The organism is Streptomyces sp. NBC_00286 (assembly GCF_036173125.1).
Lineage (GTDB): Bacteria > Actinomycetota > Actinomycetes > Streptomycetales > Streptomycetaceae > Streptomyces.
In genome coordinates this window covers 5,365,262-5,422,932 of sequence record NZ_CP108054.1, presented here as the reverse complement: position 1 = coordinate 5,422,932, position 57,671 = coordinate 5,365,262, and the positions used below count along the sequence as shown (strand labels likewise).

Annotated in this window: 50 protein-coding genes, 2 tRNA genes and 2 pseudogenes (2 of these 54 running past the window's edge); 24 read left to right on the top strand and 30 right to left on the bottom strand. The window is 70.3% G+C overall.

Features of this window, described 5'->3' with window-relative positions:
- From OHT21_RS24915 to OHT21_RS24885, 7 genes are all read right to left on the bottom strand, one after another.
- Positions 1-709, bottom strand: the 5' portion of a protein-coding gene (locus tag OHT21_RS24915; protein WP_328770552.1) for an ABC transporter ATP-binding protein. It extends 242 nt beyond the left edge of the window; the window shows 709 of its 951 coding nt (coding positions 1-709); the start codon lies at positions 707-709; its stop codon lies beyond the left edge, outside the window.
- On the bottom strand, positions 706-1,341 hold the full coding sequence (locus OHT21_RS24910; RefSeq protein ID WP_328770551.1) for an ABC transporter ATP-binding protein: 636 nt from the start codon (positions 1,339-1,341) through the stop codon (positions 706-708). The genes OHT21_RS24915 and OHT21_RS24910 overlap by 4 nt, the downstream gene beginning before the upstream one ends.
- Entirely contained in the window at positions 1,338-2,960 is a 1,623-nt protein-coding gene (locus tag OHT21_RS24905; protein WP_328770550.1) for a hypothetical protein, read from the bottom strand. Before OHT21_RS24905 ends, OHT21_RS24910 begins: the two co-directional genes overlap by 4 nt.
- A gap of 8 nt (positions 2,961-2,968) precedes the next feature.
- Positions 2,969-3,472, bottom strand: coding sequence for a hypothetical protein (locus tag OHT21_RS24900; RefSeq protein WP_328770549.1), 504 nt, complete (start codon positions 3,470-3,472; stop codon positions 2,969-2,971).
- A gap of 35 nt (positions 3,473-3,507) precedes the next feature.
- Positions 3,508-4,059 carry a hypothetical protein gene (locus tag OHT21_RS24895; RefSeq protein ID WP_328770548.1) on the bottom strand — a complete coding sequence of 184 codons (552 nt, stop codon included), beginning with the start codon at positions 4,057-4,059 and terminating at the stop codon, positions 3,508-3,510.
- Positions 4,041-4,601 (bottom strand): stage II sporulation protein M, encoded by a 561-nt coding sequence (locus OHT21_RS24890; RefSeq protein WP_328770547.1) that lies wholly within the window; start codon positions 4,599-4,601, stop codon positions 4,041-4,043. Before OHT21_RS24890 ends, OHT21_RS24895 begins: the two co-directional genes overlap by 19 nt.
- 106 nt (positions 4,602-4,707) lie before the next feature.
- Complete coding sequence (locus OHT21_RS24885) at positions 4,708-4,986, bottom strand: hypothetical protein (protein WP_328770546.1); 279 nt, start codon at positions 4,984-4,986, stop codon at positions 4,708-4,710.
- A 345-nt stretch (positions 4,987-5,331) separates the two neighbouring features.
- Here OHT21_RS24885 and OHT21_RS24880 point away from each other — a divergent pair, with 345 nt between their 5' ends.
- Positions 5,332-5,946 (top strand): response regulator transcription factor, encoded by a 615-nt coding sequence (locus OHT21_RS24880; RefSeq protein WP_328770545.1) that lies wholly within the window; start codon positions 5,332-5,334, stop codon positions 5,944-5,946.
- A 68-nt stretch (positions 5,947-6,014) separates the two neighbouring features.
- Here OHT21_RS24880 and OHT21_RS24875 read toward each other — a convergent pair.
- The 5 genes and pseudogenes from OHT21_RS24875 to OHT21_RS24855 all read right to left on the bottom strand — a co-directional run bounded on the left by OHT21_RS24875 (position 6,015) and on the right by OHT21_RS24855 (position 10,734).
- A tRNA-Lys gene (locus OHT21_RS24875) sits at positions 6,015-6,087 on the bottom strand.
- A gap of 89 nt (positions 6,088-6,176) precedes the next feature.
- Positions 6,177-6,991, bottom strand: a pseudogene (locus OHT21_RS24870) (amino acid permease); the annotation flags it as partial.
- 152 nt (positions 6,992-7,143) lie between these two features.
- The gene (locus tag OHT21_RS24865) at positions 7,144-9,378 is read right to left on the bottom strand and encodes a DEAD/DEAH box helicase (protein WP_328770544.1); all 2,235 of its coding nucleotides are present in this window, start codon (positions 9,376-9,378) and stop codon (positions 7,144-7,146) included.
- 252 nt (positions 9,379-9,630) lie between these two features.
- On the bottom strand, positions 9,631-10,185 hold the full coding sequence (locus OHT21_RS24860; protein ID WP_328770543.1) for a hypothetical protein: 555 nt from the start codon (positions 10,183-10,185) through the stop codon (positions 9,631-9,633).
- Between the two features lie 198 nt (positions 10,186-10,383).
- Positions 10,384-10,734 (bottom strand): metallopeptidase family protein, encoded by a 351-nt coding sequence (locus tag OHT21_RS24855; protein ID WP_328770542.1) that lies wholly within the window; start codon positions 10,732-10,734, stop codon positions 10,384-10,386.
- Positions 10,735-10,828: 94 nt separating this feature from the next.
- Here OHT21_RS24855 and OHT21_RS24850 point away from each other — a divergent pair, with 94 nt between their 5' ends.
- The 3 genes from OHT21_RS24850 (at position 10,829) to OHT21_RS24840 (ending at position 14,599) form a co-directional block, all read left to right on the top strand.
- Positions 10,829-12,544 carry a metallophosphoesterase family protein gene (locus OHT21_RS24850; RefSeq protein WP_328770541.1) on the top strand — a complete coding sequence of 572 codons (1,716 nt, stop codon included), beginning with the start codon at positions 10,829-10,831 and terminating at the stop codon, positions 12,542-12,544.
- Positions 12,545-12,622: 78 nt separating this feature from the next.
- Positions 12,623-12,695 (top strand) — tRNA-Glu (locus OHT21_RS24845).
- Between the two features lie 338 nt (positions 12,696-13,033).
- The gene (locus tag OHT21_RS24840) at positions 13,034-14,599 is read left to right on the top strand and encodes a glycosyl hydrolase (RefSeq protein WP_328770540.1); all 1,566 of its coding nucleotides are present in this window, start codon (positions 13,034-13,036) and stop codon (positions 14,597-14,599) included.
- Positions 14,600-14,872: 273 nt separating this feature from the next.
- Here OHT21_RS24840 and OHT21_RS24835 read toward each other — a convergent pair whose 3' ends face one another.
- Positions 14,873-16,258 (bottom strand): hypothetical protein, encoded by a 1,386-nt coding sequence (locus OHT21_RS24835; protein WP_328770539.1) that lies wholly within the window; start codon positions 16,256-16,258, stop codon positions 14,873-14,875.
- Positions 16,259-16,662: 404 nt separating this feature from the next.
- On the opposite strand from OHT21_RS24835, the gene OHT21_RS24830 reads away from it, so the two are divergent.
- Positions 16,663-16,869, top strand: a complete 207-nt coding sequence (locus OHT21_RS24830) for a hypothetical protein (protein ID WP_328770538.1) — start codon at positions 16,663-16,665, stop codon at positions 16,867-16,869.
- A 416-nt stretch (positions 16,870-17,285) separates the two neighbouring features.
- On the opposite strand, the gene OHT21_RS24825 is transcribed toward OHT21_RS24830, so the two are convergent.
- Positions 17,286-20,252 (bottom strand): AfsR/SARP family transcriptional regulator, encoded by a 2,967-nt coding sequence (locus OHT21_RS24825; RefSeq protein WP_328770537.1) that lies wholly within the window; start codon positions 20,250-20,252, stop codon positions 17,286-17,288.
- 176 nt (positions 20,253-20,428) lie between these two features.
- The gene (locus OHT21_RS24820) at positions 20,429-21,502 is read right to left on the bottom strand and encodes a serine hydrolase domain-containing protein (protein WP_328770536.1); all 1,074 of its coding nucleotides are present in this window, start codon (positions 21,500-21,502) and stop codon (positions 20,429-20,431) included.
- On the opposite strand from OHT21_RS24820, the gene OHT21_RS24815 reads away from it, so the two are divergent.
- From OHT21_RS24815 to OHT21_RS24800, 4 genes and pseudogenes are all read left to right on the top strand, one after another.
- On the top strand, positions 21,501-21,665 hold the full coding sequence (locus OHT21_RS24815) for a hypothetical protein (RefSeq protein ID WP_328770535.1): 165 nt from the start codon (positions 21,501-21,503) through the stop codon (positions 21,663-21,665). The genes OHT21_RS24820 and OHT21_RS24815 overlap by 2 nt on opposite strands.
- A 362-nt stretch (positions 21,666-22,027) precedes the next feature.
- Positions 22,028-23,680 carry an RICIN domain-containing protein gene (locus OHT21_RS24810; RefSeq protein ID WP_328770534.1) on the top strand — a complete coding sequence of 551 codons (1,653 nt, stop codon included), beginning with the start codon at positions 22,028-22,030 and terminating at the stop codon, positions 23,678-23,680.
- A gap of 583 nt (positions 23,681-24,263) precedes the next feature.
- Positions 24,264-25,595: an RICIN domain-containing protein gene (locus tag OHT21_RS24805; RefSeq protein ID WP_328770533.1), complete on the top strand. Its 1,332-nt coding sequence runs from the start codon at positions 24,264-24,266 to the stop codon at positions 25,593-25,595.
- 304 nt (positions 25,596-25,899) lie between these two features.
- A pseudogene (locus tag OHT21_RS24800) lies at positions 25,900-26,790 on the top strand (IS5 family transposase); the annotation flags it as partial.
- A gap of 575 nt (positions 26,791-27,365) precedes the next feature.
- On the opposite strand, the gene OHT21_RS24790 reads toward OHT21_RS24800, so the two are convergent.
- Entirely contained in the window at positions 27,366-27,749 is a 384-nt protein-coding gene (locus tag OHT21_RS24790) for a DUF4913 domain-containing protein (RefSeq protein ID WP_328774211.1), read from the bottom strand.
- A gap of 1,748 nt (positions 27,750-29,497) precedes the next feature.
- Between OHT21_RS24790 and OHT21_RS24785 the strand changes: the two genes are divergently transcribed.
- Both OHT21_RS24785 and OHT21_RS24780 read left to right on the top strand, forming a co-directional pair.
- The gene (locus tag OHT21_RS24785; protein WP_328770531.1) at positions 29,498-29,650 is read left to right on the top strand and encodes a hypothetical protein; all 153 of its coding nucleotides are present in this window, start codon (positions 29,498-29,500) and stop codon (positions 29,648-29,650) included.
- A 412-nt stretch (positions 29,651-30,062) separates the two neighbouring features.
- The gene (locus OHT21_RS24780) at positions 30,063-30,953 is read left to right on the top strand and encodes a cysteine/serine endopeptidase inhibitor (RefSeq protein ID WP_328770530.1); all 891 of its coding nucleotides are present in this window, start codon (positions 30,063-30,065) and stop codon (positions 30,951-30,953) included.
- Positions 30,954-31,136: 183 nt separating this feature from the next.
- Here OHT21_RS24780 and OHT21_RS24775 read toward each other — a convergent pair whose 3' ends face one another.
- The 7 genes from OHT21_RS24775 to OHT21_RS24745 all read right to left on the bottom strand — a co-directional run bounded on the left by OHT21_RS24775 (position 31,137) and on the right by OHT21_RS24745 (position 37,728).
- Complete coding sequence (locus tag OHT21_RS24775; RefSeq protein WP_328770529.1) at positions 31,137-31,559, bottom strand: hypothetical protein; 423 nt, start codon at positions 31,557-31,559, stop codon at positions 31,137-31,139.
- A gap of 143 nt (positions 31,560-31,702) precedes the next feature.
- Positions 31,703-33,163 (bottom strand): ATP/GTP-binding protein, encoded by a 1,461-nt coding sequence (locus OHT21_RS24770; protein WP_328770528.1) that lies wholly within the window; start codon positions 33,161-33,163, stop codon positions 31,703-31,705.
- 55 nt (positions 33,164-33,218) lie between these two features.
- On the bottom strand, positions 33,219-34,718 hold the full coding sequence (locus OHT21_RS24765) for an SCO6880 family protein (RefSeq protein ID WP_328770527.1): 1,500 nt from the start codon (positions 34,716-34,718) through the stop codon (positions 33,219-33,221).
- Positions 34,705-35,997, bottom strand: a complete 1,293-nt coding sequence (locus OHT21_RS24760; protein ID WP_328770526.1) for a hypothetical protein — start codon at positions 35,995-35,997, stop codon at positions 34,705-34,707. Before OHT21_RS24760 ends, OHT21_RS24765 begins: the two co-directional genes overlap by 14 nt.
- Positions 35,997-36,773 (bottom strand): hypothetical protein, encoded by a 777-nt coding sequence (locus OHT21_RS24755; protein ID WP_328770525.1) that lies wholly within the window; start codon positions 36,771-36,773, stop codon positions 35,997-35,999. Before OHT21_RS24755 ends, OHT21_RS24760 begins: the two co-directional genes overlap by 1 nt.
- A gap of 140 nt (positions 36,774-36,913) precedes the next feature.
- Entirely contained in the window at positions 36,914-37,243 is a 330-nt protein-coding gene (locus tag OHT21_RS24750; RefSeq protein ID WP_328770524.1) for a hypothetical protein, read from the bottom strand.
- A gap of 11 nt (positions 37,244-37,254) precedes the next feature.
- Positions 37,255-37,728: a DUF6668 family protein gene (locus OHT21_RS24745; protein ID WP_328770523.1), complete on the bottom strand. Its 474-nt coding sequence runs from the start codon at positions 37,726-37,728 to the stop codon at positions 37,255-37,257.
- A gap of 308 nt (positions 37,729-38,036) precedes the next feature.
- On the opposite strand from OHT21_RS24745, the gene OHT21_RS24740 reads away from it, so the two are divergent.
- The 3 genes from OHT21_RS24740 to OHT21_RS24730 are packed head-to-tail and all read left to right on the top strand — an operon-like array spanning position 38,037 to position 41,040.
- Positions 38,037-39,104, top strand: coding sequence for an NlpC/P60 family protein (locus OHT21_RS24740; RefSeq protein ID WP_328770522.1), 1,068 nt, complete (start codon positions 38,037-38,039; stop codon positions 39,102-39,104).
- Positions 39,101-39,775: a hypothetical protein gene (locus OHT21_RS24735; RefSeq protein WP_328770521.1), complete on the top strand. Its 675-nt coding sequence runs from the start codon at positions 39,101-39,103 to the stop codon at positions 39,773-39,775. Before OHT21_RS24740 ends, OHT21_RS24735 begins: the two co-directional genes overlap by 4 nt.
- A gap of 14 nt (positions 39,776-39,789) precedes the next feature.
- A complete protein-coding gene (locus OHT21_RS24730) occupies positions 39,790-41,040 on the top strand; it encodes a hypothetical protein (protein ID WP_328770520.1) in 1,251 nt (416 codons plus the stop codon).
- Positions 41,041-41,288: 248 nt separating this feature from the next.
- Here the strand turns inward: OHT21_RS24730 and OHT21_RS24725 are convergent, their stop codons facing one another.
- From OHT21_RS24725 to OHT21_RS24715, 3 genes are all read right to left on the bottom strand, one after another.
- Positions 41,289-41,876 carry a sigma-70 family RNA polymerase sigma factor gene (locus tag OHT21_RS24725; protein ID WP_328770519.1) on the bottom strand — a complete coding sequence of 196 codons (588 nt, stop codon included), beginning with the start codon at positions 41,874-41,876 and terminating at the stop codon, positions 41,289-41,291.
- Positions 41,877-42,109: 233 nt separating this feature from the next.
- Positions 42,110-43,411 (bottom strand): hypothetical protein, encoded by a 1,302-nt coding sequence (locus tag OHT21_RS24720; RefSeq protein WP_328770518.1) that lies wholly within the window; start codon positions 43,409-43,411, stop codon positions 42,110-42,112.
- 24 nt (positions 43,412-43,435) lie between these two features.
- A complete protein-coding gene (locus OHT21_RS24715; protein WP_328770517.1) occupies positions 43,436-44,245 on the bottom strand; it encodes a transglycosylase SLT domain-containing protein in 810 nt (269 codons plus the stop codon).
- Between the two features lie 455 nt (positions 44,246-44,700).
- Between OHT21_RS24715 and OHT21_RS24710 the strand changes: the two genes are divergently transcribed.
- From OHT21_RS24710 to OHT21_RS24675, 8 genes are all read left to right on the top strand, one after another.
- Positions 44,701-45,117, top strand: a complete 417-nt coding sequence (locus OHT21_RS24710) for a DUF6668 family protein (protein ID WP_328770516.1) — start codon at positions 44,701-44,703, stop codon at positions 45,115-45,117.
- The gene (locus OHT21_RS24705) at positions 45,114-45,401 is read left to right on the top strand and encodes a hypothetical protein (RefSeq protein ID WP_328770515.1); all 288 of its coding nucleotides are present in this window, start codon (positions 45,114-45,116) and stop codon (positions 45,399-45,401) included. The genes OHT21_RS24710 and OHT21_RS24705 overlap by 4 nt, the downstream gene beginning before the upstream one ends.
- A gap of 41 nt (positions 45,402-45,442) precedes the next feature.
- The gene (locus OHT21_RS24700) at positions 45,443-45,739 is read left to right on the top strand and encodes a hypothetical protein (protein WP_165343857.1); all 297 of its coding nucleotides are present in this window, start codon (positions 45,443-45,445) and stop codon (positions 45,737-45,739) included.
- A gap of 60 nt (positions 45,740-45,799) precedes the next feature.
- A complete protein-coding gene (locus OHT21_RS24695) occupies positions 45,800-46,558 on the top strand; it encodes a hypothetical protein (protein ID WP_328770514.1) in 759 nt (252 codons plus the stop codon).
- A 1-nt stretch (position 46,559) separates the two neighbouring features.
- Positions 46,560-47,711, top strand: coding sequence for a hypothetical protein (locus tag OHT21_RS24690; protein WP_328770513.1), 1,152 nt, complete (start codon positions 46,560-46,562; stop codon positions 47,709-47,711).
- Between the two features lie 173 nt (positions 47,712-47,884).
- Complete coding sequence (locus OHT21_RS24685; RefSeq protein ID WP_328770512.1) at positions 47,885-49,381, top strand: SCO6880 family protein; 1,497 nt, start codon at positions 47,885-47,887, stop codon at positions 49,379-49,381.
- A 152-nt stretch (positions 49,382-49,533) separates the two neighbouring features.
- Complete coding sequence (locus tag OHT21_RS24680; protein WP_328774210.1) at positions 49,534-51,033, top strand: ATP/GTP-binding protein; 1,500 nt, start codon at positions 49,534-49,536, stop codon at positions 51,031-51,033.
- Between the two features lie 23 nt (positions 51,034-51,056).
- Positions 51,057-52,862: a type IV secretory system conjugative DNA transfer family protein gene (locus OHT21_RS24675; protein WP_328774209.1), complete on the top strand. Its 1,806-nt coding sequence runs from the start codon at positions 51,057-51,059 to the stop codon at positions 52,860-52,862.
- Positions 52,863-52,928: 66 nt separating this feature from the next.
- Here OHT21_RS24675 and OHT21_RS24670 read toward each other — a convergent pair whose 3' ends face one another.
- Both OHT21_RS24670 and OHT21_RS24665 read right to left on the bottom strand, forming a co-directional pair.
- Positions 52,929-54,140: a DUF418 domain-containing protein gene (locus OHT21_RS24670; protein WP_328770511.1), complete on the bottom strand. Its 1,212-nt coding sequence runs from the start codon at positions 54,138-54,140 to the stop codon at positions 52,929-52,931.
- A 193-nt stretch (positions 54,141-54,333) separates the two neighbouring features.
- The gene (locus OHT21_RS24665) at positions 54,334-55,143 is read right to left on the bottom strand and encodes an N-acetylmuramoyl-L-alanine amidase (protein ID WP_328770510.1); all 810 of its coding nucleotides are present in this window, start codon (positions 55,141-55,143) and stop codon (positions 54,334-54,336) included.
- 306 nt (positions 55,144-55,449) lie between these two features.
- Between OHT21_RS24665 and OHT21_RS24660 the strand changes: the two genes are divergently transcribed.
- Positions 55,450-56,421 carry a hypothetical protein gene (locus OHT21_RS24660; protein ID WP_328770509.1) on the top strand — a complete coding sequence of 324 codons (972 nt, stop codon included), beginning with the start codon at positions 55,450-55,452 and terminating at the stop codon, positions 56,419-56,421.
- Here the strand turns inward: OHT21_RS24660 and OHT21_RS24655 are convergent.
- Positions 56,312-56,653: an IclR family transcriptional regulator domain-containing protein gene (locus OHT21_RS24655; RefSeq protein ID WP_328774208.1), complete on the bottom strand. Its 342-nt coding sequence runs from the start codon at positions 56,651-56,653 to the stop codon at positions 56,312-56,314. The genes OHT21_RS24660 and OHT21_RS24655 overlap by 110 nt on opposite strands.
- A gap of 233 nt (positions 56,654-56,886) precedes the next feature.
- On the opposite strand from OHT21_RS24655, the gene OHT21_RS24650 reads away from it, so the two are divergent.
- Positions 56,887-57,177 (top strand): hypothetical protein, encoded by a 291-nt coding sequence (locus tag OHT21_RS24650; RefSeq protein WP_328770508.1) that lies wholly within the window; start codon positions 56,887-56,889, stop codon positions 57,175-57,177.
- 223 nt (positions 57,178-57,400) lie between these two features.
- Here OHT21_RS24650 and OHT21_RS24645 read toward each other — a convergent pair whose 3' ends face one another.
- Positions 57,401-57,671, bottom strand: the end of a protein-coding gene (locus tag OHT21_RS24645; protein ID WP_328770507.1) for a glycoside hydrolase family 19 protein. 917 nt of this gene lie beyond the right edge of the window; only the last 271 of its 1,188 coding nucleotides appear in the window; its start codon lies beyond the right edge, outside the window; its stop codon occupies positions 57,401-57,403.

Below are 57,671 nucleotides of genomic sequence, written 5' to 3'. Positions count from 1 at the left end.
GAAGCGGCTCCAGGTCCGCCGGGCGCGGCGTCGCGACACGCACCGCCTGCCGCGAGTGCCGTTCCACGAACGCGGCCATCGGCATGTCGGCGAGCAGCCGCCCTTTGCCTATGACGACCAAGTGGTCGGCGGACAGGGCCATTTCGCTCATCAGGTGGCTGGAAACCAGGACCGTACGCCCTTCGCCCGCCAAGCCCCGCAACAGGTGCCGGATCCAGTGGATGCCCTCCGGGTCGAGCCCGTTGACCGGCTCGTCGAGGATCAGCACGGGTGGGTCGCCCAGCAGCGCGGCGGCGATGCCCAGGCGCTGCCGCATGCCCAGCGAGAAACCCTTGACGCGGTGGTTCGCGGCGGCGGCGAGGCCGACGAGACCCAGGACCTCGTCGACCCGGGCGGCGGGGATGCGGTTGCTCTGCGCGAGTTGGAGCAGGTGATTGCGGGCGGTACGGCCGCCGTGGATCGCGCCGGCGTCGAGGAGCGCGCCCACCTCGCGCAGCGGGTCGGCGAAGTCGGCGCAGCGCCGGCCCGCCACGGTGGCGGTGCCGCGGTTCGGGCGGTCCAGGCCCAGGATCATGCGCATGGTGGTGGACTTGCCGGCGCCGTTGGGTCCCAGGAAGCCGGTCACCCGGCCCGGCCGCACCGCGAAGGTGAGATCGGAGACCGCGGTACGGCTTCCGTAGTGCTTGGTGAGGCCTGCGATCTCGATCATGCGTGCCCCCGGCGGTCCAGAGAGATACGGCGGTCCAGAGTGATATGGCGGTCCACCAACTGCTCGACATGCTGCGGCTCATGGGCGGTCAGCAGGACGGTGCGCCCCTCGTCGCGGGCTTCCTTCAGCAGGAGCGCGAGTTCGTCGCAGGAGCCGGCGTCCAGGCCGTTGAACGGCTCGTCCAGGAGCAGCAGTCGGGGACGGTGGGTGAGCGCCGCCGCAAGGCCGACCTTCTTGCGGGTGCCCAGGGAGAGGTCCCGGATGAGTGTGCCCGCCCAGTCCCCGGCGCCGAAGCGGGCCAGCAGCGCGAGGCCGTCCTCGACGGGTACGTCCCACAGCCGTGCGGCGAACGCCAGGTGTTCATGGGAGGTCAGGTACTCGTACAGCGGCGGATCGTCCTGGACGAAACCGCGCAGCGCCCGCACGGCGGCGGCATCCGGCGCCTGTCCGGCGATCTCCACGCTCCCGGAGGACGGTTCCAGGAGCCCGGCGAGGACTCGCAGAAGGGTGGACTTGCCGGAGCCGTTGGGCCCGGACAGCAGAGCGAACTCGCCCTCGCCGATGTGCAGGCCGACCCGGTCGACGGCGACCTTCTCCCCGAACCGTACGGTCAGGTCTTTCGTACGTATCACGCGTGCTTCCTCCATGACTTCCGCGGCAGCCGGTCCTGACCTGCCAGCCACCGGACGGCGGCGACGAGGACGACGAACGTGACGGCGAGCGGGACAGCGGCGGCGAGCGAAGACTTCCCGAGCAGGGATGAGGACTTCCCGATCAGGGAGGTGGTGAGCAGCGCGGGTGCCATCAGCGCCGCGGTCAGCAGCGGCTGGAGCAGATCCGCCGTCCCCGACCTGGTGATCCGGGTCTGCGCGGCGCTCTCGGGGGCCGGCACGGCGAGCGCTGTCGCCACCGCGGCGACGCCGCTCGCGACGCACGCGGCGAGCCATCCGGCGGTCAGCGGCAGCAGGGGGTCCCGGAACAGCAGCAGCCATCCGGCGACGGCCGGGGCGGTCAGCACGGCCACCACCCCGGCGAACGCGACGATCTTCCCCGCGAGCAGCGCCCCGTACGGCAGCGGGGACTGCCGCAGCAGATCGGCGCAGCCCCGCTCCGCCTCCAGGCCCGATGTCTGGACCGCCTCGTCCGAGGCCAGCGCCGCCATGCCGACCACCACGCCCACCGCGCCGGTGAACGGCAGCCCCGGCAAGCCGCCTCCGCCCAGCAGCAGATGCCCCACCCCGACGCCCAGCAGCAGGACCGCCCCGAACGCGATCCGGCGAAGCCCGCCGGTGAGCGTGTGCGCGCCCCGCAGGATGCTCCGGAGCTCCTTGGCGGCGATCAGTGCGGCGGGCGAGCGGCCCGCGCGGAAGCTCTCGGGGCGCCCACGCACCCGCATCCCCTGCGGGTCCGCCTCACGCAGCACCCGCCCGCGCCCGGCCCGTACGAACCCGAAGGCGGCGAGCGCGCCGAGGGCGGCGGCGGGCAGCCACATCGCCGCGAGGACCGCGACGGCACCGCCCTCGAGCAGGGCGTTCCACCAGGCGGGGCGCAGCCCGGTGAGGGCGTCCACGCCGAGCCGGGAGAGTGCGGTCGCCGTGTCCTCCTTGCCGCCCGCGGGCAGCAGCCGGGCGAGCGGAACGGTGGCCGCCCCGAGCACGACCCCCGCGACCCCGACGAGTACGAACGTACGGAGCTGCGCCGCCCGCACCGGGATCAGCAGATACCCGGCGGCGACGGCCAGTTGCGCCGCTCCGCCCAGGGCTACGGTGCCCCACACCAGGGCGACCGCGAGTTCCGCTGGCGGCCCCTCCAGCCAGCACGTCAGGAACACGGTCCCGGCCACGCCCACGCCGGCCAGGGACAGCAGGGCGGGCCCGACGAGCCGTACGAACAGCAACTGCCCGGCGCTCACCGGCACAGTGCGCAGCACATGGAAGTCGCTCGGGAACATCACCTGCCGGACCTGACCGAGCCGCACCGACGCCGCCAGCGCCAGGAGGGCGGCGGTCACGGGCACCCATCCGTACGCCGTGACGCGCTCGACGTCCACCTCGCGCGCGGGCTGGAAGTGCCCGGCCAGAGCGCCGGCTCCGGCGGCCGCCGCCAGGCCGACCAGCGCGCCGAGGGCATAACAGCAGGCGACCGCCACGAGCGCCCAGCGAGGCGTGGGCCGCCCCTGCAGCAGGTTCAGGGAACGCCGCCGGTCGGTCAGAGCCAAGTGGAACGATCCCCGCAGAAAGGGCGCTGCCATCTGGGAGTTCAGGTCCTTCCGGGCAGCAACGCGGCGCAGACGGTCGCGATGATCCCGACGAGGAACGCTCCGGCGAGGGCGATCAGGATCCCCGTGGACGGGAACAGCAGTCCGGCCATGGCGAGGAACGAACCGACGCAGCCGCTGATCGCGATCAGCAGAGCCTGTCCCGTCTTGAGAACGGCGGCGATGAACGCGAGCAGGACCAGTACGAGCGGGAAGCCGATCCACGCGTACTGCAGGGCGTCCTGGATCTGTACGACGGTCGCCCGCGCGGACTCGGTCACCTGCGACGACGTGTGGACGGCGGCGACGACGTCGTCACGGCTGGACGCGTAGACGGCTGCCCGCGTCCACCCGACGAGGGTCGTGAACGCGGCGGCGGCCGGCAGCACGCGCCGACTCCACACCAGGGTGCCTCCCTGCTTTCCTGGCTGCTTCCCCGGCCGCTGCCCGTCCGGCTTCTCTGCCTGTGTCTCGTCTTGTTCGGTCATGGGCTCTTGTTCGGTCATGGGCACAGGTCTCCTCAAGGACGCCTGGAGCTCGCCTAGAGCACGATCTGGGCCAGCGCCAGCAGCAGCGGAGGCGCGACCGCACACCCCGCGACCCGCAGTACGCCGAATTCGGGAGCCACCTTGCGCAGCGCCCATCCGGTGGCAAGAGCGAGGAGCAGCAGGCCCGGATCGGGGCGGGTCAACCAGTCCATCAGGCTCGCACTCGGTACCTCAGTGAAGGTCAGGGCGACCAACACGACGGTACGCACCAGCAGATACAGCGCGAACACTCCGCCGACGAGATGCCGCAGCCGCCGGAACTCCACCTCGCATCCCAGCCACCGGCACAGCCCTGCCGTGGCTGCCGCGATGAGCAGGACCCCGGCTGTGTACACGAGAACGTTGAGTACAGACCCCACGGCGACCGCGGCCCACGTACCCAGGCTGACTTCCTGCTCGCTCGCGTCCGGCAGCGTCGCGGCGACCTCGTCGCGGAACACGTCGCGCAGCCGGAACATCAGCAGCGCCAGCACCGGTGCGACGGCCAGCAGCGACAGCACCTGCATCCGGCGGGGTGCGGTGGCGTTCACAGGGTGCTCACCCACGTTTCTATGGTTGCGGCTACGAGAAGCAGGGCCAGACAGATGCACAGCAGCCCGGTGGAGTCGGTCAGCACGTCCCGGACGTGGGGACGTTGCACCCGGTCTCCGGTGAGGTGCCGGATCAGCGCCGGCAGCGGGGCGATGCCCGCGCCCACCGCGACGGCGATGGCGGGGAGTTCGACGACGGCGTGCGGCAGTACGTGCGCGGCCATCACGGACGGACCGGCCACGGCGTACGCCTTGCCGAGTCCCAGCCCGGTCAGGGTGCCGGAGACCAGGGTGAACAGCAGGGTGAAGATGCCCAGCGTGAGCACGCCGCCGAACGCGAGAAGCGCCACGGAGGCGTTGGCGCTGAAGATGTGCCACCAGGTGGCCAGGCCGGGCTGAGCCGGGTTCGTCTCCACTCCGGAGCCCTCACCGACGCCGATCGCCGCACCGGCGGCCATGGCGCCGAACCACAGGAGCGCGCCGGACAGCAGCGCGAGGCGCTGTCTGCGTACGAGGCCGACCGTCCAGCCGACCGCTCCGCTGCTGAAGGCAGGCATTCCCGTTCCGCTTCCTGTCGTTGTCGCCGTCGGTTGGTGTGCGGTCGCGCCGGGATCGGCCGGGTGCCGGGCAACGTAGGCCCGGCACCCGGCCGATCCCGAGGTGTTACCTGACGACTGCCTTCTTGCCTGCGGTGGCGATGGCCTGACGCAGCAGGAACAGGGCCCAGCCGCCGGCCGCGGTGACGCCACCGAAGACGGACAGCGCGGCGGCGATGCTCATGCCGGCCATGATCGCGGTGTAGGCAGCGGCGGCGTTGGCGGCGTTGAAGCCGAAGTAGCCGACCAGAACCGCGGGCGCCACGACGCCCAGCATCAGCAGCGCGCTGCCGGCGACGGCGACGCCGACACCGGCGACGGCGGCACGGCCGTAGGACTTCTTCATGACGTTCCTCCATAAGACGTAAGCTCGGCGTCCCCATACCGCCATGGGGCAGTCCCCGCCCCGATTCCCGCGGGGCGGGGGCATGACTGGCGGAATCTCGTCCGAGCCGTGTGCCACCGTGCCAGGGGCCAAGGCCCCTGCGTACCCCGCTCTTCGGCCCCCTCCGGTTGACCCGCCGAACGAAGCGGAAGACAACTCGAGCCCCAGGAGAAACAGCGGTTGACATCCCAGATGGCCGAATGAAGACTTGCAAAGCGCCTCGGAGCACCGCTCACCCCTGCGCCTGACCAGCGCGCATGACGGTGCTACTCACTCGCCGGGGGCGGTCTTTGGGGGGGGAAAGACGTGAACGACGTCATTGGCGTTGTGATCATCGATGACGACGAGCGGGCGCGCGCCGAGCTGGAGTCACTGCTCACGAACGCGGCGGAGACGGAAGTTCGCGCCGTCCTGGGCAGCGCGGACGCACCCGCGGTGATCGCCGAAGCCGAAGCGGACCTCGTGCTGATCGGCCGGATCGGCTTGGCCTCGGGACTCGAGGCGATTTCCACCGCGGCTCTCGGCCGCCCCAAGCCCTTGGCGCTCGCGGCTTACGGCGGGTTCGACACCGAGCGGTCCCGTGCCACATACCTGAACGGCGTCCTGCCGCCTTCACTGGCAGACCGGGACTTCGTGCACGCGGTGCGGCTGCTGGCAGGCGGGTTGCGGGTGTGGGCGACGCGATCGAGCCAGGTGACGCGGCTCGCCCAGCTCACCCCGCGCGAACAGGACGTGCTGACACTGCTGAGCGACGGGCTGAGCAACGACCAGATAGCGCGCCGGCTGGCCCTGCACGTGGGCACGGTGAAGGACCACATCCGGGCGGTCTACGCGAAGTGCGAGGTGACCAACCGGGTCGAGGCGGCACTCTTCGCACACGGCATCGACACCGCCACCCAGCGCCCCGCAAGAGCCGGCTGACGATCACGGGACCGGCCCGAACGCACTAGCCCCCAGCTCGAAGTGCCACTGAGCTGGGGGCGATTCCGTAGGCCCTGTGGGACTCGAACCCACAACCAATGGATTAAAAGTCCACTGCTCTGCCAATTGAGCTAAGGGCCCTGGCGATGTTGCTCCCCCGAGCATAGCCGGACGTGGCCGGGTCTCCGATCGGGTATCGGGGTCTCGGCCACGGTGGGTGGGTGGAAGCGTCAGGGATCTACCGGTTCCGGGGCGTTCGCGCGGGCCGCTTCTCGGGCGCGGGTGCGTTCGTGGTCGGGGTTGAGGAACCAGTGGCGGGCCGGGGCGTACCACCAGGCGGCGGCGAAGCCGAGGACTACGAGGACGGCGATGGGGGCGTAGTTGAAGGTTTCCCAGGTGACCGGGGAGACCTGGGGCAGCATGAACAGGATCGTGATGAAGATGACCCAGGACACCGCGATTACGCCGATCGGGCCCGACCAACGGCCCAGGTGCCACGGTCCGCGTTCGAAGCCGTCGCCCTTGCGGAGCCGGAGCAGGGTCGGGATGACGTACGCGATGTAGAGGCCGATCACGGCGATCGAGGTCACCGCCGCGTACGCGGTCACGTTGATCAGGTACGGCAGTCCGAGCAGCAGCGCTCCCCCGCCGCCAGCCACACGGCCGCGACAGGCGTACGGGTGCGCGGGCTGACCGTGTGCCAGATGTGTGAGTAGGGCAACGCCCCGTCGCGCGAAAAGGCGTAGATCATGCGGGAGTTGGCGGTCACGGACGCCATGCCGCAGAACAGCTGGGCCCCGATGATCACCAGCAGGAGCAGCTTGCCCGCGGTCGCGCCGAGCGCGTCGAGGAGGATCTGCGCGGGCGGCACACCCGTGGCGGACCCGAGGGCACCGTCGTACGACTGGATGGCGAAGGTGAAGCCCAGCAGGAGTACGAAGCCCGCTATCCACGAGGTCCAGATCGACTGCACGATGCCCTTGGGGCCCGCCGTGGAGGCGTCGTGCGTCTCCTCCGTCACGTGCGCGGAGGCGTCGTACCCGGTCTGAGCGGGGGGACCCCCGTCGCGGCGGAGCCGCAAGTGTCACAGCCCCGCGCCCCTTGAGGGCCTGCGGCCCCCTCGGGCGCGATACCGCGCCGCGAACGCCGCGGGGCCCCGACGACCGAAGTCGTCGGGGCCCCGCGGGCTAGCGTGTGTCAGCCGTTGCGCTTCCAGCGCGGCTTGTCGTCGCGGCGGCCGAACGATGAACCAGTACCGGAGCCGGAGCCCGCGCCACGGTGGTCGTCACGACGGCCGTACGGGCGGTCGTGGCCGCCGGAGCGGAAGCCGCCCGAGGGACGGTCGCCCTGACGGTCGCGGTTGAACGGGCGGTCGCTGCCCCGGTGCCCGGAGGGACGGTCGTCCCGGCGGAAACCACCGGTGGGACGGTCGCCGTCACGCCGGTCGTCGCGGCGGAAACCACCGGAGCCACCCGACGGACGGTCGTCCCGACGGAAACCACCACGGTCGCCATCACGACGCTCATCACGGCGGAACCCACCACGGTCACCGTCACGCCGGTCGTCACGGCGGTCATCGCGACGGAACCCGCCACGCTCACCGTCACGACGGTCGAAGGAACGGCCACCCCGGTCACCGTCACGCCGGTCATCACGACGGAAGCCACCGGAGCCACCCGACGGACGGTCGTCCCGACGGAAACCACCACGGTCGCCATCACGACGCTCGTCCCGACGGAACCCACCACGGTCACCATCACGCCGGTCGTCACGACGGTCGTCCCGGCGGAAGCCACCGGACGGACGGTCGTCACGACGATCCCGGCGCTCGTAGCTGCCCCGCTCATCCCGACGCTGCCGCGGCTGCTCGTACGCCGGCGCGGGCGCCTGCTCCGGCACCGAGGCGGCGGCAAGCGCGGCCTCGGCCGCGGCAGCCTCCACGACGGCGGCGGCCTCGGCGAGCGCGGCCTCCGGGTCGTCGCCCCGCTCGCGCGCGGCACGGGCGAGCAGCCGGTCGGCCTCCTCGCGCAACTCGGTGGCACGACGCTGTGCGCGCTCCAGCTGCTTGGTGAGCTGGGCGACCTCACGCTCGGCCTGCTGCGCGGCGTTGCCCGCCGACTCGGCCTGCACCTCGGTCATCGACCGGGCACCGGTGATCTCCGCGACCTCCGGGTCGAAGGCGGCACCGCCCTGGATGATGTGGCGCGAGGCGTCGACGCCCGCGTCCTCCATCTGACGGAAGATCTGCCGCCGCTGGTGCGGCAGGGACAGCGATACGACCGTGCCGGAGCGGCCCGCGCGGGCCGTACGGCCGGAACGGTGCAGGTAGTCCTTGTGGTCACCGGCCGGGTCGACGTTCAGGACCAGGTCGATGCCGTCGACGTGGATGCCACGGGCGGCGACGTCGGTGGCGACGAGCGCGTTGACGTAACCGTCCTTGAAGTCGGCCAGCGTCCGCGTCCGCGCGCCCTGCGTCATACCGCCGTGCAGCGCGTCGGCCTTCACGCCCGCGTCACGAAGCTGCTCGGCGATACGGTCGGCGCCCAGCTGCGTACGTACGAAGATGATCGTGCGGCCCTTGCGGGAGGCGATCGCGGCGGTGACCGGCGCCTTGTCCTTGGGCTTCACGATGAGGATGTGGTGCGACATGGTCGTCACCGCGCCCTGGGCGGCGTCGACCTCGTGCGTGACCGGGTTGCTCAGGTAGCGCTTGACCAGCGTGGAGATCTCGTTCTCCATCGTGGCCGAGAACAGCATGCGCTGACCGCCGGGCGGAACCTGGTCGAGAAGTTCGGTGACCTCGGGCAGGAAGCCCAGGTCGGACATCTGGTCGGCCTCGTCGATCACGGCGACCTGGACGTTCTCCAGGGAGCAGGCGCCGCGGTTGATGATGTCGCGCAGCCGGCCGGGGGTGGCGACGAGGATGTCGACGCCGCGCTCGAGGGCGTAGATCTGGTTGCCCATCGACGTACCGCCGCAGACGACCTTCATCTTCAGGCCGAGCACGTCGCCGTACGGCTGGAGGGCATCCGCGACCTGCATCGCGAGCTCACGGGTCGGGGTGAGGATGACGCCGCGGGGCTTCTTCTTGTCGGTGTGACCGCCGGACAGCTGCGCCAGCAGCGGCAGACCGAAGGAGAGGGTCTTGCCGGAGCCGGTGCGACCGCGGCCGAGGATGTCCTTGCCGGCCAGGGCGTCCGGGATGGTCGCGGCCTGGATCGGGAAGGGGTTGGTCACGCCGTTCTGCGCGAGCTTGCGCACGATGCCCTCGGGCAGCCCCAGGGTGCCGAAGGTGACCTCGGGGGTCGTGGGAGCCTCGGCCTCGACGGCCTGAGCCTCAGCGGCCTGGGCCTCGACGGCCTCGGCAGACTCGGGCACTTCGACGGCCTCGTTCTCGGGCACGACGACGTGATCAGTACTGGAAATGGACATGCGAATGCGAAACCTTCCGGAGTCTCGTCGGCACGCGCCCGTCAACTCCGTGTTCGCAATTCGACCGCCTCAATGCGATCCAGCCACGGCAAGGGAGAGTACGCGCCACACGGCGCGCTCTGTATTGGCGCCGGGCAAATGGGATCAAACGATCTACCAAGATACGCACCCTCCGACCCTCAAGGCAAATCGGCCCGTCAGCCCCGGCCCGACCCTGGTCGCGTAGCCCAGGTCGGCCGCTGTCGGCCCTGGTCAGCCGCTTACGCCCGCTTGCGGCGCCGGCTCCCGCTGCGCGAGCTGCGTCGTGGGTTCCGGGTGGGCCGACGAGGACGGCTCCGCGGTGGTCGGGGTGGGCGACGGCGTGGGCGACTGCTCCGGCGGCGTGGGCGGCTTCGGCCGGGGAGTCGTACGGGGCGGGGCCGTATGCGTCTCGGTCGGCCCGGGGACCTGCGGTTTCGGCTTCCCCTTCCCCGGCTCGGACGGCGACGAGGGGTCGCTGCCGGCGTCCCGCGACGGCGCTGCCGACCCGTCCGCGTCCCCCCTTTCGCCCCGGTCTCCCGAGGCCGACGCACCGGGCTCCGCCGAGCCGTGTTCTTCGTCACCCGCCCCGCCGAGCCCGGAGCCACCGCCGCCGCCCGTCACCGCCGAACCGCCGTCGGGCGCCGCACCACCCCGCTGCCCCGCGGAGTGCGAGGGCCGGGCACTGCTCGCATCGTCGTCGTCATCGCTGACGTTCATACAGCCGGCGGTCGCCGTGACGGCCAGGGCCACGGCGGCCAGACGGACGGGTACGTTCAGGGCGCGCACGGGCAGCCACCTCCGGGGCGGGGACGAGCAGTCCCCCTGCCCAACTCCCGCCGCCCGCAAGAGGACACGCCGCCGCAAGAACAGGTTTCAACAGTCGTACGGTACGGATCTCATCCCTATCCGCGTCCCTACGCGAAGCCGCACGTACGAGCCTCGTACAGGCAGGCCTCGTACAGACAGACCTCGTACGTACGGGCCTCACCCGTACCCGAGGGCATGCAGCCGCGCATCGTCGATCCCGAAGTGGTGGGCGATCTCGTGAACCACCGTCACTTCCGTTTCCGCGACGACGTCCTCGCGCGACTCGCACATCCGCAGCGTCGGCCCCCGGTAGATCGTGATCCGGTCCGGCAGCACGCCCGCGTACCACTCGCCGCGGTCCGTCAGCGGAGTCCCCTCGTACAGCCCGAGCAGCTCGGGATCGTCGCTCGGCGGTTCGTCTTCGACGAACACCGCCACGTTGTCCATCAGCCGTGTCAGCTCCGGCGGGATCCGGTCCAGGGCCTCGGAGACCAGTTCCTCGAACTCCTCGCGCGTCATCTCCAGCACAGAGCCATTGTCGGGTACGGACGTCACCCGCGAGAGCCGTACGAGGCCCCGATCGTGCGGCATATCCGGCCCCGGACTTGGGCATACGGGACCAATGGCCCGCGTCCCCGCCGCCGCTCTGCACCACGTACGCAAGGCAACAGCCGCCCTGGTACGCCACTATCGCGCTCGCCGCGCGCACCCGGTCATCGAACTCGTCCACCAACCGCACCCGTACGCCCGCCCGTCGCCCACCACCGCCCTACTCGATGGCGCTCCGCGCCAGCCCTTTAAATCTGCCCTCGGCCTGATCATGGTCGCGCTGGTCGGGGCCTGGCTGGGCCTGCTGATCGTGGGGAACGTACGCGCCCCGGTCGGCCCCATGGACACCACCATGACCCTGCGCCCCTCCTTCACCGGCGGCACGAAGATCAACGTCTCGCCGCTCGGAGCCCTCGAACTGCGCAGCCATGTCGCGCCGATCCGCCTCGACGTCGACGTGGACCAGCTCGACCCCGTCCGCTCCCAGGCCCTCGTCGACCACCCCGAACGGCTCTCCGGCCTCCAGGACGAGGTCACCAGCGACGTCGGCGACGGCACCCTCGACCTGGCCGTACGTTCCGGAGTCGCCGTCGTCTCCGGCGCCACCGCACTCGGCCTCGCCGTCTACCGCCGCCCACGCCGCGCCCTCGCGGCCGGCGGCCTGGCCCTCGCCCTGCTGACGGCCTCCGGGGCGACGGCCTTCGCGACCTGGAACCCCAAGTCGGTCCTGGAGCCGAAGTTCTCCGGACTGCTGAGCAGTGCCCCCTCAGTGGTTGGCAACGCCCGCAGCATCGTCAGCGAATTCGACGTCTACCAGAAGGAGTTGGCGCGCCTGGTGACGAACGTGACGAAGCTGTACGACGCCACGTCCACCCTTCCCGCGTACGCCCCCGACCCCTCCACCATCCGCGTCCTGCACGTCTCCGACATCCATCTCAACCCGGCGAGCTGGAAGATCATCGCCTCGCTGGTGAAGCAGTACAAGATCAATGTGATCGTCGACTCCGGCGACACCATGGACCACGGCTCCACGGCGGAGAACGGCTTCCTGGACCCGGCGGCCGACCTGGGCGCCCCGTACGTATGGGTGCGCGGCAATCACGATTCGCGGGAGACGCAGGCGTATCTGGAGCGCATGAAGAACGTGCACGTGCTGGACGACGGGCGGGCCGTGTCCGTCGCGGGTCTGCGGTTCGCGGGCATGGGCGACCCGCAGTTCACCCCCGACCGCTCCAAGGAGGTGACCGCCTCGGAGGAGCTGGCGGGCGCCCGTCTGGCCTCCGCGATCCGCGACCAGGAGACGGCGGGCACGCCCGTGGACATCGCCCTCGCGCACAACCCGGACGCCGCGCGCGAGGTGGACGGCACGGTGCCGCTCGTACTGGCGGGCCATCTCCACCATCCGGAGATGGAGGTCATGAAGTACGGCACGCGCCTGCGCATCGAGGGCTCGACGGGCGGAAGCGGGCTGCGCGCGCTGCAGAACAAGTACCCCGACCCGATCGAGACCTCGGTCCTCTACCTGGACCGCGAGACCCGCCGCCTCCAGGCCTGGGACGAGATCAAGCTGGGCGGCCTGGGCCTGACCACGGCGGAGGTCAGCCGCCACCTACCGGAGGAGAACCGACCGGGCGCGTCCCCGACGCCATCGCCGTCTCCGGGTTCCCCATCGGCTGGCTCCCCATCCCCTGGTTCCCCGTCTCCTGGTTCCCCGTCTCCTGGCACCGCATCGCCGTCTCCCGGCTCCCCCTCGCCTCCCCTTGCTCCCTCCCCCTCCCCCTCCCCCTAACCCGTTTTGCCGATCCCCCCCGACTCCCATATGCTGCTGACGTCCCCGACGCGCCGTGAGGCGCCCAGGCAGGCCCCAGCCCTCATCGTCTAGCGGCCTAGGACGCCGCCCTTTCAAGGCGGTAGCACGGGTTCGAATCCCGTTGGGGGCACATACAGCCACGGCACGTTCAGCCGCCCTGTGGGCAAGATTGACAGCGAATCGCAAGGAATCGTCGACGGCTGCGATCACTTCTTGGACAATAACCAACAGATCGCTTCGGCACCGCCGGTCTCACGGAAGGTGCCTTCAGGCCGTTAATCGCTGCCTCGTCGACCCAAGCCGGTCCCAGTGAACCGTCTGCCGCGCGCACACGTCGTGCGCACGCAGGCGATGCCTGATCGACGATCCGACACACGCTCTGATCGTCGATCCGACACGAGCCCGACTTGAGAGGCATGTATGCGCAGACGACCACTTCTCCTAGTTCTCTTACTGGTCATCGTCGGTGTGGCAGCCACAATCCCGGCGATCCAGTCCGCTTCCCGTGGCTCCGGCGAGAGCATCGCCGAGGCGCCGGCCGCTGCCGCCGGCGATGCCGAGCACACCGTCACTCTGCAGAACAAGACGGACGAGCGTATCTGGGTCGGCAGCTCGGCCAGCGCCGACGGCTCGGCCCCGCTCACCGGGCTGCCGACGCTTGACCCGGGCCAGTCCGCCAAGATCACCATCCCCGAGAACTCGGGCGCCGGGCACTGGCGCGGCACGCTCTTCCCCCGCAAGGGCTGCACCGGTGAGGAAGGCAGCACGTTCCACTGCGCCGTCGGTGACTGCGGGCCGTACGCCGACCGGTGCTCCACCGGGGAACAGCCCACCAGCCTCGCTGAGTTCAACTTCGATACGCGCGACGCAGCGGCACCCTGGTACGACGTCAGCTACGTCAACGCCGTATCGACGCCCATCACCATCACCCCCGACGGTGTGCCGCCGCCCGAGGACGGCGGGGAGTGCGCCGAGGTGGGCTGCGCCACTGATCTGCTGGCCGCCTGCCCGCCCGAGAACCTGACCAAGGACCAGGCCACGGGCAAGCCGCTGGTGTGCGTCAACCCGAACCGGGACGCGAAGACCGCCTACAGCGATGCGCTCGCCCAGAAGTGCCCAAAGGCCTACTCATGGTCCAAGCACGACGCCGAATCGGGCAACCAGGTCATGCGTCAGTGCAGCAAGTGCAAGGGCATGACCGTCACCTTCCATGGAAACGGCACTCCCGAGAACCCCAACCCCACGAACCCCAACCCGAACCCGCAACCCAGTCCGAGCGACCCGAACCCCGGCGACCCCGCGCCCGCGGTCGGCAAGAAGGGCATCAACCTCAACCCCTTCGACGGCGCCGACAAGGCGCTGGCCGAGTCCGGCGCGTCCTGGTACCACAACTGGGCCTCCTCCACCGGCGAGGTCGCCAAGCCGGACGGCGTCGAGTTCGTCCCAACGATCTGGGGCCCCGGCTCGGTCAACGACGCCGAGCTGGGCAAAGCCAAGCAGGAAGGCAAGAACCTCCTCACCTTCAACGAGCCCGACCTGCCCAGCCAGGCCAACATGACCCCCGAACAGGCCCTGGATCTGTGGCCCCAACTGGAGAAAACCGGCCTGCCCCTCGGAGCCCCGGCGGTCGCCACCGACGCCGACAAACCCGACGGCTGGCTGGACCGCTTCATGAAGGGAGCCGCCGAACGTGGCCTGCGGGTCGACTTCATCCCCGTGCACTGGTACGGCTCCGACTTCGGCCCGGCAGCCACCGACCAGCTCGCCGGCTACTTGCAGCGCATCCACGAGCGCTACAAGAAGCCGATCTGGCTGACCGAGTACGGCCTCATCGACTTCTCCCAGGGCAAACCCCGCTACCCCAACGAGCAGGAACAGACCGCCTTCATCAAGTCGTCGGCGACGATGCTGGAGAGCCTGGACTTCGTGCAGCGGTACGCGTGGTTCACCCTTGGCACCAAGACCAGCCCGACCGGCCTCTACGACGGCACGAACGCGACCGCCAACGGCCGTGCGTACCGCGAGGCGGGCTGACCCACATCGGTCCCCTATGAGGGGCCCTGACACATAGACAGCAACGACAGCAACGGGCCAGGAAGCGGGCCGCGCCGGAAAGCCGGCGCGGCCCGTGGCATTGGCGGACTTGATGGACTGCGGCAGGTGGAACGAGCCGACATCGACATCGACATCGAGTGTTGAACCGTCTCATCGAGAACGCAAAAATTGCACACTCGCCCACAAGCACCGAAAGAGTACGACCTTGGTGCGCCAGGTGATCGAAGAGCTGGGGTGGGTCGCTTTGCTGGGCTAACGGCCGGGGCCGGGGCCTTTGCCCCTCTGCGGGTTGCCGGACTGCTGGACCGCCGGCCGAGATGGATCGGAGCCTTTGGACGGCGTGTCATTCGTATCGGTCGACCTGTAAGTTGCGCGGACCTCTAGGCCTACAAGCTCCATGCCCTGGGCGCCGAGCAGGGAGCGAGGGGCCGCCGATGACGGGGAAACCGGAGATTCCGCCGAATTCGCCATGCGTAGGTTTCCTTCGGCGAAGTGTGGTGCGTAATTTGTAATCCCGTCATGATTCCTGATACTGGGGCTGAATTGAAAGTTCGACTCCTGTGTCGCTTCCGAAGCCCCCGGCGCGCCTAGTCGTGCGGGAATAGGGTCAACTCCCGCGGCCTGCGACATCCTCCTATCGATTTCTGCCAACGCTTCCGTGGCACGGTCTAGCTCCCCCGAAATGCTTTTGGCCGCAGTTAGGTGATCAGTTTCACTCCCGCCCGCAAGGCTGACCGTGAACCCGGCCTCAACACGATCGCCTTCCGTACGGACCGGGGACGCCTCGTCAACTTGCTGCGCCGAGCGCACAAAGCGCTCGGCCACCGTCTCGGCTTGCGGCTCGGGAGCGACCGATCCCAGCGCTTGGCCCAACGCGGTCCGACGTTCCGCTTCCTGAGCCCACGCGGCCCGCTCGGCCTCGGCCAGCTGCTCCGGCGTTCTCGGCACCTCGGCCCCGCGTTGCGTCTCGGCCAGCTGCTCCGGACCGACCGACCCCAGCGCTTGGCCCAACGCGGTCCGACGTTCCGCTTCCTGAGCCCACGCGGCCCGCTCGGCCTCGGCCAGCTGCTCCGGACCGACCGACCCCAGTGCTTGGCCCAACGCGGTCCGACGTTCCGCTTCCAACGCCGTGGCCCGCTCGGCCTGACTGGGGGTGTCGAACTGCATCTCCTTGGCTGCCGCGTCGAAAATCTCCCTTGTCTGCGCATTGCTCGCGTACTTCGCGACAGTCGGGTACTTCTCGGGATGTGCGTCGAATTGCTGCCGGAGGTTGTCATCCGTCCTGAGCCGTTTCAGAACCGCATCCTCGAAGGCTTCTCGAGCGAGATGCGGAAGTTCGCGGACCCGCTCTTCGAGGCGTCCCATCCTCCGACCTACCGGCTTCCAGGTGTCGGCCTGCGCGCGTTGCTCACCCATCGTCGCCGGGTCGGGCGCCGTACGCTCCACAGCCGGGCGGGGCTCCGGCCGGACCTCGGTCTGGCCGAATCCGTCGGTCTCAATCCCACCGGCGGATGAGGCGCTTCGCCCGCCGAGCGCCGAGCGCATCAACCTCCACAGGCGACGTAGCCCGTCCTGCAAGCGCCTGCGGCGTTCTCTGCTGCGTGCTGCCCTTTCATCCAGATCAATCAGCTGTTGCACCAAGTCCCCGCCGCCAGGAGGCCGCTTGGTCAGCGTCCTGTCTTCGGAGCCTGGGGAACGCTGGGCGGGAGTGGCCATGGTGCCCCTCTCTCATGGTCGGAGTGCTGACGTGACGAACAACGAACGGCCGGGATGAACGGTTCATCACTGGGCACTCCACTCGTGCCCGCGTGCGCCGTGTCCGCGGGTCCCCTCGGGATCGTCCGCCGTCTCTCAAGGGCCGATACCGCATCGCCAGAACCGGGATTCGGTGTCCGAACCGCTCACCTCGTGAACCGTCCGTGCCGCGCCTCCGTCGTGCACGTGCGGGCACCACCTGATCCCTGATCGCCGGCCCCCGGTGCCCGCGCCCCAGTGCCCGCCCGACCAGAAGGGCATCCTGTATGCGCAGACACCCAGTTCTGTTGACGGTCTTGCTGGTCGTTCTCGTCGTCGCGGCAGTCGTGGCCTCGGCGATGCAGTCCCCTCCCTCCGACCACGGCGACCGGGTCTCCGGGGTGGCGGGCGCCGACGATGCCGAGCACACCGTCACCCTGGGGAACAAGACGCACGGACGCGTCTGGGTCGGCAACTCGGCCGACACCGGCGGCTCGGCCCGCGGTCCGGTGTGAGCGGCTCCGAGCCGGACCCGGTTGCGGGCCCGAAGGCCGAGAACGTCGATGTTCATTGCCGCCCTCTCGCGCGACCGCGAAGTACATGACTGACACAGAACAGAAGTTGAACCATTCTCAGCTCCCGTCCGTGTCAGATTCATCCGCGCCGTGATCCAGGAGGGGGCACGGCGAGGCCCACGGCCGGAGGTGTCCGCACGTTGAGGGGATTGACGGGGTCGAGTGGTACGCACCCATGCGCAGGAGCGGGTGTGATCTGCCCGGCGGCGGTGGCAGTCGTGCGCAAGCCGTCTCGGTCACCGTGCCCCGGGCGACCAGACCCTGGACGCCGGCCCCCGGCGTCAGGACTTGCCGACGCACGCGGTAGACCGGTCGGCAAGCTCAGGCACGGTCTGGCAAGGTCAGCGATGAAGGAGTCACCTGTTCGGTATCACGACCGGCGCCGAGGAGTCGTCGCCCCGCGAGATACGGATCCTGAACGTACCTGTGTCCAGGCTGTGCAGTCTCTCCCTGATCTCCCGGGCGTCCGGGTGACCGAACTCCTGGAAGATCGCCAGTGCCTGCCGCCAGCTGGTGTGGGCCGCCTCCTGCGCGCCGGCGGCCTGGTAGACGTCGCCGAGGTGGCCGAGGGTGTGGCCCTCGCCCCATCGGTTGCCGACGTCTCGATGGGCCTCAAGCGCCTGGTGGTAGTACCTGATCGCGGTGTCGGCGTTGTGGAGCCGGTGGTGGACCGTGCCGAGGATGTCGAGCGTGACACCGCCGAACCAGCGGTTGCCGATGGCACGCAGCACGGTCAGCGCCTGCTCCAGGCATTCAATGGCCTCCTCGAACCGGCCGAGCCGCTGGTAGGCGTCGCCCAGGCTGGCCAGGTCGATTCCCTCCCCCCAGGCGTTGCCGAGGGCCCGGTCGACGGCCAGCGCTCGGCGGCTGTACTCCACGGCCTTGTCGAGTCGGCCGGCTTGGAGGTAGGTGTTGCCCAGATTGCTCAGGGCCTGGGCCCTGCCGTACGTGTCCCCGAGCTCCCGGCAGAGGGCCATCGCCTGGCGGAGGTGGCCGATCGCCTTGTCGAACCGGCGCATGTGTGTCAGAGCCGCGGCCATGTCCCCGAGGCCCCAGGCCACGCCCCTGCGGTCGGAGGCGCCGTGGGAGGCCGTAAGGCCTGTTCGGGCGGCGTAGAGCCAGTCGTGCAGATGGCTGCGGAGGTAGAAGAACCCCCACAGAACGGCGGGCAGGCGCCATGCGATGTCCGGCCGGCCTCGGATCGCGGCCTGGTGCACGGCGTTGACGAGGTTGACCCGTTCGGTCTCGCACCACCCAAGGGCCTGGTCGTGCGTGGCGAACGCCAGAGGGCGGCAGCCGGGAGGCAGCGGCCCGAGGGGTACGCGTCTACGCTGCGGGGCGAGGAACGGGTAGGTGGCGTCCGCGGTGTGCAGATACCAGCTCAGGAGCCGTTCGACGGCCCGGTCCTGTTCCTGCGGGGTCTCTTCAGTGGCGACGCGTTCGGCGGCGTAGACGCGCAGCAGGTCGTGCAGTGCGTAGCGGCCCGGTGAGTGCTCGGTGAGCAGGTAGGCGTGCGTGAGTTCGGCGAGCAGGGCGTGTGCCTCACGCAGCGGCAGCCCGGCGAGGGCGGCCGCGGCGGGGGCGGAGATGTCGGGTCCGGAGTGCAGGCTCAGCAGGTGGAACAGCCGGGCGGCCGAGGTGGACAGGGCCTCGTACGACCAGGAGAAGACCGCTCGTACGTCCGTGGCGAGTTCGCCCCCGGCGAAGGCGTCGAGGCTGCCCTGGCTGTCGCGCAGTTCCTGGGCGACGGCGCTGAGCGTGAAGGCGGGATGGGTGGCGGCCCGGGCGGCGACGACGGCCAGGGCCAGCGGCAGCCGACCGCAGCGGGCGATGATCTCGTCCACCGCCTGTGGTTCCGCCACCAGCCGTCCGGCGCCGAGGCGGCGGACCAGGAAGCTGTGCGCTTCCGTGCGTGTCATCGGGTTGAGCGTCAGTGGATGCGCTCCGTCGTTGGCGATCAGGCCGGTGAGCTGGTTGCGGCTGGTGACGATGACCAGGGAGCCGGGGGAGCCGGGCAGCAGTGGGCGGATCTGTTCGGTGTCACGGGCGTTGTCCAGGAGGATGAGCATCCGCCGGTCGGCGAGCAGGCTGCGGTAGAGCGCCGCCTGGGCGTCGAGGCTGGCGGGGATGCGCTGCGGCGGGACGCCGAGCGCGTCGAGGAAGGAGCGGATGGCGTCCCCGGGCGACACGATCGAGCCGGTGGGGTCGAAGCCGCGCAGGTTGACGTAGAGCTGGCCGTCGGGAAAGCGGTGGGCGATCTGGTGGGCCCAGTGCACCGCCAGGGTGGTCTTGCCGATGCCGGCCATGCCGCAGATCACGCTGATCACCATCGTGGCCGGATGCTCTGCCTCGTCGGGCAACAGGGCCCGTGTCTGGTCGAGTTCGGCGCGACGGCCGCTGAAGGTGGACAGGTCGGCGGGCAGCTGCGCGGGACGGGCCGCGTTCGCGCCGGGGGAGACGGCCGGATCCGCCGACGGGTCGGCGTCCATCAGCAGCGAGGATGCGTCCTCCAGCGGCGGGGAGGGCTGCAGGTCCAGTGTGGCGTCGGCCGCCAGGATCCGGTCGTGCAGCTCCCGCAGCTGCGTACCGGGCTCGATGCCCAGTTCGGCCACCAGAGTGCTCCGTGCCCTGCGGTACGCCGCCAACGCCTCGGCCTGTCGCCCCGACCGGTACAACGCCAGCATCAGCAGCTGCCACAGCCGCTCCCGCAACGGATGTTCACCGGTCAGCGACGTCAGCTCCGCGATCACCTCGCCGTGGCGCCCGAGCTGGACATCAAGGTCCAACCGGGACTCCAGCGTGTTCAGCCGCTCCTCGTTCAACCGGGAGCGCTCGGCCTCGGCCAACGGGCCGGGCAGCCCCGCCAACGGCGTTCCCTCCCACTCGCCGAGCGCGGCACGCAACAAGTCCGCTGCGGCAGACACCCCGTCCGCGCCGTCAGCGGCGCGCAGCTTCTTCGCCTCGGCGACCCGCTGCTCGAACACTCGCAGGTCCAGGGCATCGTCCGGGATGCGGGCCAGATATCCGTCCGCGGCCGAGACGATCACCTGCGGAGACTCACCCGCCTCACGCCCGGGCTCCAACACCTTGCGCAACCGCGACACATACGTACGCAGAACGGATACCGCTGCCGCCGGCGGCTCCTCGCCCCAGACCGCGTCGACGAGCTCGCCGACCGTGACGGGACGCCCGTGACGCAACAACAACGCCGCCAGTACCACCCGCTGCTGCGGCGAACCTAAGTCCAGTTCCCGCTCGCCATGCCATGCTCGGACCGGCCCCAGCACCGCAAAGCGCACGGAATCTTCAAGGGTTGCGCTCACTGGGTGCACTCTACATACAGTCGACTGCGACACCGTAATCCTCCACGGAACGTACTCATCCGTAACCGCAGGTGTGCCCTTTCTGTCCAAGCCGCCAAGAGCTCGAGGGCAGTACTTGAGGGCACCTCGGCCGCCTTGACGTCGGGCAGTCCAGACCAACTCTTGCCCGACAGGGCCTAGTCGAACGTATCGGCCGTCGTCTCGGCGGTGCTGTCGAACGCTGCTGAGACACTTGCGCCCAGCGCCTTGCCGACCACCCGGTTGTTGGACGTGTTCGCCATGACGGTGAGGCTGTGGCTGCCGTCGCCCGTGGCGAAGGTGTGGACGGTGTAGCCGCGCGCGGTGCCTGTGTGGCCGTAGACGGAGGGGCCGTCGCCGAGGTCGTAACGGCTGATGCCGAGCCCGTGGAAGCGTGAGCCGAACAGGCCGCTCGGCCTCATGGCGAGCATGGCCGCGAGCGAGCGCCCGGACAGCAGACGGCCACTCAGCAGGGCGCGCAGGAACGTGTTGAGGTCGCGGGCGCGCGACACCGTCGCGCCGGCGGACCCGGCCCACCACACCGTCTGCTCCGTCACGTCCGCCAGCCGTCGGCGCGGCCGGTGGAGGGCGAGATGGCCGCGTGCGTGCGGGCCTTCGATGTCGGCTCGTGCGGTGTCGTACGAGGTGTCGGTCAGCGCGAGGGGGCGGATGATCCGCGTCTCGTACTGCTCGGCCAGCGACCGGCCAGTAACGGCCTCGACCAGTCGTCCGGCCAGCACCAAACCGGCGTCCGCGCCGATGGGGCCGCCGTCTTGTTCCGTCGACGCAGGACGGAAGGACGGGCGACGGGAGAAGGCGAAACCCCGCCCCGGTCCGGGCAGCAGGCGGCGGCGTTCGGGTTTGAAGCCGGGCACCGTGCCCGTGAACATCTCGTCGGTGCGATCGTGGAGGCTGTCGGGGTGGCTGACCATCTGCCGCACCGTCACCTTGCGGTCCGTCAAGGTCTCGGACCGGTCTGACAGGTAGGTGCGCACGGGGGCGTCCAGGTCGAGGCCCTCGTCCACGAGTTGCATGACGAGCACGCTGAGGAACAGGTTCGCCACACCCCCGATGCGGAACCGCAGGTCCGGCTGCATTCGCGCACCCGACGCCGTGTCGCTCACCCCCATGGCACAGGTGTACGGACCGTCAGGTGTGTCCATCCGGGCCAGCACACCGGGCGCGCCCGCGGCGATGGCCCGCCGGAGTGCCGTGTGCACACCGACGGGCATGTCCTGCGTCTGCGGGAACGAGGCGTCGTCCCGCACACCCGGCTCAGGCGTATCCGTCTTCGAAGACTCGGAAGGCTTCGAGGTCGTCGAGGCCTTCGAGATCGTCGAGGGCGAGATCTTCGGGGTCGTCGAAATCTTCGAAGAGCGGCTGGTTTTGGACTGAACAGCCGTCATGCGATCGCTCCCTTCACGTACGGAGGAGGCCCTGCCGGCCGCGTTCACGTCACACGGCCGGCAGGGCCGGCCGGCCACCGAGGAACGAGGGGGACCTGGAGGCCGCCGTAGCCGTCCCCACGTCAAAAGCGTGCATACGGTTCACTTTTGTTCGCGGATCGACGGAACGGACTACGTGCGGCCGGACCGCCCGAGGCAAATGTCCGGTACGGGCGCGGAGTTGAACTGTTTCGCCCCGGAACCCGTTGCGGTGTGCGGGGATCGCTGTGACGTACCGTCTGTGACCGCTTGAGGGAACACGGCGGCCCCGGACAGCGGCCACGCGGACGGCAACATCAGGAAGGGATGGGTATGAGCCTGGGTGAAGAAGGCGATGAGACGGACAAGCCGAGGACGGAGGACAAGCACCTGGCCCCCGGGGAGACGTCCGAGCAGTCCTCTCCCCTCCCCGTGATCATCTCGGCCGACGGCTCCGCCACCATTGACGGCGTACCCGTGCCGGTTGTGGGAGACGAGTCGGTCGACATCGCGATCCTGGACACGCTCCACGGGTACGCGCGCAGCCGGAGCTCCCCCGTGAAGGCGGCCATCTCCGACCCGTCCGCGGGTTACGTGGCGATCGTCGAGGTCGCGCCCGACGGCTCCAGCAGGCTTCTGGAACAGCACCAGGAGGAGTTGGCCGGGGACGAGGAGCCCGCCGGCGGGGCCGCCGGACCCGCCGGGGCCGCCGGAACCGGAACCGGAACCGGGTCCGGGCCCACCGGGCCTGCCGGATCCGCCGGTTCTGCGGGATCCGCCGATTCTGCGGGATCCGCCGATTCTGCCGAGTTCTCCGGTTTCGATGCCAAGGACGTCGGCTTATCGGGGGCCGATGCCGAGGATCCGGGTTACCCCGGTGTCGACCACGAAGACGCTGGCTTCCCCCGCCTCGGTCCCGGGTCCTCCCCCTTCTCCGGCGTGGATGACGAGGACCCCGGCTACCCCCGCCACCCCGGCGTCGGTCGCGAGGACCACGGCTTCCCCGGCATCGGTCCCGGGTCCCCCGGCATCTCCGGGATCGACGATGACGAAGCGGACATGATGGCCCAGCCTGCGCAGCCGCAGCGGGCCTCGACCCCGGCTCTCGGCCCGGACCTCGACCAGGGCTCCAGCCGCGGCAGGAAACTGCCCCAGTCGGATGACGAGTACGAGGCGCCCGCACTGCACAGGCGACCATGGTTCGTCGGGGTGGTAAGCGTCGTCGTGGCGGCTGCCGTCGTCGTTCCGCTCATACTGATCGGCAGCAGCTCGGGGGGCGGCAAGGCCCAGGACAGCGCTGCCGGCTCGGCCGAGGGCAAGGACAAGGACAAGGACAAGATTCCGCCGGCGCTCAGCCCCGCGCCGAGCGATTCCGCGTCCATCAGCGCGTCGCCGTCGGCGTCGCTGTCGCCGTCTGCCTCGCCATCGAAGTCGGCCTCTGCTTCGGCCTCGCCACCCCCCGCACCGAAACCGAAGCCGCCGGCGCCCTCGGAATCGGAGGGCAATGACGAAATGCCCAAGGGCGAAGTGCTGTTCGTGAACAAGAAGTACGGCTTCTGCCTGGATCTTCCCGGCACCGGCAAGGTTACGGGGAACCCCCAGGCCCATGACGGCTTCTGCACTCCGTCCACCGACAACCAGGAGTGGCTCATCCACCCGGCCTCCAAGGGCAGCGGCACCCGCGGAGCCGACCTGTACCTGATCCGCAACGTCAAGTCCGGCCGCTGCCTGGAACCGACAGGCCAGGGCTCCGCTCAAGTGACGGCACCGGTGGACGTGGCCGTATGCAACGCCAGCATCAAGGAAGACAACCAGCTCTGGTGGTTCGACAAACGCCCCAACGGCACGTACTGGGTCCGCAACCAGAAGAGCAGCGACCTGTGTCTCGACGTGGCCAGGACGGACACGAAGACCAAGTACGCCAACGCCACGCTCTTTGGCTGCAATGCCGCCGACGACCATGAGTGGAGTTTCCGGAAGAGCTGAGTGCTGCTGAGCGGGGCAAGGCGTCGACCTCGCACCTTCGCGCCCTTGCCCCGCCGGCCGCTTCCGCCGCACTGACCGGCCCGGCCGGAAGGCCCGGTTGGGTGGGGCCTGTCCGGGCGAGTACCTACCCGTACGTCTGTACGACCAGTTGGCCGCCGACGTCGCGCACGCCTCCGCGCTCGGCTGCAAGGCTCGACAGACCCGGCAGGCCCAGCAGACTCGACAGCCTCGTAAAGGGCCGCGCCCGGCGCCTTGCCGACCGCCCTGTCGGCCGTGTTCACGTCACGTGACCGACATGGCCGGCCACGCTGCCGCGAGGCACGGGGAGAATTGTGCGCCGTCACGGCGTATGTCACGGCAGGCGCGAACTGATGGCTCATTTCCGTTCACGGTTGTTTAGGAATCAGTAACAAAACTGGTGTCTGGTGGGGCTGGGCTGTTTTACTCGGGCGCCCGTTGCCTGTGTTGCGCAGGGGGTGGCCGTGGTGCCTTCTTTGTGATCATTTAAGGCCGCTTTCAACGTTTTGGGCTGAGGCGGACTCGCACGAGGCCACCCGGCCGACGGCGTACGGAAGGGATGGACATGATCCGGGGTGAAGGAGCGGACAAGTCGATCACGGGGAACGAACCCCTCGCCCCCGGGGACGGGGACGGTCGGCTGGGGCGCGCCGGGGAAGGGTCCGGGTCGTCCTCCCACTTCGCCGTGGTCATCTCCGCGGACGGCTCCGCAGCCGTCGACGGCGAGCCCGTGCCGGTGATGCCGGGCGAGTCGGTCGACATCTCGATCCTGGACACACTGCACGGATACGCCCGCAGCCGGAGCGCCGCCGTTAAGGCGGCCATCTCCGACCCGTCCGCGGGATATGTGGCGATTATCGAGGTGGCGCCGGATGGGTCCAGCAGGCTGTTGGAGCGGCGTCAGGAAGGGGAGCCTAAGGCTGCCCGGTCTGCAGGGCCTTTAGGGTTAGGGGTTGCCGGGTCTGGCGGAACCGAGGCGGACGCGATACCGCAGCCCGCGGGGCGACAGGTCACTCCGGCTCACAGCCCGGCCCCCGCCGCCGGGGAATCCAGCCGCAAAAAGGCACGGCCCCAGTCGGACGACGAGTACGAGGCGCCCAGCCTGCTCCAGCGTCCCTTGGTCATCGGGGCGGTGGGCGTCGCCGTGGCGGCACTCGCCTTCGGCTCGGTGTGGGCACTGGGCGACGGCGGAGCGGGAGGCGGAGACAAGCAGGAACAAGCCGCCAATGCGGGCAACGGCATCGACAGGTCGCCTATGGACCTCCGGCCCGCACCGAGCTCCTCGCCGTCCACCAACCCGTCGCCGTCGGCGTCGCTGTCGCCGTCTGCCTCGCCATCGAAGTCGGCCTCTGCTTCGGCCTCGCCACCCCCCGCACCGAAACCGAAGCCGCCGGCGCCCTCGGAATCGGAGGGCAATGACGAAATGCCCAAGGGCGAAGTGCTGTTCGTGAACAAGAAGTACGGCTTCTGCCTGGATCTTCCCGGCACCGGCAAGGTTACGGGGAACCCCCAGGCCCATGACGGCTTCTGCACTCCGTCCACCGACAACCAGGAGTGGCTCATCCACCCGGCCTCCAAGGGCAGCGGCACCCGCGGAGCCGACCTGTACCTGATCCGCAACGTCAAGTCCGGCCGCTGCCTGGAACCGACAGGCCAGGGCTCCGCTCAAGTGACGACACCGGTGGACGTGGCCGTATGCAACGCCAGCATCAAGGAGGACAACCAGCTCTGGTGGTTCGACAAACGCCCCAACGGCACGTACTGGGTCCGCAACCAGAAGAGCAGCGACCTGTGTCTCGACGTGGCCAGGACGGACACGAAGACCAAGTACGCCAACGCCACGCTCTTTGGCTGCAATACCGCCGACGACCATGAGTGGAGTTTCCGGAAGAGCTGAGCGGAGCCAACCAGGACCAGACGTGCGCGTAAGAACCTGTATCCCTATCGATCATGAGCGCGACTGTGATCGAAATGTCGGGCCGTGCCGGGTGATCTTCGCCGGCGGGTGCATGAAGGCAGGGTCTCCGGTGCAGCACGAGGGTTGCTGAGACCAACTCGAGTGCAGGGAGACCCTGTTGTCGCTGTTCTACGCGTCCTTGCCGGTGGAGTTCAACTCGGCGCCCTCGGTGTGCGATTGTCTCGCGCACCGGTTCGGGAACGCGGCCGATCATCAGGACCGGACGCGGGCCTACGACACGGACATGACGGACGCCGAGTGGAGTGAGGTCCGGGACGGGCTTCCGGTCCCGGCCTGGCTGGAGGGCCAGGGCGGCCGGCCCGAGGCCTACTGCCACCGCCAGATGATTGACGCGATCTTCTACGTCGTCGACAACGGCATCAAGTGGCGGGCGATGCCGGCCGACTTCCCGCCCTGGGACCGGGTTTACGCCTTCTTCCGCCGCTGGCGCGAGCGCGGACTCACCGCCGAACTCCACGACCGGCTGCGTGACAGGGTCCGCGAGGACGCCGGGCGCTCGCCGGAGCCGACTGCGGCCATCGTCGACTCGCAGTCGGTGAAGGGGGCGGCGACCGTGCCGGCCACGTCACGCGGTTACGACGGCGGCAAGAAGATCAACGGGCGCAAGCGGCACCTCGTCACCGACTGCCTAGGCCTGCTCCTGGTGGTCATGGTCACTGCCGCGAGTATCACCGACCGGGACGCGGCCCGGACGCTCCTGCCCCGCCTGCGGGCCCGCTTCACGAAGATCAGCCTGGTGTGGGCCGACGGCGGCTACACCGGCAAGCTCGTCACCTGGGCCAGGAAGAAGCTCCAGCTCACGGTGAGAATCGTCAAACGCAGCGACGACATGAAGGGGTTTGTGGTGCTGCCGAGGCGGTGGATGGTGGAGCGCACGCTGGGGTGGCTGCTCAACTCCCGTCGCCTCGCCCGGGACTACGAGCGCCGCTGCGACACCGGCGAAGCGATGATCCACTGGTCGATGATCAGGCTGATGACGCGTCGGCTGGCCCGTCCGCGAGGCTGAACCTGCCGGACTCCGTCCGCACCAGCCATCCCCGCTCCGCCAGACGGCGGGCCCGCGAACGCACCGCCCCCTCGATCTTCGAAGGGGTCAGCTCGATCCCCAACTCCTCCGCGATCTCCCGGCAGATCATCGGTTCCCGGCCCGCCCGCTTCGCCTCGGCCAGCACCGCCACGATCCGCTGATGCTCCACCGCCAGCGCGCGCACGTCGGCCCCCGGCCCCCACCGCGGCACGATCGAGCCCGGCCGGGCCGGTGCCACGACCTGCGTCTTCGTCTCCGCGTTCACGACCGGTCCGGGCGCCGGCACTTCGGCCGCGACAGCCACCGGTTGCTCCAACTCCGCTCCTTCCTCCCGGAGTTGCCCGGCCAGCACCCCGCTGACCCTCCGCTGCGAGATCACCAGCTCCTGCCAGTCCGTCTCCGCCTCGTGCAACTCCGCCAATAGCCGGTCCGTCTGCTCGCGCAGTACTTCCACCCGCTGCCGGGCAGCACGCTCCTGGTCCTCCAACAACCCCATCACCGACGGCATCAACAGCACCCTCCCGGCCGGGACAACATGACGCGCCATCCCTGCCACCGAACCCCGGGCACTATGCCTGACCAGCAGAAACCCATCGATCATGTCCGGAAAGACAACAGCTTCTAAGGCGTACATCCGCTCTCGGCTGCCCGTAACGCCTCGGTCAGACCGGAGGGGGTGGCGGGGGCGGAGGTCCGGGCGGCGGGCCAAACGGGTCCATGGCGTCGACGGGAGGTTTCTCCTTCGGCCGGTGGCCGCCGGGCTTGCAGCCGGCGAAGGGGCCCATCGGGTCCCGGAGGGCGCCCATCACCGGTCCCAGGTAGTCGCGGTGCCAGTTCGCGGGCCCGCACATCCCGGAGCCTGGACCGGTCAACTCGCCCCAGGCGAGCCACAGTCCGTGAAGCTGGGCGACCGCCTCCGGGTGCTCCCACCAACGGGAGCACCACGGGGCCGTGGAGGTGACCTCCCTGCCATAGACCGGCAGCAGCACGTGGTGGGCCCATAGGGTCAACTGCCGCAGCGTGTGCCCGTATTCGGGCCCCTCCATGTAGAGGATGAAGTGTGGTGGGCTCGGAGGTTTCTCCTGGGGAGCCGCACTGTCCGGCTTCACGTCGGCCTCCTCGGCGGGAGCGGGGCCTCGCTCGGCTCCGGAGACCTCGGCGGTCTCAGTGGACATGGCTGTCCTGCTTTCTCTCGGCGGCTTCGGTTGGCGCAGGGATGACACGTGCACGCACCGCGAACGGTTCACTGGCCACCTGGTGACGGCTGAGAGGGCGCGACTCCTTCGGGGCTCCCAGTTCTACGATGAGCGTCCCCGGGAGCCGGCGTCCATTGAACCGTTGGGGCTCCGGTTCCGTTGTGCTCCTCACGAGCAGATCTCCTGCTTCGTGAAAGGATCCGAGATGGTTCAAGGAGCCCGAAGGCGAGATCACACAGGCTCGGGTAGCGACGACTCCACCAGTTCCGTCGACAGCTACTTGGGCATCGAAGGCCTGCGTGCCTTCATGGAACAGAACGGGGAAGACCGCCGAGCTATCCAAACTCTCGATCGCCTCGAGGACAGCGCCCCTACTCGAGAGCCGGACAGGCGAGCCACGCTGAGGTGGGTCGACCTTAGGGGGAGTGGAACGTACCACGCGGCCGGCCAACGGTCGGACGGCAGTTGGTTCGTAGACACGTGGGAAGCCGGGAGGCAATGGGCTCGCGAAAACAGTCAAGGGCTTAAGGACTTCGCCGAGATCGTCGGCCCTCACCTCGTCCAGGCGGCGGGCAGGCTGACTCAGCCCAGGCATCCGGTGGTGGGGGCGGTTCTCACCGGGGCCGGCGTCACCCTGGAGGCGGGTGGCGCAGCCAGGAGAATGGTCCGGTACGCGGCGTCCGCCGCTCAAACCGGCAACTGGGGGGACTGGATGAGGTCGGTCGCCGCCGGTATCCACACCGGCACGTCGGTCATGGGCGGCATCAGCTACCTCCCCAACACTGACCCGAACCGGGCGCTGGACTATCAAGGGGTACATAACCTTGGCACGGCGACCGGTGCGCTCGCATATGGCCAACCAGCTTCCGGGCGGCAGCCCACAGAGAGCCTTCCTTACAGCACCCGGCCGATCCCGATGACCACGATGCCGCCTGGCAATACACTGCCAGCCGGCCACAGCCTTCCGGGGCAGGGGTACCCGCCAGCACAGGGGTACCCGCCAGCACAGGGGTACCCGGGGCCGAACTTTTCCCGCCCGCTGAACACGGTACCGGCGGGCAACCACGCCCCCACCAACACCGCAAACCCCTACACCTACAGCACAACCCCCGTCGCCAACACCACAAATCCCTACCCCTACACCTACAGCACAACCTCCGTCACAAACACCACAAACCCCGCCACAAACACCACAAACTCCGTCAGCTACGCCAGTGGAAACTCCTACTACGGGACCGGACCCACAAATAGGGGCGGGTATAGGGGCGGGTACGGAGGTGGCAACGGGGGCCCCCAGCGGGCCCCAAGCCCAGGCCGAGGCCGGTGAGGTTCGGTGGCGAAGCCGCCGCCTCGATGAACCGAAGGTGAAAGTCCCGACGGGCCCGGCCGGGAACAGCCCCGGCATGGAACTCGCGGGGCAGTCCACGGACCGGCCCGTACGCGGGCTGATACCGGCAACGAGAAGCCCAGGCCAGAAGCCTTCTGGCCTGGGCTTTCCCCAGCCTTCCGGCAGCCTCGAACCGCCGGCCCACACCCCCTTTCTGCGGCCTGGCCGACGCTGGGTATGCGTTGGTCGCGTGGGCAATCCGCTTTGGGTGATGAGCGCCGATGCCGGCACCAATGCCAGGGCCTGCCACGATGAGCGAGTAGTCGGCCCTGACACCGCCACGGTCGGCCACTCCGTCGACGGCGAGGTCGTCATCGAGGCGACGTCGGAATCTGCCACCCACCGTGCGTCGGCGAAGGTTTGACGACGTTGCCTCGTTCATCCGCGAGATGGGCCTGGGACGGCTGAGCGACATACAAGTGCAGTCGTTGCGGCGTCCGCTTGTTGTTCGGGTTGCTCAGCCGTGTGGCAGGTCCTGGGAACAGTGCCCGCGGCGGTGAGCTCTTGACTGCCGCTTTTCGATGGCGTGACCTGCCTGAACGCCGCAGCGCCCCTCACCGGCCACCCCGATGCGCGTCGGCGCCGGCGCGCGGCCCCGGGGGGCTGAACTCCGTCTGACCAGGCTCGGCGACGTCGGTGGGCTTTGAACCGCGCAAGGGTTCCCCCCCCGTTTTGTCTGCGCTGTCGCCGCGCGGCATACGACGCGCGGTTGGTCCCGTTCGCCATCTCACCCGTCCCGGGGAGGACGTATGCAGCATGCTCTGAAGAGAACAGTCATGACGGTCCTGTTGGCCTGTGCCCTGCTGGGCGCCGTCGCGGTCGCGGTTTTCGGCCTCGGCCGGGACTTGTCCGCAGCCCCCGTCAGCGAGACCACCAGCGGCAAGATGACCTGGTACGACGACGTGGGACCGAGCGCGTGCGGCCCCGGCATCAACGCCGTCACCGAGGATCTCGTCGCGGTCTCCCACGAGTTGTTCACCTCCGCCAACCCGAACAATGACAACCTCTGCAAGGGCGTTTCCATCGAGGTCACCTACAACGGCAAGACGCTCACCTTGCCGGTCAAGGACAAGTGCATGGGGTGCACGCGGGAACAGATCGACCTGAGTAAGTCCGCCTTCCAGAAGCTGGAACCCAACCTGGACCTCGGCGTCGTCCCCGTCACCTGGAAGTTCGTCAACGACGGCGGGAACGGCAGCGGCGGCGGTGGCGGCGGGGACACGCAGGCGCCGTCCGCCCCAGCGAACCTGCGCTCCGCCAGCCAGACGCCGACCAGCGTGTCGCTGGCCTGGGACGCCTCCAACGACAACGCCGGCGTGACCGGTTACGACATCTACGACGGCTCCAGCAAGGTCACCACGGTCACGGACACCAGCGCCACGCTCAACGACTTGCCCGCGGACAGCGCCCACGACTACACCGTCAAAGCCCGGGACGCGGCCGGGAACGAGTCCGCCGCCTCCAACGGGATCCACGTAACCATCGCCCGCACCGGCGCAGAGAACGGCGACTGCCCGGCCGCGTGGAGCTCCACCCGGTCGTACGTCCCCGGTGACGTGGTCTCCTTCGCGGGCCACAAGTTCAGGGCGACCTTCTACTCCACCGATGCCGTACCCGACAACCCGGCCTCCTGGGCCGTGTGGCACGACGACGGCGCCTGCGGCTGACCAACCGACCACGAAGGAACCGGCGCAGGCTTCCGCCCCTCCATCCAGGTGGCGGCAGCCTGTCCGGCTGTCCCGCAGCTCAGCGGGCCGTCAACGGCGAGCGGCGGTCTCGCGCGGGTACGGTGAGCGCCCGCCGCGACCGCCGCCGACTACTGGTGGCTACCGGTACCGGTGACCACCGACTTACTCGACGTTGACTGTGATCTTCCAGGTGATGGCGATGCAGGGGCAGCTGATCCCCGACCCCGGGTCGGCCTCGCAGCCCTCCTCAGCGCCGACGACCGCCGTTCCCGGCTCAAGGCCCCGCAAGGTCGCCGTGGACACCTCGGCTCCGCCGGCCCCGTCCAGCTGCTGCAGCACGCTGCTGTTCGAACTGGACGGCGCACTCCACTTCCAGGTCACACCCTCCTCTGCCCGGTCCGGCCGGAGAGATACGCGGAGCTGCTGGCCCGTCTGGAGCGTCACAGTGCTGCCGTCGTCCTCATGCGACACGAGCACGGTGCCGTCCGGAAGAGTCTCCGCCGCGGACGCGGAACCCGTCGAGGAGACCATCATCGCGGTCACTGCGAGGACGGCGGAGGCCGCAGCGGCAGAACGCCTGATCATGCCCATTTCCATCACCCTACGCATAAAAGGAAATTGGCTTCTGGTTCACGACTCAACACGCCGATGGCGGTCGTGGGGGGTCAGCAGGCACTACGGATCTTGGCGCCGTTCGGTTCTCGCGCGTGGGCCTCGTCCGCATACGGCTACTTGTTCCACCTCTTGTTGGTGTTGTTGACCTCCAGCTCCGCCGCCGTCAGGTCCACATGTAGAGGTATCCCGGGACGGCTTCCCACCTTGATCAGGAAGTTGCCGAGGCCGGGCGGGTCGGCGCGGCGGCCCTGGGCGGCGTCCCAGGCGGGCGGGGTCGACCAGTCCACCAGCAGGCGCTGTTCCGGTTCGGTCAGCTCCACGACCTGGGAGAGCTGCGGCATTTCGGCCGGGGGCAGGCCCGCGCAGATCACCATGCCCGCGCGTTCGACGAAGCCCTTGGCCTTGGTGCGGTCCTCCTCGTTGGGCAGGGCGAGGAGGTCGTCGAGGGTGTGGGTGATCATGGCGTGGCCTACGCCGCGCTGGCGGTCCAGGCGGGTGAGGGCGTTGACCCGGTCGACCAGGCCGCGACCGGCCTGGAGGACACGCCACAACTCGTCCATGACGAGGAAGTAGTTGCGCTGCGGCTCCAGTCCGGCGTCCGCGAGCGCGTGCGCCGCGGAGACCGCGCCGAAGCCGTAGGACCAGCAGGACAACAGCGCCGCTGCCTGTAGCAGAACCTCGCTGTCGTCGATGCCGCTGATGTCGAAGCAGACAGGACGGTCGAGCTTCATCGCCTCAGTCGTCGGGCGGGCGAAGGTGCCCCCCAGACGCCCGTCGCCCAGCAGGGCCGTGAGCGACGCCTCCAGGTTCTCGGTGATGTCCCTGTAGCGGGTGATGTCGCCGCGGTCCAGCGCCACCGAACGCACCGCCTCCGGGGCGTCCTTGATGACCTGTACGAGGTCGCCGAGCACCGGTACCCGGTCCGGGCCGTGGCGGTCGTCCAGGACGTTCAGCGCCGCCGAGAGGATCGTCTCCTCCCGGTCCGTCGGCGGTGCCGAGCGCAGGATGGTCACCAGCGCGGACACCATGTGGAGGCGGCGGCCGTGGATGTCCGCGAGGAGCCGGCCGCGCGCTTCGCCGGTGAGCCGGGCCGCGGCCTGGATCGATTCGCCGGGGTCCAGGACGTTGAGGTTGCCGCGGCCCCGGCCCAGGCTGATGACCTGGCCGCCGATCGCCCGGATCAGGTCCACGTAGTCGGGCTTGAGGTCGCCGAAGATCAGCGGGTGGACGCCGTAGCCGGCCAGGCCGAGTGCCATGCGTCGTACGACAGTCGACTTGCCGAGGCCGGGGCGGCCCAGGACGAACATCGAGGGGTTCGCCAGCAGGCCCGTGCGCGTGAACCACGACACGGGGTCGCAGCACACCGTGGCCCCGGAATCGAGATCGCGGCCGAGCGGCACCCCGACCATGGGGGTTCCTGCGCCGGCACCGAACGGCCACAGCCCGCAGACCTGCACGGAGGTGCCGCGCCACTCCGGGGCGGGGTCGACGTAGCCGACCATGCCGCCGCCGGAGCCGGGCCAGCCACGGGCCGTTGGGCGCGCCTGGCGGGGTTCCTTGGTCGTACGTGCCATCAAGTCCTCCGTTGTTCCGGTTTGCTCCGACCTCTGTTACGCCCTGCGCCCTTCGCTACATCGAGTCCCGCACGGTCTGCGGCAACGCCGTATGCAGCGGCAGCACCAGCCCCAGCGGCAGCGCCGCCGCGAACGCCGCCGCCTGGGAGCCGTAGACGGGTCGCACCGCGATGCGGGCGGCGGGTGCCAGGTTGTCCACGGCCGCGGCCGCCTTCGCCAGTTCCCCGGCGGAGCTGACGGTCGCCGTGACCAGCAGCCCGAAGCGGATCACGCCATGTCCCTGGGCCTGTTCCTCGGTGGTCCTGCGCGCCGAGGTCACCTCCGCGTCGTCGCGTGCCTGGCCGATCTGCGACTGCTGGGCGTTGAACAGGGCGTTCTTGTAGTCCTGTTGGACGACGCGGGCTCCCTCGGCCCGGGTGTGCGGGCGGTACAGCAGCGTGACGCGTTTGCGGGCGATGTCGCGGTTGGGCTGCACGAGCCCGGTCAGGACGTTGGAGAAGACCTCGCCCTGCGGGGCCTCGGTCATGGCCCAGGTCACGCTGAACGCCCCGTCGTGCCGGTAGTGGTCCCAGGCTTCCTGGGCCGCCATGGGTCCGGTCTGGTCCCAGGTCAGCCCGGTGCCGCCGGTGGCCCGCGCCTCTTCCACGAGGGGCGCCACGGTCGGGTCGTAGGCGACGCGCACTGCCTCGGCGAGCTCGGTGGCGGTCATCGGTACGGCTGCTCCGGCGCCGGTCATGGAAAGCCCGGCGGTCAGGCCCGGCAGGCGGGCGCCGATGTGTACGGCCATGTCCTCGGCGCTGCGGCGGGGTGTGCCCGCGCGGGCCGCGCCCGAGTACGTCAGCGCGATCCGCGTGGCGATCTGCGCCGAACCGGCGGGATAGGCGGACAGCACCTCCCGCAGCATCGACCTGGCCAGGCGGGGAGCCTCGGCAACGGCGTTGGCGGCGATCTCCTGCTGGAGCCGGACTCCGGAGTCCGGGGCGGTCTCCACGGTGACGCTCGCGGCGACGAGGCCCGGCTCGGCCCCCAGGGCGGACAGCCACTGGCCCCAGTGGGCCACCCAGGTGTCGACCTGCTGCTCGTTGACGAGGGCGGCGCCGTCCGCGTCGCAGGAGATGACGACGGTGTGATGACCGGTCGACGGGATCGTGATCATGGCGAACGGGCGTCCGTAGCCGTCCCGCGCCTCCGTCAGCGAGGATTCGGCGGCCAGGCCGGGCAGCTTGCAGGTGCCGTAGCCGGCCCGGCCCAGCGGACCCGAGCGGTACAGGTTTCCGCCGGAGGACGTGGTGCGCCGCCAGGCCAGGCGGACCGCGCCGCGCTGCATCAGCGTGCGGCCGTGCTTGTCCCGTACCGCCAGCGGGGCCATGACCACCACCAGCGCCACCGCCAGACCCAGCGCGGCCCATACGGAGATCAGCGTGGCCAGGACGACGGCGATCAGCCCGGTGAACAGCAGCATGGTCGCCCCGAGGGACAGGCCTCGCAGGCCGGACGTGCGGGGCTTGCGGAAGTTGCCGTAGGTGCGGGGGGTGGGTGCTTCAGTGGCTGCCACGGGGCTTCTCCTGCTGCTCGTCGGTGTGATGGCGGGCCGGCACCGGAACGGGGGCCGCCGCCTCCCGGTCGTACGGGTGTGTGTGCTCGCCGTCCGCCGGGTCCGTCGGCTGTGCCGGCCGGGTGGGACTGGTCGCGGTGTGCTCTCCGTCCGGTGCTCCGCGTGCCCGGTCGGCGCCTCGCGCGGGCGCCGGGCCGCTCGCTGCCGGGCCGGGGGCGGTGCGCGCGCCGGTCGTTCCCGCCCCGTCCGGGCTCACGGCGGCCCCGGACACCGACCGGCCGGTGGCCAGGCCACGCAGGTGCGGAACAGGCAGCGCCCCGGTGGCCGCGGCCGGGCCGCCGGCACCGGCGGACGCCTTGGCCGCGCGGCCCGTCCCGGATACCGCCGCCTGGACGACCGGGGCGGCGAACCGCATCAGCGCGGGCAGGGTGAAGCAGGCCAGGACGATCAGTACGACCCCGGAGACCATGGAGACGACGTCGTTGTCCTGGGTCTGGCCGGTCATCGAGAACGCTGCCGCGTACACGACGGCCGCGGCCGGTTTGTACAGCACGAAGGCCAGCAGCCAGCCCACGGACCTGCGGAACCAGACCCGGCCGCCGGCGGTGCCGCTGGCCGCCGCCGACAGGGGCAGCGTGCCGGTGAGGATCACCAGCATGGCCATCCGTACGATCATCAGGGCGATCTGCGCCACACTGCCGGCGATCACCAGCATGGACATGATCAGGACGAGGAACGACGAGTCCGTCTCGCCCAGCGCCAGCATGGCCGAGGTGCGCTTGTCGAACTCGGCCACGCAGCTCGCCACCGGCTCGCCGGTGGCACTGATCTGCCGACAGCCGGTGGACCTGTCGATGATCCAGACACTGAACTTGTCACCCGACACGGTCAGCAGATTGACCGTGGCGACCCCGGCCGAGGAGACGACCACCAGGTTGAGCAGCCCCTGAAGGGCTTGCCGGGCGGGCTCGCCGCGGCGCTGCCAGGCGATGTGCCCGGCAGCGACGAGCAGGCACAGTACGGCGGCGAAGGAGGTGAACCACAGCGTGGAGCCGCGCAGGAAAGCCACCGGGCCGCTGTCGTCGCTCAGGTCGGGGCTGCCCAGGTTCATCCAGGCGCTGCCGAGCGCCTTGACGGTGGTGCTTGCCGCCTGTGCGGCGCTCTCGGCGATGTCGTCGAACGCGTTGTCACCGAGGTCCTTCGGGGCCGTACCCGCCCCGTCGCCCACGCAGTAGCCGCCGATCGTCGGGGACACCCAGCCGAAGTCGCAGCCCGCCATCACACACCTCCCCACTCGGCGTATCCGGCGAGGGAGTCGACCGGGGTGGGAGCGGCCGGGGCGGCCGGGTACTCCAGCCGCCAGTCGCCGTCCTGCCACAGCACCGTCGTGGTGGCGGCCTGCATACGGCCGTCCGGGAACCGCCACACGGTCTGGATCACCGCGGTGGTCTCGTTGTAGGTGACGAACTTGAATCCGGCGATCTGTCCGTAGGTGCTGCCCTCCCCGTCCGGGGGCGCCGTCCGCTCCGCCTTGGTCCGGTCGGCGATGTAGGCGTCGCGGCCCGCGCCGACGGTCTGTGTGCGGGTCACCTTCAGCCAGTCGTCGGCGGCCAGGTAGCGCACGCTGATCTGGCTGCTGGCCAAGAGGGCGCCGACGGGGGTGTGCGCATAGCACCGCGCGATGTCCTGCCCGGCCACGGCCGGGCCCGCCGCCTTCGAGACAGGGAGGGCGACGGAGCGGTACAGGGTCCAGGTCACGCCCTTCGGGGCGGAGGTGGGCACGTCCTGTTGCTTGTCGGCCAGTTCGGGGCACGGGGCGCCACCGTCGTCGGAGGCGTGGGGCCCGGACGGTGGCGGTTCCGCGGCGCGGACTCCGGGATCCCCCGCCGTGTGTGCCGCGTTCGAGCCGCCCCTGCCGGAGCCGTCCGAACTGAAGGCGACCGCCGCTCCGATGACGGCGACGAAGCCGATGAACGCGGCGGCGAGGACGAAGCCGGTACGCAGCCACGGGCTGCGCGGCTCGCCGCCCGCCGCGCTGTTGCCGGGCTCTGCCATGGTCCTTCCCCCATCCTCGTGGGTTGTCGGGTGACGGGTGGCCGGTTGGCCGGATCAAGAGGTAGTGACGGGTCGTCAGTCCTCATCGGTGCCGGGTCCGAGGCGCCTGGACGAACGCGCCGGTCCAGACGAACACCGGCCTAGACGAGCGCTCCGACGATTCCGGAGGCGGATCCGATGAGCAGGCACGCCCCCAGTACGAAGCCGAGTCCCCTGGCGTGCTCACGGCCGCCTCCCTTGGAGTGGTCGACCGCCATCCTGGCGGCGACGCCGAAGAGGCCCGCGACGCACAGCGCGGTGACGCTCCAGGCCACCCACTTGAGGACCTTCAGCAGGCCGTCGGCACCGGGCGGCGCCTCTCCCCCGCCGACCTCCGGCACGCCCGAAGGCCCGGCGGTCGGCGCGGCGAGGTCCGCAAGAGGGGCTATGTGCGGTGAGGCGTCCAGAGCGGCCGCCAGCAGGCTTGACAACGTGCTTCTCCCTACGCGGGTCGGGTGAGTCGGGTCAGGTCGCGCGCCAGCGGCGCGCACTCCTTGGGCAGATGCGACGTGGGCGGCTCGCCGAGCCGCCAGGGCTCCACCCACGGGATCTCCCACAGCCGGGGGACCGCGCCGGAGACCAGCCGCACCAGGTTGTGCAGGATCTTGGGGCGCCGGCCGGGAGCGTCGGCGACGACGACCAGGCCGAGCAGATCGATGCCGGTGACCATGCCGGAGGCCCACTGCTGCGCGGCGTTCTGCGCGGCCTTGATGCCGTACGCGCTGGAGCGGGCGACGAGTACGACCGGCTGGGACTGCGCCGACACGGGCCAGGCGCGGCCCGCGTCCCGGCCGCCGGGGACGGCCCGCCTCAACGTGGTGACGCCCGCGCCGCCGTGCACGCCCAGCCACCACCATGCGTGCTCCTCGCCCGGACGCGCCCGGGCGACGGGCAGCCCACGCTCGGGTCGCGGCACTCCGGCACCCTGCGGCACCGCCGGCCCCGTGAGGCCTGTCGGCACGCGGGCCTGCCCGCCCTGAACCGTTCGCCGAGGTTTCCCGTTGCTGCCCCCGGAAGGGCGCGACTGCGGCAACCAGGGATTGACAACCGGTACATCCCCCGCCACGGCATCTCCTTCGATCACTGACGCAACGAGCTGATAGTACACATAAGTTGTCATTGTGGCACAAGTGATGATTTTTCAGAAGTGCGGCATATAAGGCGAGTTGTGACGTCTCGGATTGCATGTCCTACGAATCGCTGGGTCTCTTTGGGGAGTTGGAGATGAGCGGCCATACCGCGCAGGCGAGATCGACGATGCTGGTGACGGGCTGCGCCGTCCTGGGGCTGCTCGGCTCCTTGGTCGGCCTGTCGGTGCTGGGAGCCGTGGAGCAGAAGGAGGACGCCGCCCCCGCGGGGTTCGCCACCACGCTCGACGCCAAGCGCGTCCCGGCCGAGTTCGTGCCGTGGGTCGAGCGGGCCGCCCAGCAGTGCCCGGAGGCCAGCGCTCCGTTGGTGGCCGCGCAGATCCAGGCGGAGTCGGGCTGGGACCCCACCGCGGTGAGCCCTGCCGACGCCCGAGGGCTGAGCCAGTTCATACCCGGCACCTGGGCGACATGGGGCGTGGACGCGGCCGGCAAGGACAGCGGTGCCGAACCGGACGGCGTGGCCGACCCGTTCACCCCGGGCGACGCCATCATGACCCAGGCCCGATACGACTGCTGGCTCGCGGGCAAGGTCAAGGAGATGAATCTCGGCGGCGACCCCACACGCCTGATGCTCGCCGCCTACAACGCGGGCCCCGGAGCGGTGGAGGAATACGGCGGCGTGCCGCCGTACCCGGAGACCCAGGCCTACGTCACCCGGATCATCACGTCGATGGCCGGCTTCACCGGCGGCGAACCGGCCGGGAACACCGACGACGCCGAGAACGGCGGCGCGTTCGGCGACCGGGTGGTGGCCCATGCCAGGAAGTGGCTCGGCACCCCGTACTCGTGGGGCGGCGGCGGGCCGGAGGGCCCCGGACGCGGGTTCGCGCAGGGCGCGAACACGGTCGGGTTCGACTGCTCCAGCCTCGTCCAGTACGCGGTCTACCACGCGAGCAACGGCGAAACACTCCCGCCGCGCGTCTCCCAACTCCAGGTCACCGCGGGCGAAGCGGTGCCGCGCGACGAGATGCGGCCCGGTGACGTGATCGGGTTCAACCTGAACGGCAGCTACGACCACATCGGCATCTACATCGGTCAGGGTCAGTTCATCCACGCGCCGAAGACCGGCGACGTGGTCAAGATCAGCAGCCTCGACGAGCCCTACTACGCCGACAAGCCCCAGAAAGTGAGGCGGCTCGGATGACTCCCTCCCGTACGCCCTCCCATACGCGCTCCCGTACGCACGGCACCACCGCGGCGGCCGCGACGGTGCTCGCGCTCGCTCTCGCCCTGGGCGGGTGCGGCTCCGGCGGCGAACAGGGTGCGCCCACCAGGTCCTCGGCTCCCGCCGCGACCGGCACCGGCCCGTATCCGACTCCGGACGACCCCCGCGGGGCCGCACCCCTGCCGGCTGGTTCTGGGGGCACCCCCAGGGGAGGCGTCACCCGGCCCGGCGACACCGACCAAAGGGACGCCGACGCGGTCAGCTGGGGCGCGCTCAAGGTGATGTGGACGTTCGACACCACCATCGACAGCGGCCCCGGCGACGCCAGTGTGCGCGCTGCGGACGCGGGCTGGCTGACCGAAGCGTACGCGGCGCGAGTGCGCGAGCACCGGCCCCGCTCGGTTCCAGGTGCCCAGTGGCGGGAGTGGGTAGGGCACCGCGCCTCCACCATCGTCACGCTGGAGAAGGCCGAGGACGCCGCGATGCCCGCTGACACCGACACCGAGGCATGGCGGCAGTGGGTCGTCACCACCTCCCCTCAGGGCCGCGACGGGTGGGCGGGCGAGCCCACCACCGTCGTGGCGTTTGTGCGCCTCACCCGCACGGCACCGGACGAGGCGTGGCGGGTCGCCGACGTCACCGTCCAATAGCCCGGAGGAACTTCATGCATGCGACGAACGAGTCCGAGTCCACGGAAGTGCCTGCGTGGCCGGTGTACGCCCTCACCGTGCACGACGACGGCCGAGTCGACGCTTCCGGTCCGCTGATGCCGGCCTCCGGGCATACCACCCGCGCTTCGGCCGTCGACGCGGTCGCCGAGGTGGCCGCCCGGCTGGGCCGTCCTGTGCGGGCCGAGGCGACCGAGCCGGACGGCACCGTGTTTCAGCTGGCCATCTCACCCGACGGGGAGGTGAGCGAGCTGCCCAGCGGTGGATCAAGGGCAAAGTCGGGGAAGAAACGGCACGACAAGCGTTCCGCGAGAGCAGCCGGGCGCCGTGCGGGGGCGGTCGCTGAATCAGCGGCGCCCGCCGTGCCCACGGCCATCGAGACGGCGGCGCCCGTCGTCGATACAGCCTCCGAACCGGCCACACCCGCCAGGCGTCGGGCCACAGAGCCGGCCACGCCCACCGCGCACCCGGTCACCCAACCGGCCGCACTCACCGTGCATACAGCCACCCAACCGGCCGCCGCCGCACGAACAACCACCCGACCGACCGCAGCGACCACGCACACCACCACCCAACCGGCCGCCGCCGCCGCACGCACAACCACTCAACCGACCGCAGCGACCACGCACACCACCACCCAACCGGCCGCGCTCGTCCCGGCCCGGATCGCGCCCGCACGGGGCCCACGGACGGGGCCCGATGCGCATGCCGGGGCGCAGGAGCTGGCCCTGGTCAGGGAGTATCTCGAGGCGGGCCATGTCGGCCGAGCCGCCGCGCTCGCCGCACGGCTCGACGGGCAGGCCGCGCAACACTTCGGGGTCTCCGACCCCGACGCCCTGCGCATTCGCGAGGTCCGGGCCCGGGTCACCGCCCTGGCCGGGGATGCCCTCGGCGGCGTACTGCTGTACCGCGACGTCGCCGAACGCTGGCACTACCAGGGGGACAGCGAGCGGGCCGAGGCGGTGGCGGCCCGCGCCGAGACGCTGTGGCTGCAGATCACCGACCTCGACACCGCGCTGTCCGCCGGGGTCGCCGTGATCCGCCTGCGCAGCCAGATCCCGGGCAAGGACGGCGAGGCGCTCAACGCCGCCCTGGAACACCGGACGTGGCTGGAAGAGGCCCGCCTCGCGAACGTGCCGACGGCACGGGAACACCCCGCGCCGGAGGCACCCGTGCCGCGGAGAACCCGTACGTTCCCGACCTGGGAGCGGCCCGCGGTGGACACCCGGGCGGCGACGGCGGGCTGAGCCCTGGCCTCCGGCGGTTGGGTGGGGCGCCTGCGGAGGTGGTGGGTTGGGTGCGTGGGCGGGTGCGGGTCCGTTGTGGCTGGTCGCTTCCCCACTCTCGGCTTCGCTCGAGCGGGGGACCCCCATCGCGGCGGAGCCGCAAATTGATACAGCCCCGCACCCCTGACGGCGCGCGCCCTGACGGCACCTGTCGAGAAAACACTGACGGGCCGCGGGAGTTGGTGTTCCCGCGGCCCGTCGGCCTTGTGTCATGCGGCGGACGTGTACGACCACGCGGGCCTGACGCCGACCTCCTCGTCGGCGGCCTCGACCACGCCCATGGCCATGCGCAGTGCCCGCACCGCGTGGTGCACGCGCGACTTGACGGTGCCCGGCGGGACACCGAGCACGAGGCCCGCCTCGCGCATCGACCTGCCCGTGTAGTACGTCTCGTACAGCACCTCGCGGTGCTTGGGCGACAGCTTCTGGAACGCCTCCTGGAGAATCATCGAGGAGAGCAACCGGTCGACGCCGTCCGACTTCGTCAGCAGGTCCTCGAGCCAGTCGTTGCCGTTGACCTCCTGGGGGCGGGCCATCCGCAGGCGGTACTCGTCGACGACGAGGTTGCGGGCCACCCTGAACAGCCACGGCCGCAGGGGCTGGCCGTTCTCCAGGTCCTGCGTGCGCCAGCAGCGCAGCAGCGTCTCCTGCACCACGTCCTCGGCCCTGTGCCGGTCACCTCCCAACAGCCGTACCACATAGGCGTACAGAGGACTTCCCTGCTCGTCGTAGAGCGTGCGCATAGCGCGTTCCCGGGCGCTGTCCGCTCCCGAGGAACCCATTACAGTCCAGCTCACGTTCGTACTCCCTCGTTCCGTGACCTCGTGGCGAGAGATCAGGTCTCGGGGCCGGGGTCAGCGGCCTCGATTCACCGGGAGTCTTGCGAGCGGGGTTCCACGTCGAGTTGACGTTCGATTGACGGCGGGAGCGGCGGGTTCCGGCGAAGCGGAGGGCCACGTACAGCGGCGGCGGGAGCGCCCGCGCTGGGGCGCTCCCGCCGCCGCTGCTCGGTTGACCTGCGCGTTTTATCTCAGGCCGCACCCGTCTGGCGCGCGGTCGCCGCAGCGGCGAGGGCGTGCATACGGCGATTGACGCCGCGCATCAATGTCTCGTCCCGAGCGGACCGAACGCCCCGTTCTGCGAGTACGGACCAGACGGCGAGCAGGGCCCGTCCGTGGTCCACGGCGGACGGTATGTCGTCGATCAGCCGCCAAGCGACGACCGCACGCGTCAGTTCGTCATGTGCCCGGGGGTCACCCAACTCGTGTCGGGTCCGGGCGAGTTTGAGGGAGGTGGCCGTCGCGAGGCGGTGGTTGCCGCTCCTGTACGCGGCGAACGCCTCCAGGGCGCGCGCTTCGAGCGTGCACGGATGCTCGGCGCCGAAGCTGCGCGCGGTGTACTCCCGCAGCCGGAAGGCGAGCGCCACCGCGCGTTCCAGGCTGCCGGTGTCCATGGCACGGGTGATCTGCGCGACGAGTTCGGAGAGTTGGGCCGGGACCGCCGGGACCCGGGTGTCCGCGGCGGCGGGCGGGAGCCCGGCCGGGGACGGCCCGGTGGCCCAGGGCGGTGCGGCCAACGGCCGTTCGGCCGACGAAGGACCGGCCGGAACGGGCTCGGGGGCCGACGGCACATCCGCCAACGACCGCTCGGCCCATGGAAGTTCGGACGGAATGGGCTCCTCGGGCGCCGGAGAAAGCCCGACTCCCGCCGCCGACGGCGGCGAATCCGCCAACGACCGCTCGACCAGCGAGGGACCGGCCGGAACGGGCTCGGACCCCGGAGAAAGCCCGTCCCCCGCGGCCGACGGCGGACCCGCCAACGGGCCTCCGAACAGCGGCGGCTCGGCCGACGAAGGACCGGCTGGGAACGGCTCGACAGCAGGCCGCGACTCGGCCGGAGACGGCCGGGGGGCCGACGGCAGCCCGGCCCCCGCCACCGACGGCGAACCGGCCAACGGTTCGTCCGGCAGGAGTTCGGCCAGGAGCGGCCCGGCGGCAGGCCCGGGCTCCGGCTCGCACTGTTCCTCCTGTCTTTCGTGCTGCAGGATCCGGCTCGACCCGTCGGGGGCGACCTCGACGCGGGTGGCGTAGCCCTCCTGACGGTCGAGGATCGTCGCCTGCACGGGCTCGCCCCGAGCCTGCGCGCCGCGGTGCATCGCGTCGAGCACGGCGACGTGGACGGGTTCGCCGTCCGGTACGGGGAAGGGTGCGCCGTTGACGAGCGCACTGCCGTCACGGCGAATCAGCACCTCCACCGCCTCGTCGGGGGCCGGTTGCCGTGGTTCCGTGCCGTGGTGTGCGTCCAGGTTCTTGCGGGTGCGCTTGCCGAACACTTGGTGGGCTCCTTGCTGTGCTGGTCAGGATGAGGGCGTAGGCCGCGGGCTGAGAGAGGGGTACGCCGACTCCCCGGGCATGTCGACGGAGTTGGAGTACAGGGCGAACCCCGACCTGACGCCGATGATGTAGCTCCTCGCCCGGTCGTTGTCCGGTACGCCCTTCGCCTGCTTGACCGCCTCCAGGCCCGTCTCGTACGCCGCCAGGGTCAAGTTCAGGCGGTCCCCCTTGACTTCGTTGTTGGCGATGAGCGTGTCGATCTCCTCGGCCAGCGAGCACATGTACTTGGACTGCGCCTTGATGGAGTCCGCGGCGTCCAGGGCCGAGGTCTCGTCGTTGTCGTCCGCGTCCTCGCCGAACTCGTCGAACTTGTCCGGGGGCACTTGGGAGATGCCCTCGGCCCCGTCGGGACCGACCAGCTTCTCGTTCCACCCGGACTCCTGCTGGATCTGCGCCGCGATGACGATGGCGCCGATCTGCGTGCACTCCCTCCCGGCTTCCTGGACGAGCGAGAGATGTTGCGAGGGCACGGTGTTCGCGTTCAGCTGGCCCTTTCCGTCGCTCTCGTATGCCGCAACGACCTGGTCGTTGTTCAGGCCCTCGCCGCCGCCGCTGTCATCGCCGCAGGGCAAGAGGTTGATCTTGCAGAGGAGCATGAGCGGCCAGAACACAAACCCGAGGAAGAGCGAGACCAACGTCCCGATGAGGAGGACCAGAAGGAGCACGAAGGCGAGGCACCCCAGGAGCGGCGCGCTGGCGATGCCGGCCAGGAGCACGGTGTTCCTGGTCTTGTCCTTCTGGGCCTGCTCATCCCCGCCCCCACTTGCGCTCACGACCAGTCACACCCCTTGCGTTCGCCTGCACGACATGGGTCCCCGGAGGCCTTGAACCAGGTCACCCGATTTCCCGTAGTGGCTGCCCGACGGATCGCCGCGAGCCCGCACGCCGCAACGGACACGACGGCGCATCAGTTCAAAGCGGGATCGATCCGTCGCCGTAAGCGAAACGAGGGAAGGGGTGGATGCGCATGGGCGTCCCACCGGCGACGTCCGCCGGCGCACAGATGTGGGTCCGCGGACCAACCGCTCAACAGGCAGCCCAAGCACCTGCCGCTCAACAGGCGGCCCAGGCACCCGCCGCGCCGGTCGCACGGGCCGCACAGGCCCCGCCGCTCGCGCAGGCCGTGCAGTCAGCGCCATCGCGACCCGCGCAAAAGACCGCGCCGTCCTGGCCCCCCGCACCGGCGGAACGTGCGTCGGCGGCCCACCGGGGCCAAAGGGTTGCCTGGGTGAGCACGCACGGCGGTGCCGGGGCGAGCACCCTTGCGCGGGCACTCGGCGGCGCGGACGTGGGCCGCCGGTGGCCGGACCCGGCCCGGGGCGAACCCGGCCGGGTGCTGCTGGTGGCACGCACCCACAACGCGGGCACGCGGGCGGTGTCCCAGGCGCTGAACGCACTGCGCAAGGGGGAGCACCCCGCGGGAGTGCATCTCCTGGCCGTCGTGCTCGTCGCCGACGCGCCGGGACGGCTGCCGCGCCCGCTGGGCCGGCGCGTGCGCGTGCTGCGTTCGGCAGCCAAGGTCCACCGCGTTCCGTGGGTCCCGGCCTGGCGCCTCGGCGAGGACATCGACCAACTGCCAAGGGCAGTGCGGGCGCTGGCCCGCGCCGTCTCGGCTCCGGCCGGGCAGTCAGGGAGGTCGCGTTGAGCTTCTTGGCAGACATCAATCCCGACGACTTCGGGCCCAGAGGCTCCTTCAACCCCAACCCCGAGGTCGGCGAATTGCTCGGCTACCTCACCTGGATGGTGACGGCTGCCTCTGTGGCAGGACTGATCGTCGTGGGCGTCCAGATGGCCATGCAGCTGCGCCGTGGCGAAATGGGCGAGGGGGCGACGTATTTCAGGGGCGGGTTCTTCGCCATTGGTGCCTGTGTCCTCGGCCTCAGCGCCGGACCGCTCGTCAATTTCGTGGTGCTACCAGTTCTCAACTAGCCACACAAACCCGTAACTCGTTGCAAACAACGGAGAATCTCATGAAGGACACCTTGCATTCCCTCCATGCCGCCGACGGGAATTACCTGGCTCAGATCCCCAACCCGGAGAAGAAGGCGCCACCGGAACTCGCCACCGCGGTCGACACCGTACTGGGCATCGCCGCTTGGGCCGGCACCGCCGCCGGCGTGGCGGGCATCCTCATCACGGGAATCATGATGGCCGTGTCCATGAAGCGCGGAGAGGGCTCCGAGCACATGAGCCGCCTCGGCATGGTGTTGGGCGGATGCGTCCTCGTGTCCACTGCGGGACCCATTGTCCAATTCCTTTTCAAGTAGGACCAACAGCCCGCAGGAAAGGCCATCGACGTGTTTGGCACAAGTCGCAAACAGGGCCCGGTGAACGGGATTCTCTCCAAAGAGCGAGCCCGGATCAACTCGGCCGTGCTTCTGGGCTTTATCGTGGTCATGACGCTGGTGGCCTTCGTGAACGACACCACGGGTACGGACAGCACCACGGGTACGGACAGCGCGGCCGACAGCCGGGAGACGCTCGCCGGGCTCGGCGGCCCGCTGTCTCCCGGCGACCCGCAGCAGGTCCGCAAGGGTCCGGGCGGCCGGCCGGAGAACTGCCGGACCGACGACCGGGACACCGCGCAACCGACCGCCGCGCCGGAGGATGTGCGGTGGCAGAAGCTCGTCGCCCTCATGGTGCCCACCTCGCCTTCGGCCGGCCCGCTGCGCACCGACGCCACGATGTGGTGGTGCTTCGCCCACACGCCCATGGGGGCGGTGCTGGCGGCGCACGTCATCCCCGTTGAGTTGAGCGGCGCTGCCTGGCGCATCGTCGCGGAGCAGCAGGTCGTGCCCGGCGAGCCGCGCGACACGTTCGTCGCCAGCAAGGCCAGGGCCGACGAGACAAACCCGGACGAGGGCGCCGTCGGGAGGCTTGTGGGCTTCTCCCTGGCGTCGTACTCGGGCGACTCCGCGACCGTACGGCTGCTCGCCACCAACCCCATCGGCGGCTACCTGTCGACGTCGGTGTCCGTGCGCTGGCGGGAGGGCGACTGGAAGGTGGCGCTCCAGGACGACGGGTCCCTCTACTCGTCCGTGCAACGGGCAGCGAAACCCGACGGCTTCATCATGTGGGGAGCGTGACATGTTTTTGGCCGGTCAGGGCGATGGGTGCGACGGCGGCCTCGACCTTCTCGGGATGTTCGACGACCCCATCGGCGAGATGATCGAGATGGTGGCCAAGATCGTCATCGCCGGTGCCATCGGGATCTTCAAAGCCGTAGGAGACATCGATTCGATCAACACGGGCGCGTCGGACAAGATCGGCACCGAGATACGGTGGATCGTCATGTATCTCGCGTGCGGCTCGATACTCGCCGCCGCCGTGAAGATGGCTCTGGAACGGCGCGGCGAAGCGGGCACGACCGCGCTGAAGGGCATCGTGCGCGTCGTCGTGGTCGCCGCGGCCGCGACCACCGTGATCACCACGTTCGTCGACCTCATGGAGAGGTACTACGACCACCTGTTCGACAACACCCTCAACAACCTGATGGAGGGCGTCGACTGCGACGACAGCATTCCGGACATGCTGCTGCTGGTCATCGGGTGCCTGCTGATCCTTGCGGGCATCGTCCACGCGCTCCTGATGTGGGTCCGGCTCGGCGTGATGATCATGCTGATGGGCACACTGCCGTTGGCGGCTGCCGCCTCCATGACGGACTGGGGCGGCACGTGGTGGCGCAAGCACATCGGCTGGATGACCGCCTGGCTGCTGTACAAGCCCACGGTCGCTCTCATCATGTACTCGGGGGCCATCATGGTCGACGCGTCGGAACCGCATGAGAGCGCCGACACGCAGATCGCGGGAATGGCCACCCTGCTCCTGTCGGCCATCGCCCTGCCGGCGCTGATGAGGATCATCGTCCCGGCGACGGCCGGCATCGGCGGCGACGCCGTCGGGGACACCGTCATGGGCGGCGTCGCCTCCGGAGCGAAGTCCCTGGGCGACGCGGGCGGCCGGAGTCAGGGTGATGCTCCCTCCGGATCCCGAGGCCCCTCGGGATCGAATGGCGGCGGAGGCACCTCCGGCGGCGGGGGCGGCCGGGGAAGCGCGGGCGCGAGCGGCGGGTCCGGGCAGGCGGGCAAGTCCGCGGCGGCGGGCGGCGGTGGGGCGGCCGCGGCGGCGAACCCCGCCCTCGCCGCGATCGTCGTGGCGTCGGAAGTCGCCAAGGGAGTCGCGAACGTCGCCAAGAGCGGCGTCGAGAGCGCCGACGGGGAAAAGGGCGCGGGCCGTTGACCGTCACCTGGCCGGGTACGACGGGACGTCCGGCCGTATCCGGCTTCGACCGCGACGTCTGAGCGGGTCGGGGCGTGCCCCGGTGAGGGCCGGCATCCGTCAGACGCGGACCGGCCCTCCCTCCCCCCGGCCATCCCCACGCTCCATCCAACCGAAAGGAAGCAGCTACAGCCATGTCCACCCAAGCCGCTATCGCCGACCCGACATACGGGAACTGGCGCAGGCCCCGACGGCCGGGCCTTGGGCCCTTCGGCCTGGTCGGCACCATCGTGTTGTTCGGCGGGCTCATCGTCGACATCATCGCCTCGATGATGTCGCTCCAGTTCGCGCTGGTCGTGATCGTGTTCCAGGCCCTGTTCCTGGTACCGCTGGCCATCCGCACGCAGGACGGGCGCAACGTCTACTCGCTCATGGCCGTGCGCATCGGCTGGTTCCGGCGCAAGGCCAAAGGGGGGACCAGCTATGTCTCCGGTCCGCTGTCCCCGCGGCCGGGCGGCAAGTTCCGCCCGCCGGGACTGCTGAGCCGGGTCAGGGTCATGGAGGGCAGGGACGCCTACGACCAGCCGTTCGGTGTGCTGCACCACCGCAGCCGCAACCTGTACACCATCGTGCTCAGCTGCGAACCCGACGGCGGGTCCCTGGTCGACCCCGACCAGATCGACAACTGGGTGGCGTCATGGGGCCACTGGCTGTCCCGGCTGTCCAGCGAACCGGGCCTGCGCGGGGCCAGCGTGGTCGTGGAGACCGCCCCGGACACGGGAACCCGGCTGGCCAACGAGGTGCTGCCGCGTCTCCGCCCCGACGCCCCTCCGGCGGCACGGGCCGTGATGGAGGAGGTGGTGGAGCGGTACCCGACCGCGTCGTCGGAGATGCACACCTACCTCGCGCTGACCTACGGGATGCCCCCCGGCCAGAAGCGCAAGGCCGAGGACATCATCGCCGACCTGGCCGTCCGCATCCCCGGTCTGCTGGCGGGAGTGGTGAGCGCGGGCGGCGGACCCGCCGCCCCCTTGTCGGCCGAGCGCATCGCCGAAGTCGTACGGGTGGCCTACGACCCGGCCGTGGCGGGAGACGTACTCGAAGCGCGAGCCGTCCACGGCGGCACCGGGCTGGAGTGGGACGACGCCGGTCCCGCGGCGACCGTGGAGAAGACCAACGCGTACCAGCACGACTCGGGCGTGTCACGCACCTGGATGCTCACCCTCGCACCGCGCGGCACGGTGCGTGCCCAGGTGCTGCGCGGACTGCTGGAGGACGCGCCCGGTACCCGTCGCAAGCGGGTGGCGCTGCTGTACCGGCCCATCGATCCGGCGACCTCGGCGCGCATCGTCGAGGCCGACCGGCGGGCGGCGCAGTTCATGGCCACCTCCCGGCGCGGCATGGTGCAGGCGCGTGCCGCCAACGAGGTGCGCGCCGCCGAGCAAACGGCGGTGGAGGAGGCCACCGGGGCCGGCCTGGTGGAGTTCTCACTGATGGTCACGGTGACGGTCGACACCGACGCCCAACTGGAGGACGCGGGCGTGACGGTGCGCAACCTGCTGGCCGGGGCACGGCTGTTGATGCGCCCTGCCGACCGGATGCAGGCGGCGGCGTTCAGCTGCACGCTGCCGGCCGGGATCCTGCCGTGGGAGTACACGCTGGTGCCGCGCGAGCTGAAGGAAGCACTGTGAAAATCAAGGACAAACGCGGTACGAGCAAGGGCAAGTACCAGGACGAAGACTCGGGCCAGATCAGGTACAAGGACGAGGACCCCGACTGGAGGCCCCCGAAGAACAAGAAGAAGGGGAACAACAAGAAGCCCGCCGGACCACCCAAGGAACGACTGGCGCCGCCGCGCGGCTGGCACGGACCCGGCGGCGGCCAGGTCGCCAACCTGGACCCGCCGACGATGTGGCGCGCCACCACCGTGCAGGCGTGCGGGCTTTGGCCGTTCGCGGCGGGCTCAGGCGCGCCCATGACCGGCGTCCCGCTGGGCCAGCACCTGTACACCGGGGCCACTGTGTGCGGAGACCCCTTCTCGTGGTTCACCCGCGCCCACTACATCTCCAACCCGTCGCTGTTCATGCTCGGCATGCCGGGCCTGGGCAAGTCCACCCTGGTCAACCGCATGCTCATCGGTCTGTCCGCCATCGGTGTGGTGCCGCTGGTGCTGGGCGACCTCAAGCCCGACTACGCCGACACCGTGCGCGCCCTGGGCGGCCAGGTCGTCTCCATCGGACGCGGAGTGGGCGGCATCAACGTCCTCGATCCCGGCGCCATGGGCACCGCGGCCCGACGCATCGGCGGTGAGGCCGGTCGCGTGCTGGTCTCCGAGACGCACGGCCGCGTCCTGAACATGGTCGCCGCGCTCATCACCATCGTGCGCGACAACCCCATGGACGACCACGAGCAGTCCGTGCTGTCCGCGGCCCTGCACCATCTGCGCGAACGCACGCCGCCGGACCGCGCGCCCCTCCTGCCCGACCTGGTACAGGTCCTCACCGAAGGGCCGGACCGGGTCCGGGCGGTGACCCTGGACCGCGGATCCGACACCCGCTACCGCGACGCCGTGGACCCGCTGCACCGCTCGCTGCTGGGCATCCTGGACGGGCCGCTGGGGGACACCTTCGCCTCCGAGACCTCCACCCGCATCAACCTCGATTCGCCCGCGGTGTGCGTGGACATCTCCCGGATCGGCGAGGCGGACACCCAGCTCACCGCGGCGGCGATGCTGGCGGCATGGTCCGACGGGCTGGGCACAGTGGCCGCGTCGCACGCCCTGGCGGACGCCGGACTCGCGCCCCGGCGCTGGTTCTTCACCGTGCTCGACGAGCTGTGGCGGCCACTGCGCGCGGCCTCCGGCATCGTCGACCGCATCGACGCCCTGACCCGCCTCAACCGTACCCTCGGCCTGGGTGACGCCAAGATCACTCACACGCTGAAGGACGCCGAGGCGCTGGGCACCGACGCCGACCGGGTCAAGGCGCGCGGCTTCGTCGAGCGCGCCGGCATGGTGGTGTGCGCGGGGCTGCCGCGCCAGGAGATGGAGGAGCTGGGCCACATCGTGGGGCTGTCCCGCCGGGAGATCGAACTCGTCTCCTCCTGGTCCTCGCCGCCGGGCTGGGCCGCGCACGGGGACCGCGAGGAACCGCCCGGCCGCGGCCGTTTCCTGATCAAGGTCGGTGGCCGGCCGGGCATCCCGATCCAGGTTGCCATCACCGACACCGAGCGGCATCTGCACGACACCAACAAGCGCTGGGCCGGGGCCGGACAGGTGGTCGAGCAAGCACCCGCACCGTCCCTGTCCAAGCAGCCGACCGAGAACGGGGGGTGGTCCCGGTGAGCGGGACCGCGGCCAAGGGCAAGATGTACGGCAGCGAGCTGGCGCCGTGGGCAATCGTGCTGGTGGCGGGCGCGTGCCTGGTGCTCTTCGGAGGCGTCTGGCTCGGCGGGACCATCGGCGCCGCGCTGACCGGCGGGGGCTGGCATCCCCCGGCGTTCGCCCTGACCACCTTCGGCACCCTGCTCACCGAGGGAACGGGGAAGCTGTGGCCGGACGCGTCGCCGGTCGGCGTGACCGCCGGGATCGTCGGGCTCTTCGGCGCGGTCGTCGCCGTCGGCGTCCTGGCCGGCCGCCGCGTGATGCGCTTCCTCTCGCGGCCCAAAGGGCTGGCCGGTCGGCGGGAGCTGGCCTCCATGTGCCCGGACGGCATCGCCGCCCGCGCCCGCAACCTGCGCCCCTCGCTCAAGGGCCGGGAACACCTCCACCCCGACGAGACCGGCAACCTCCTCGGCGACCTGGAACCGAACGGCCCCGAACTGCGCTCCTCCTTCGAGGACGTGGAGCTGGACCTGATGGCCCCGCGCGCCGGCAAGTCCACCGGCATCGCCGTCCCGCGCGTGCTGCGCGCCCAGGGCGCGGTGCTGCTGACGTCCAACAAGTCCGACGTGTACGCCGTCACCCGCGGCGAACGCGAGAAGACCGGCAAGGTGTGGACGTTCGACCCGCAGGGCATCGCCCACACCCCGCGCGAGATGTGGTGGGACATCCTCGCCGACTGCCACACCATCGAGGGCGCCCGCCGCCTGGCCGGACACTTCGTGGCCTCCGTCAACGACGACCAGTCCAAGAAGGACTTCTGGATCTCCGCGGCCCAGAACACCCTCACCGCCCTGTTCCTCGCCGCCGCCCGCGGCAAGGCCTCCGTGCTCGACCTGCTGGCCTGGCTCGCCGACCCCGCCGATCGCACGCCGGTCGACCTGCTGCGGGACGTCAACATGATCGCCATGGCCGAGCAGCTGCAGGGCACGGTCCGTGGCGCGGTGGAGACCCGCGACGGCATCTACGAGACCGCCCGGCAGTGCGTGGCCTGCCTGCTCGACCCGGAGATCGTGGCCTGGGTGACGCCCGACCCGCATCGTCCGCAGTTCAAGCCGCACGAGCACGTGCTCACCCAGGACACCCTCTACCTGCTGTCCAAGGACGGCGGCGGCTCGGCCGCGGGCGTCATCGCGGGCCTCGCCGACGCGACGATGCGCGCGGGCGTGGTCGCAGCCGAGCGCATGGGCGGTCGGCTCGACCCGCCGATGACCGCCGTCCTCGACGAGGCCGCGAACGTCTGCCGCATCTCCGACCTGCCAGACATGTACAGCCACTTCGGCTCGCGCGGCATCAACGTCGTCACGCTGCTCCAGAGCTACCGCCAGGGCAGCCGCGTATGGGGCGAGGCGGGCATGGACGCGATGTGGAGCGCGGCCACGATCAAACTCCTCGGCGCCGGCCTCGACGACGCCGACTTCGTCGAGAAGATCTCCAAGCTCGTCGGCCAGGCCGACGTGCGTACCCCGTCAATCTCCAAGAGCAAGGAGGGCACCTCCCGCTCCTACTCCTACCGGCTGGACCCGGTGCTGCCCGCGGACAAGATCCGCGCCCTGCCCAAGGGCACCGCACTGCTCCTGGCCACCGGTGTACGGCCCGCCCTGATCCGCCTGCGCCCCTGGTACAAGGAGCCAGGCGCGGGCCCGATTTCCGCGGCGGCCAAGGCGGAGGTGGCGGCGATCACCGAGCGGGCCACCCGATCCTGGGCGGGGTCCGCCGCGACGGGAGTCGAGGACGCCGTGGGCAGGTGGCAGAGGGATGCCGTATCCCTGCACAAACGTGCCGCCGACTAGTGGGACCTTGTCAGCCAGGCTGGGGCCTGTCGGTCAGGACATGCCTGACCGACAGGCCCCGAGCCTTCATGGCCTGTGCGCCAGAGTTACGGCGCGCAGCAGCCACTCGGCCGGACCGTACCCGACATGGCGCGTCAGCCATCTGCTGAACGCGAGCTGCGCAGCGTACAGGACGCAGCACCCGGCCAGGACCGCGACGGTGCCGTACCGGCCGTACCCGGCCAGGCCATAACCGGTGAAGACGAGTGCCATGACCAGCGACTGGGTGAGGTAGTTGGTCAGCGCCAGCCGGCCGGCCGGGGCCAGCGCGTCGCCGACTCGCCGACCGGGGCGGGTGTGCAGCAGGAGCAGCAGGCCGCAGACGTACGCGGCGGTCAGCGCCGGGGCGGTGAGCACTCCGACAGCCGATCCGACGTCATACCAGCGCGAGTCCAGCGGCCCGTCGCGGCACACCGCCATGAAGACGCTTCCGGCCAGACCGATGGGCAGGCCCCAGGCGACGATGCGCACCATCCGCGCGCGGTACCGGAAGGGCGCGGCGAGCACCCCGCGTGTGCCCGCGGCGAGGCCCACCAGGAAGGCCGCCAGCACGTCGGCGCTGTACACAATGTTGCCGCCCAGCCTGCCGCGCAGCGACTGCAGATTGGCCTGGACGATCGAGCCAGGATCGCCCCGGTAGGCCGTCACCATCTCGTGCCCCCAGGCTGCGATGTCCTGCGGACGCGCGGGTTCCGAGAAGGCGACAGTGATCAGGCCCCGAGCCAGCAGGCATACGGAGGCACCGGCGACGAACCAGGCCGCGGCCCATACCGCCGTACGCGGCGCGATGTCCCGGACCGCGAACAGTACGAGGCCCAGCACGGCGTAGATCATCAGGACGTCGCCGTCGAACAGCAGCACGCCATGAGCGAGACCGAGCAGGAACAGACAGGCCAGACGGCGCACGTGCCTGGGGGCGAAGGCCACCCCCGCGCGCTCGGCCGAGGCCCACTGCAAGATGAAGCTGTACCCGAACAGGAACGAGAAGAGCAGATAGAACTTGCTGCCGACAAGAGCGGTGACCAGCCACGCGGCCACCTCGTCGGCACGCGACGTGATCGGCTGGCCACCCGGGCCCATGTGCGGCCCGGCCATGGCCTGAACGTTGACCAGGAGGATGCCCAGCAGCGCGAACCCGCGCAGGACGTCGATCTCCCGGACCCGGCCGTCCCGCCGCGGCGCCCGCGTGGGCGGTGACTCGGCGCGGGAACGTGTCGGTGTGTGGGGCGAGAAGCGCAATGCGGACCTCCGTGGCCGGTACGACGTCGTGACGACCGAGTCCGCGGCGGGAATCCGTGCTCGGTCCCATCCGCACCGACCGACCGCGCGGCTGATGGGGGTCACCACGGGATGTGCCCTGAGGCGGTTCAGTCAGGTGGGTGCGACCTGGCCCCGCGTCTCACCACGCCGGCCGCTGTGGCCACGAGCAGCTCTACGCCCTGCGGTCGGCCTCGTCCATGGCATGGGCCGCCTGCCTCTCGGACACCGCTGCGCGCAGGGCGTCGAGCTTGCCGTACAGCAGTCCGCCGGGGCATCCGCTCTCCATCCAGTCGCGGTGACCGCCCATCGTCGGGGTCTTCTTGGTGGCACCGTCGACCGGGTTCTTGTAAGTGATGTGCGCCTTGGGGTCGAGGCGGTGCATGTGCGCCAGCACCGCCAGCAGGCCGCTGACGGCTTCCAACGCCGCGTCCGTGGGCGGCCGCGCGTCCAGGTCGCCCAGAAGTGCGATGCCGAGGTTGCCCGAGTTGAATCCGCTGGTGTGGAAGGCCGTCACCACGTTTCCGTCGCCGTCGTGCGCGGGCATGGGGTCGTCGCCCGAGAAGCGACCCTCGTAGACGCGGCCCTCGCCGTCGACGATGAAGTGGTAGCCGATGTCGCCCCAGTCGTTGTCGACCGCGTGCTCCTCGTAGATCCTCCGCACCGTGGCCGCCGGGTCGGGGTCGTCGTTGTCGGTGGCGGTGTGATGCAAGGTCAGCGCCTGGAGCGGGAAGAACTTGGGCGGTGAGGTCTCGGTTCCGTCCGCCCCGAAGCGCTTGGACTCGTCGGCTCCCCACTCCGCACGCGTGACTAAGTTCCTGACCAGGCGCGACGTCCGGTTTCCTGTGAAGACAAGGTTTCCGGTCGCGGACTTTCCGTTGTCCGACAAGCACGCCGAGACGCCGGGTACGGCGACGGCGGCCCCGAGTACGCCCAGCAGGGCGCGACGGGACATATGCGCGGAGCGGGAGCGTGACTGCGTCAAGGTATGCCTCCATACGGCTGCCGGGCGGGAACATCTCCTCAACGGCACAGTCCGCCGTACGGTTCAGTCGCCGCCCGCCACCGTCGAAGCAGTCGAACCACGCCCCGCTGCCACACCCGGCTCCCAGCCCAACGGTTTGAGTCGCGGTTTGAACCCTCACGCGGCAGCTCCCGTTGCGTCCTGGCAGCAACGGACTCCATCACCACCCTCGACCGACCGACCGACCGACGGACGGTCAGTCGCCGTCCGAGCGCGCCCGCCCAGGGCGTCACGGTGGCGAGCCTCCCCGACCAGAAGGGCTGACGTATGAGGATCCTCCCTCCCGCGCCGCGTCGTGACCGCCACGACGCCCCACGCGACCCCGAGTACGGGTTCTTCTCCCTCGACGAAGGCGCGCATTTCCGGGCGCAGGTCCGTGAGGCCTTCGCCGAGCACGGGCTGGAGGTCACCGTCCATGCGGGCGCGGTGAGCGACAGCGCGGGACGCCACTTCGGCATGGCCAATCTGGCAGCGATCTGCCACAACGACGTCCGCGGGCGGAAACGGTGGCCCAAGGTGATCCGCGAACACGTCGGCCGCTTGCTGCAGGTGGTGGACGGACCGTCCCCGCTGGAGACCTTCGCACCCGAGCAGCTTCTCGCCCGGCTGCGGCCCTGGGTGGTCACCCAAGACGTCATCGAGCCGGACGCCGCCCGGTACACCCATGCGCGTATCGTCGCGCCCGGCCTGTGCGAGGTCCTCGCCCTGGACATGGGTGCGAGCGTGATGACGCTGCCCGACGAATACCTGGCACTGCTGGGCGGCGTCGTCGACCTGCGGATCCGTGCGCTGGACAACCTCGGTGCGCTTCCGGTGGAGAGCCACACCGTCCTTCGGAGCGCGGGCGGCACGCGCTTCGACGTGGTGATGGGCGACTCCTTCTTCACCGCCAGCCGAGCCCTGGCGATGAACGAGCTCGCCCGGGACCTCACCGGGCGCGACCTTGGCCCGAACGGAGCTCTCGTGGCCATGCCGCACCGCCACCAACTGGCCTTTCGCCCCATCGGCACCGTTCAGGACACCAACCTGGTCCAGGCACTCAATGCCATGACCGTCTTCGCCGCGGCCAACTTCGAGGACGCCGCGGGCCAGGTCAGTCCGCACGTCTACTGGTGGCGCCGGGGGGCGCTCACTCAGCTCGTCCGGCATGACGGCGAACAGCCTGGATGCACGGAGAACGGGGAGTTCGAGGTGTTGCTGATGTGGCTCGTCGGCAGCAGCGCCGGGGAGCACTCCTGAGCCCGGAAGCGCATCGCCGCCGTGCTTCCCGCGGGGCGGACAGGACTGGCAACCTGCGCCTGCGGCCAAGCCATGGCCGCAGGTCACGCATGCGGGGCGAGGCCCGACTCAGGATGCCGCCGACCGGCTTGTTCTCGTCACGGATCGGCGCAGCGATGCCCACCACATCGGGGGCGAGTTCTCCTCGCGTGACGGAGTAGCCGATCCGGCGGATGCGGCCGAGGCGTTCCATCAGGGAGTCGACAAGGGGCGGTGTCTTCGCCATCGTCGTGCACCTGGCCCGCCGCCCGGTCCCGTTGCACTGGACAAGGACAGGCGGGCCGGGCGTGCGGGTCGCTGGGGAATGACGCTTCGGGGCCGTCCGGGCCTGTCGCCCCAGCCGCTCGGTGCGCGCATGCAGATGCAGGGAAGGATGCGCGCAGCCTTCAACGCGTCGGCGGGGACGTCGGGCGGCGGAACATCGCGGTGTCCGGTACGGCAGGCACATCGGCCAACGCCTTCGTCCACAAAGACGGTTGGAAGACGGCCTGGAACAGCGTGGGCGACGGCGCCGACAACTACATCGGCAGCACCGAACAGGACGCCCCGCACATGCTGGGCTTCGCCATCGCTGTCCCCGAGGGCAAGGTCTGCCAGGAGGCCAGCACCCGTACCAGGGGATGGCTCGGGCAGCTGTGCGCCGAGCAGGACGACTACATCTTCGGCGGCAGCATCAACGACGAGCGCTGGCTCGAGGCCGTCAGATTGACGGTGTGAACGACATGGCTGACGCCTGGCCCGCACTGCGCACGGGCCGGGCATCGGTTGTGGTTGTCAGCCCCGGCTCGCCGGTCCCTGCGCGGCGGGTCGGCCCGCGCCGCGGTAGGCGTTGCCGCCGGCGTTCGCGGTCCTCCCGTCGTAGTGCCACTGCTTCGGGTGTCGGCACGCAGGCCCCATGCGGGACAACCGCCAGGAACTCAGGACGTTCGTTCCGCCCGTCTCAGCAGGAGAGACCGGCTCCCGGTGCAACTCCGAGGATGTGAGCGAAGTGCTGGTAGGAGTGGACGCGGCTCTGGACCTGGGCGGGATTTTTACCGTCGCATTCCAGGGCCCCGTTGATAGAGCGGATGGTCTGGCCGAAGCCTGCCTGGTTCACCATGCTGTCATGTGGGGTTGTAGTGCCCGGCCCGGACTGGGTGTTCCAGTACCACAGGGCCGTCTTCCAGGCCACAGCTGCATCGTTCTGGACCAGCCCGGGGTTGTTGAGCAGG

What these genes read in the sequence shown, in the direction of transcription:
- OHT21_RS24905 (WP_328770550.1), bottom strand. Translation starts at nt 2,960, where the DNA reads ATGGCAGCGCCCTTTCTGCGGGGATCGTTCCACTTGGCTCTGACCGAC.
- OHT21_RS24900 (WP_328770549.1), bottom strand. Translation starts at nt 3,472, where the DNA reads ATGACCGAACAAGAGCCCATGACCGAACAAGACGAGACACAGGCAGAG.
- OHT21_RS24890 (WP_328770547.1), bottom strand. Translation starts at nt 4,601, where the DNA reads ATGCCTGCCTTCAGCAGCGGAGCGGTCGGCTGGACGGTCGGCCTCGTA.
- OHT21_RS24885 (WP_328770546.1), bottom strand. Translation starts at nt 4,986, where the DNA reads ATGAAGAAGTCCTACGGCCGTGCCGCCGTCGCCGGTGTCGGCGTCGCC.
- OHT21_RS24865 (WP_328770544.1), bottom strand. Translation starts at nt 9,378, where the DNA reads ATGTCCATTTCCAGTACTGATCACGTCGTCGTGCCCGAGAACGAGGCC.
- OHT21_RS24850 (WP_328770541.1), top strand. Translation starts at nt 10,829, where the DNA reads ATGGCCCGCGTCCCCGCCGCCGCTCTGCACCACGTACGCAAGGCAACA.
- OHT21_RS24815 (WP_328770535.1), top strand. Translation starts at nt 21,501, where the DNA reads ATGTCCTGCGTCTGCGGGAACGAGGCGTCGTCCCGCACACCCGGCTCA.
- OHT21_RS24820 (WP_328770536.1), bottom strand. Translation starts at nt 21,502, where the DNA reads ATGCCCGTCGGTGTGCACACGGCACTCCGGCGGGCCATCGCCGCGGGC.
- OHT21_RS24810 (WP_328770534.1), top strand. Translation starts at nt 22,028, where the DNA reads ATGAGCCTGGGTGAAGAAGGCGATGAGACGGACAAGCCGAGGACGGAG.
- OHT21_RS24805 (WP_328770533.1), top strand. Translation starts at nt 24,264, where the DNA reads ATGATCCGGGGTGAAGGAGCGGACAAGTCGATCACGGGGAACGAACCC.
- OHT21_RS24790 (WP_328774211.1), bottom strand. Translation starts at nt 27,749, where the DNA reads ATGGAGGGGCCCGAATACGGGCACACGCTGCGGCAGTTGACCCTATGG.
- OHT21_RS24785 (WP_328770531.1), top strand. Translation starts at nt 29,498, where the DNA reads ATGAGCGCCGATGCCGGCACCAATGCCAGGGCCTGCCACGATGAGCGA.
- OHT21_RS24780 (WP_328770530.1), top strand. Translation starts at nt 30,063, where the DNA reads ATGACGGTCCTGTTGGCCTGTGCCCTGCTGGGCGCCGTCGCGGTCGCG.
- OHT21_RS24775 (WP_328770529.1), bottom strand. Translation starts at nt 31,559, where the DNA reads ATGATCAGGCGTTCTGCCGCTGCGGCCTCCGCCGTCCTCGCAGTGACC.
- OHT21_RS24770 (WP_328770528.1), bottom strand. Translation starts at nt 33,163, where the DNA reads ATGGCACGTACGACCAAGGAACCCCGCCAGGCGCGCCCAACGGCCCGT.
- OHT21_RS24760 (WP_328770526.1), bottom strand. Translation starts at nt 35,997, where the DNA reads ATGGCGGGCTGCGACTTCGGCTGGGTGTCCCCGACGATCGGCGGCTAC.
- OHT21_RS24755 (WP_328770525.1), bottom strand. Translation starts at nt 36,773, where the DNA reads ATGGCAGAGCCCGGCAACAGCGCGGCGGGCGGCGAGCCGCGCAGCCCG.
- OHT21_RS24740 (WP_328770522.1), top strand. Translation starts at nt 38,037, where the DNA reads ATGAGCGGCCATACCGCGCAGGCGAGATCGACGATGCTGGTGACGGGC.
- OHT21_RS24735 (WP_328770521.1), top strand. Translation starts at nt 39,101, where the DNA reads ATGACTCCCTCCCGTACGCCCTCCCATACGCGCTCCCGTACGCACGGC.
- OHT21_RS24730 (WP_328770520.1), top strand. Translation starts at nt 39,790, where the DNA reads ATGCATGCGACGAACGAGTCCGAGTCCACGGAAGTGCCTGCGTGGCCG.
- OHT21_RS24700 (WP_165343857.1), top strand. Translation starts at nt 45,443, where the DNA reads ATGAAGGACACCTTGCATTCCCTCCATGCCGCCGACGGGAATTACCTG.
- OHT21_RS24690 (WP_328770513.1), top strand. Translation starts at nt 46,560, where the DNA reads ATGTTTTTGGCCGGTCAGGGCGATGGGTGCGACGGCGGCCTCGACCTT.
- OHT21_RS24685 (WP_328770512.1), top strand. Translation starts at nt 47,885, where the DNA reads ATGTCCACCCAAGCCGCTATCGCCGACCCGACATACGGGAACTGGCGC.
- OHT21_RS24675 (WP_328774209.1), top strand. Translation starts at nt 51,057, where the DNA reads ATGTACGGCAGCGAGCTGGCGCCGTGGGCAATCGTGCTGGTGGCGGGC.
- OHT21_RS24660 (WP_328770509.1), top strand. Translation starts at nt 55,450, where the DNA reads ATGAGGATCCTCCCTCCCGCGCCGCGTCGTGACCGCCACGACGCCCCA.
- OHT21_RS24655 (WP_328774208.1), bottom strand. Translation starts at nt 56,653, where the DNA reads ATGGAACGCCTCGGCCGCATCCGCCGGATCGGCTACTCCGTCACGCGA.